Annotated in this window: 63 protein-coding genes (1 of these 63 running past the window's edge); 16 read left to right on the top strand and 47 right to left on the bottom strand. The window is 47.7% G+C overall.

Features of this window, described 5'->3' with window-relative positions; translation table 11 throughout:
• Positions 1-206: the final stretch of a sialidase family protein gene (locus tag BLW29_RS00315; protein WP_090975344.1), read on the top strand. Its footprint begins 1054 nt before the window's first position; 206 of the gene's 1260 nt are visible here — the last part of the coding sequence; its start codon lies off the left edge, out of view; it ends in the stop codon at positions 204-206.
• A gap of 72 nt (positions 207-278) precedes the next feature.
• Here the strand turns inward: BLW29_RS00315 and BLW29_RS00310 are convergent, their stop codons facing one another.
• The 3 genes from BLW29_RS00310 to BLW29_RS00300 all read right to left on the bottom strand — a co-directional run bounded on the left by BLW29_RS00310 (position 279) and on the right by BLW29_RS00300 (position 2286).
• Positions 279-677, bottom strand: a complete 399-nt coding sequence (locus BLW29_RS00310) for a (R)-mandelonitrile lyase (protein ID WP_090975343.1) — start codon at positions 675-677, stop codon at positions 279-281.
• Between the two features lie 418 nt (positions 678-1095).
• Positions 1096-1962, bottom strand: a complete 867-nt coding sequence (locus BLW29_RS00305) for a sugar phosphate isomerase/epimerase family protein (RefSeq protein WP_090975342.1) — start codon at positions 1960-1962, stop codon at positions 1096-1098.
• Between the two features lie 78 nt (positions 1963-2040).
• Positions 2041-2286, bottom strand: coding sequence for a hypothetical protein (locus BLW29_RS00300; RefSeq protein WP_090975341.1), 246 nt, complete (start codon positions 2284-2286; stop codon positions 2041-2043).
• A gap of 135 nt (positions 2287-2421) precedes the next feature.
• Here BLW29_RS00300 and BLW29_RS00295 point away from each other — a divergent pair, with 135 nt between their 5' ends.
• Positions 2422-3474: an AraC family transcriptional regulator gene (locus tag BLW29_RS00295; RefSeq protein WP_177186409.1), complete on the top strand. Its 1053-nt coding sequence runs from the start codon at positions 2422-2424 to the stop codon at positions 3472-3474.
• A 69-nt stretch (positions 3475-3543) separates the two neighbouring features.
• Here the strand turns inward: BLW29_RS00295 and BLW29_RS00290 are convergent, their stop codons facing one another.
• The 10 genes from BLW29_RS00290 to BLW29_RS00245 all read right to left on the bottom strand — a co-directional run bounded on the left by BLW29_RS00290 (position 3544) and on the right by BLW29_RS00245 (position 11129).
• Positions 3544-4758 carry a glycosyltransferase family 4 protein gene (locus tag BLW29_RS00290; RefSeq protein ID WP_090975339.1) on the bottom strand — a complete coding sequence of 405 codons (1215 nt, stop codon included), beginning with the start codon at positions 4756-4758 and terminating at the stop codon, positions 3544-3546.
• Positions 4745-5755, bottom strand: coding sequence for a lysylphosphatidylglycerol synthase transmembrane domain-containing protein (locus BLW29_RS00285; RefSeq protein ID WP_090975338.1), 1011 nt, complete (start codon positions 5753-5755; stop codon positions 4745-4747). Before BLW29_RS00285 ends, BLW29_RS00290 begins: the two co-directional genes overlap by 14 nt.
• A gap of 185 nt (positions 5756-5940) precedes the next feature.
• Positions 5941-6282, bottom strand: a complete 342-nt coding sequence (locus BLW29_RS00280) for a hypothetical protein (RefSeq protein WP_090975337.1) — start codon at positions 6280-6282, stop codon at positions 5941-5943.
• A gap of 93 nt (positions 6283-6375) precedes the next feature.
• Positions 6376-6723, bottom strand: coding sequence for a VOC family protein (locus BLW29_RS00275; RefSeq protein WP_090975336.1), 348 nt, complete (start codon positions 6721-6723; stop codon positions 6376-6378).
• A 20-nt stretch (positions 6724-6743) separates the two neighbouring features.
• Entirely contained in the window at positions 6744-7400 is a 657-nt protein-coding gene (locus BLW29_RS00270) for a copper resistance CopC family protein (protein ID WP_090975335.1), read from the bottom strand.
• 199 nt (positions 7401-7599) lie between these two features.
• On the bottom strand, positions 7600-7932 hold the full coding sequence (locus BLW29_RS00265; RefSeq protein ID WP_143044332.1) for a hypothetical protein: 333 nt from the start codon (positions 7930-7932) through the stop codon (positions 7600-7602).
• A gap of 6 nt (positions 7933-7938) precedes the next feature.
• A complete protein-coding gene (locus BLW29_RS00260) occupies positions 7939-8370 on the bottom strand; it encodes an SHOCT-like domain-containing protein (protein ID WP_090975333.1) in 432 nt (143 codons plus the stop codon).
• 12 nt (positions 8371-8382) lie between these two features.
• Positions 8383-8748 carry a DUF2089 domain-containing protein gene (locus BLW29_RS00255; RefSeq protein WP_090975332.1) on the bottom strand — a complete coding sequence of 122 codons (366 nt, stop codon included), beginning with the start codon at positions 8746-8748 and terminating at the stop codon, positions 8383-8385.
• 233 nt (positions 8749-8981) lie between these two features.
• Positions 8982-10106: a copper amine oxidase N-terminal domain-containing protein gene (locus tag BLW29_RS00250; RefSeq protein ID WP_090975331.1), complete on the bottom strand. Its 1125-nt coding sequence runs from the start codon at positions 10104-10106 to the stop codon at positions 8982-8984.
• Positions 10107-10241: 135 nt separating this feature from the next.
• The gene (locus BLW29_RS00245; protein ID WP_090975330.1) at positions 10242-11129 is read right to left on the bottom strand and encodes a M15 family metallopeptidase; all 888 of its coding nucleotides are present in this window, start codon (positions 11127-11129) and stop codon (positions 10242-10244) included.
• Positions 11130-11357: 228 nt separating this feature from the next.
• Between BLW29_RS00245 and BLW29_RS00240 the strand changes: the two genes are divergently transcribed.
• From BLW29_RS00240 to BLW29_RS00210, 7 genes are all read left to right on the top strand, one after another.
• On the top strand, positions 11358-12071 hold the full coding sequence (locus tag BLW29_RS00240; RefSeq protein ID WP_090975329.1) for a cytochrome c biogenesis CcdA family protein: 714 nt from the start codon (positions 11358-11360) through the stop codon (positions 12069-12071).
• A 38-nt stretch (positions 12072-12109) separates the two neighbouring features.
• On the top strand, positions 12110-12655 hold the full coding sequence (locus BLW29_RS00235; protein ID WP_090975328.1) for a TlpA family protein disulfide reductase: 546 nt from the start codon (positions 12110-12112) through the stop codon (positions 12653-12655).
• Between the two features lie 34 nt (positions 12656-12689).
• Complete coding sequence (gene msrB, locus BLW29_RS00230) at positions 12690-13817, top strand: peptide-methionine (R)-S-oxide reductase MsrB (RefSeq protein WP_090975327.1); 1128 nt, start codon at positions 12690-12692, stop codon at positions 13815-13817.
• A gap of 22 nt (positions 13818-13839) precedes the next feature.
• Positions 13840-14610, top strand: coding sequence for a response regulator transcription factor (locus BLW29_RS00225; RefSeq protein ID WP_177186408.1), 771 nt, complete (start codon positions 13840-13842; stop codon positions 14608-14610).
• Entirely contained in the window at positions 14607-16328 is a 1722-nt protein-coding gene (locus BLW29_RS00220) for a sensor histidine kinase (protein ID WP_090975325.1), read from the top strand. Before BLW29_RS00225 ends, BLW29_RS00220 begins: the two co-directional genes overlap by 4 nt.
• 32 nt (positions 16329-16360) lie before the next feature.
• The gene (locus BLW29_RS00215) at positions 16361-17035 is read left to right on the top strand and encodes a Crp/Fnr family transcriptional regulator (RefSeq protein WP_256208242.1); all 675 of its coding nucleotides are present in this window, start codon (positions 16361-16363) and stop codon (positions 17033-17035) included.
• A 143-nt stretch (positions 17036-17178) separates the two neighbouring features.
• Complete coding sequence (locus tag BLW29_RS00210) at positions 17179-18024, top strand: alpha/beta hydrolase (RefSeq protein ID WP_177186407.1); 846 nt, start codon at positions 17179-17181, stop codon at positions 18022-18024.
• Positions 18025-18095: 71 nt separating this feature from the next.
• Here the strand turns inward: BLW29_RS00210 and BLW29_RS00205 are convergent, their stop codons facing one another.
• From BLW29_RS00205 to BLW29_RS00195, 3 genes are all read right to left on the bottom strand, one after another.
• Positions 18096-18917 (bottom strand): SDR family oxidoreductase, encoded by an 822-nt coding sequence (locus tag BLW29_RS00205; RefSeq protein WP_090975323.1) that lies wholly within the window; start codon positions 18915-18917, stop codon positions 18096-18098.
• 77 nt (positions 18918-18994) lie between these two features.
• Positions 18995-19591 (bottom strand): TetR/AcrR family transcriptional regulator, encoded by a 597-nt coding sequence (locus BLW29_RS00200; RefSeq protein WP_090975322.1) that lies wholly within the window; start codon positions 19589-19591, stop codon positions 18995-18997.
• 191 nt (positions 19592-19782) lie between these two features.
• Positions 19783-22032 (bottom strand): FAD-dependent oxidoreductase, encoded by a 2250-nt coding sequence (locus BLW29_RS00195; RefSeq protein ID WP_090975321.1) that lies wholly within the window; start codon positions 22030-22032, stop codon positions 19783-19785.
• Between the two features lie 133 nt (positions 22033-22165).
• Here BLW29_RS00195 and BLW29_RS00190 point away from each other — a divergent pair, with 133 nt between their 5' ends.
• On the top strand, positions 22166-23035 hold the full coding sequence (locus tag BLW29_RS00190) for a helix-turn-helix domain-containing protein (protein WP_177186406.1): 870 nt from the start codon (positions 22166-22168) through the stop codon (positions 23033-23035).
• Positions 23036-23164: 129 nt separating this feature from the next.
• Here BLW29_RS00190 and BLW29_RS00185 read toward each other — a convergent pair whose 3' ends face one another.
• The 3 genes from BLW29_RS00185 to ppsA all read right to left on the bottom strand — a co-directional run bounded on the left by BLW29_RS00185 (position 23165) and on the right by ppsA (position 26538).
• Entirely contained in the window at positions 23165-23548 is a 384-nt protein-coding gene (locus BLW29_RS00185; protein ID WP_090975319.1) for a VOC family protein, read from the bottom strand.
• A 44-nt stretch (positions 23549-23592) separates the two neighbouring features.
• Complete coding sequence (locus tag BLW29_RS00180) at positions 23593-23871, bottom strand: ArsR/SmtB family transcription factor (RefSeq protein ID WP_090975318.1); 279 nt, start codon at positions 23869-23871, stop codon at positions 23593-23595.
• Between the two features lie 69 nt (positions 23872-23940).
• A complete protein-coding gene (gene ppsA, locus BLW29_RS00175; protein WP_090975317.1) occupies positions 23941-26538 on the bottom strand; it encodes a phosphoenolpyruvate synthase in 2598 nt (865 codons plus the stop codon).
• 144 nt (positions 26539-26682) lie between these two features.
• Here ppsA and BLW29_RS00170 point away from each other — a divergent pair, with 144 nt between their 5' ends.
• On the top strand, positions 26683-27753 hold the full coding sequence (locus BLW29_RS00170; protein WP_090975316.1) for a lactonase family protein: 1071 nt from the start codon (positions 26683-26685) through the stop codon (positions 27751-27753).
• Positions 27754-27825: 72 nt separating this feature from the next.
• Here the strand turns inward: BLW29_RS00170 and rpiA are convergent, their stop codons facing one another.
• The 16 genes from rpiA to BLW29_RS00090 all read right to left on the bottom strand — a co-directional run bounded on the left by rpiA (position 27826) and on the right by BLW29_RS00090 (position 40647).
• Positions 27826-28503, bottom strand: a complete 678-nt coding sequence (gene rpiA, locus BLW29_RS00165) for a ribose-5-phosphate isomerase RpiA (protein ID WP_090975315.1) — start codon at positions 28501-28503, stop codon at positions 27826-27828.
• A gap of 131 nt (positions 28504-28634) precedes the next feature.
• Positions 28635-29063, bottom strand: a complete 429-nt coding sequence (locus tag BLW29_RS00160; RefSeq protein WP_090975314.1) for an organic hydroperoxide resistance protein — start codon at positions 29061-29063, stop codon at positions 28635-28637.
• 145 nt (positions 29064-29208) lie between these two features.
• The gene (locus BLW29_RS00155; RefSeq protein WP_090975313.1) at positions 29209-30282 is read right to left on the bottom strand and encodes a polysaccharide pyruvyl transferase family protein; all 1074 of its coding nucleotides are present in this window, start codon (positions 30280-30282) and stop codon (positions 29209-29211) included.
• Positions 30283-30309: 27 nt separating this feature from the next.
• A complete protein-coding gene (locus BLW29_RS00150) occupies positions 30310-31440 on the bottom strand; it encodes a glycosyltransferase (protein ID WP_090975312.1) in 1131 nt (376 codons plus the stop codon).
• Complete coding sequence (locus BLW29_RS00145; protein WP_090975311.1) at positions 31430-32161, bottom strand: glycosyltransferase family 2 protein; 732 nt, start codon at positions 32159-32161, stop codon at positions 31430-31432. The genes BLW29_RS00150 and BLW29_RS00145 overlap by 11 nt, the downstream gene beginning before the upstream one ends.
• A 30-nt stretch (positions 32162-32191) precedes the next feature.
• Positions 32192-32386, bottom strand: coding sequence for a hypothetical protein (locus tag BLW29_RS00140; RefSeq protein WP_256208241.1), 195 nt, complete (start codon positions 32384-32386; stop codon positions 32192-32194).
• Positions 32383-32790 carry a hypothetical protein gene (locus tag BLW29_RS00135; protein ID WP_090975309.1) on the bottom strand — a complete coding sequence of 136 codons (408 nt, stop codon included), beginning with the start codon at positions 32788-32790 and terminating at the stop codon, positions 32383-32385. The genes BLW29_RS00140 and BLW29_RS00135 overlap by 4 nt, the downstream gene beginning before the upstream one ends.
• 207 nt (positions 32791-32997) lie before the next feature.
• On the bottom strand, positions 32998-33654 hold the full coding sequence (locus tag BLW29_RS00130) for a GNAT family N-acetyltransferase (protein ID WP_090975308.1): 657 nt from the start codon (positions 33652-33654) through the stop codon (positions 32998-33000).
• Between the two features lie 82 nt (positions 33655-33736).
• Positions 33737-34435 (bottom strand): DUF7002 family protein, encoded by a 699-nt coding sequence (locus BLW29_RS00125; RefSeq protein ID WP_090975307.1) that lies wholly within the window; start codon positions 34433-34435, stop codon positions 33737-33739.
• Between the two features lie 12 nt (positions 34436-34447).
• Positions 34448-35347: a hypothetical protein gene (locus BLW29_RS00120; protein WP_090975306.1), complete on the bottom strand. Its 900-nt coding sequence runs from the start codon at positions 35345-35347 to the stop codon at positions 34448-34450.
• Between the two features lie 42 nt (positions 35348-35389).
• Positions 35390-35614 (bottom strand): hypothetical protein, encoded by a 225-nt coding sequence (locus BLW29_RS00115; RefSeq protein ID WP_090975305.1) that lies wholly within the window; start codon positions 35612-35614, stop codon positions 35390-35392.
• Between the two features lie 32 nt (positions 35615-35646).
• Positions 35647-36630, bottom strand: a complete 984-nt coding sequence (locus BLW29_RS00110; RefSeq protein ID WP_090975304.1) for an SLAC1 anion channel family protein — start codon at positions 36628-36630, stop codon at positions 35647-35649.
• Positions 36631-36742: 112 nt separating this feature from the next.
• The gene (locus BLW29_RS00105; protein ID WP_090975303.1) at positions 36743-37669 is read right to left on the bottom strand and encodes a LysR family transcriptional regulator; all 927 of its coding nucleotides are present in this window, start codon (positions 37667-37669) and stop codon (positions 36743-36745) included.
• Positions 37670-37922: 253 nt separating this feature from the next.
• Positions 37923-38837 (bottom strand): aminoglycoside phosphotransferase family protein, encoded by a 915-nt coding sequence (locus tag BLW29_RS00100; RefSeq protein ID WP_090975302.1) that lies wholly within the window; start codon positions 38835-38837, stop codon positions 37923-37925.
• Positions 38838-38983: 146 nt separating this feature from the next.
• Positions 38984-39724 carry an SDR family NAD(P)-dependent oxidoreductase gene (locus tag BLW29_RS00095; protein ID WP_256208240.1) on the bottom strand — a complete coding sequence of 247 codons (741 nt, stop codon included), beginning with the start codon at positions 39722-39724 and terminating at the stop codon, positions 38984-38986.
• 122 nt (positions 39725-39846) lie between these two features.
• Entirely contained in the window at positions 39847-40647 is an 801-nt protein-coding gene (locus BLW29_RS00090) for a class I SAM-dependent methyltransferase (RefSeq protein ID WP_090975300.1), read from the bottom strand.
• 146 nt (positions 40648-40793) lie between these two features.
• On the opposite strand from BLW29_RS00090, the gene BLW29_RS00085 reads away from it, so the two are divergent.
• Positions 40794-41942, top strand: a complete 1149-nt coding sequence (locus tag BLW29_RS00085) for a DUF418 domain-containing protein (protein ID WP_090975299.1) — start codon at positions 40794-40796, stop codon at positions 41940-41942.
• 85 nt (positions 41943-42027) lie between these two features.
• On the opposite strand, the gene BLW29_RS00080 is transcribed toward BLW29_RS00085, so the two are convergent.
• The 11 genes from BLW29_RS00080 to BLW29_RS00035 form a co-directional block, all read right to left on the bottom strand.
• Positions 42028-43020 carry a VanW family protein gene (locus BLW29_RS00080; protein ID WP_090975298.1) on the bottom strand — a complete coding sequence of 331 codons (993 nt, stop codon included), beginning with the start codon at positions 43018-43020 and terminating at the stop codon, positions 42028-42030.
• Positions 43017-44132, bottom strand: coding sequence for a hypothetical protein (locus BLW29_RS00075; RefSeq protein WP_090975297.1), 1116 nt, complete (start codon positions 44130-44132; stop codon positions 43017-43019). The genes BLW29_RS00080 and BLW29_RS00075 overlap by 4 nt, the downstream gene beginning before the upstream one ends.
• 22 nt (positions 44133-44154) lie before the next feature.
• Entirely contained in the window at positions 44155-44625 is a 471-nt protein-coding gene (locus BLW29_RS00070; RefSeq protein ID WP_090975296.1) for a DMT family transporter, read from the bottom strand.
• A gap of 2 nt (positions 44626-44627) precedes the next feature.
• On the bottom strand, positions 44628-45323 hold the full coding sequence (locus BLW29_RS00065; RefSeq protein WP_090975295.1) for a Crp/Fnr family transcriptional regulator: 696 nt from the start codon (positions 45321-45323) through the stop codon (positions 44628-44630).
• Between the two features lie 33 nt (positions 45324-45356).
• Positions 45357-45782, bottom strand: coding sequence for a DMT family transporter (locus BLW29_RS00060; protein WP_090975294.1), 426 nt, complete (start codon positions 45780-45782; stop codon positions 45357-45359).
• Positions 45783-45958: 176 nt separating this feature from the next.
• Positions 45959-46120 (bottom strand): hypothetical protein, encoded by a 162-nt coding sequence (locus BLW29_RS31280; protein WP_177186405.1) that lies wholly within the window; start codon positions 46118-46120, stop codon positions 45959-45961.
• A gap of 131 nt (positions 46121-46251) precedes the next feature.
• Positions 46252-47406 carry an enolase C-terminal domain-like protein gene (locus BLW29_RS00055; protein ID WP_090975293.1) on the bottom strand — a complete coding sequence of 385 codons (1155 nt, stop codon included), beginning with the start codon at positions 47404-47406 and terminating at the stop codon, positions 46252-46254.
• A gap of 208 nt (positions 47407-47614) precedes the next feature.
• The gene (locus BLW29_RS00050; RefSeq protein ID WP_090975292.1) at positions 47615-48955 is read right to left on the bottom strand and encodes a phospholipase D-like domain-containing protein; all 1341 of its coding nucleotides are present in this window, start codon (positions 48953-48955) and stop codon (positions 47615-47617) included.
• Positions 48945-50153: an MFS transporter gene (locus BLW29_RS00045; protein WP_090975291.1), complete on the bottom strand. Its 1209-nt coding sequence runs from the start codon at positions 50151-50153 to the stop codon at positions 48945-48947. The genes BLW29_RS00050 and BLW29_RS00045 overlap by 11 nt, the downstream gene beginning before the upstream one ends.
• A gap of 13 nt (positions 50154-50166) precedes the next feature.
• Positions 50167-51195 carry an ROK family transcriptional regulator gene (locus tag BLW29_RS00040; protein ID WP_090975290.1) on the bottom strand — a complete coding sequence of 343 codons (1029 nt, stop codon included), beginning with the start codon at positions 51193-51195 and terminating at the stop codon, positions 50167-50169.
• A gap of 183 nt (positions 51196-51378) precedes the next feature.
• Positions 51379-52116 carry an SDR family oxidoreductase gene (locus BLW29_RS00035; RefSeq protein ID WP_090975289.1) on the bottom strand — a complete coding sequence of 246 codons (738 nt, stop codon included), beginning with the start codon at positions 52114-52116 and terminating at the stop codon, positions 51379-51381.
• Between the two features lie 173 nt (positions 52117-52289).
• Here BLW29_RS00035 and BLW29_RS00030 point away from each other — a divergent pair, with 173 nt between their 5' ends.
• The 4 genes from BLW29_RS00030 (at position 52290) to BLW29_RS00015 (ending at position 56662) form a co-directional block, all read left to right on the top strand.
• Positions 52290-52865, top strand: a complete 576-nt coding sequence (locus tag BLW29_RS00030; protein ID WP_090975288.1) for a TetR/AcrR family transcriptional regulator — start codon at positions 52290-52292, stop codon at positions 52863-52865.
• Positions 52866-52989: 124 nt separating this feature from the next.
• On the top strand, positions 52990-54462 hold the full coding sequence (locus BLW29_RS00025) for a spore germination protein (RefSeq protein WP_090975287.1): 1473 nt from the start codon (positions 52990-52992) through the stop codon (positions 54460-54462).
• A gap of 26 nt (positions 54463-54488) precedes the next feature.
• The gene (locus BLW29_RS00020) at positions 54489-55550 is read left to right on the top strand and encodes a Ger(x)C family spore germination protein (protein WP_090975286.1); all 1062 of its coding nucleotides are present in this window, start codon (positions 54489-54491) and stop codon (positions 55548-55550) included.
• Complete coding sequence (locus tag BLW29_RS00015; RefSeq protein ID WP_090975285.1) at positions 55550-56662, top strand: GerAB/ArcD/ProY family transporter; 1113 nt, start codon at positions 55550-55552, stop codon at positions 56660-56662. The genes BLW29_RS00020 and BLW29_RS00015 overlap by 1 nt, the downstream gene beginning before the upstream one ends.
• A gap of 77 nt (positions 56663-56739) precedes the next feature.
• Here the strand turns inward: BLW29_RS00015 and BLW29_RS00010 are convergent, their stop codons facing one another.
• Positions 56740-57144 (bottom strand): ASCH domain-containing protein, encoded by a 405-nt coding sequence (locus BLW29_RS00010; RefSeq protein WP_090975284.1) that lies wholly within the window; start codon positions 57142-57144, stop codon positions 56740-56742.
• Positions 57145-57671 lie beyond the last annotated feature (527 nt).

Raw genomic sequence — 57671 nt, 5'->3', positions numbered from 1 at the left:
GGGCGCAAACGTTTACGAATACGAGAATCACGAACGTCTCCTTCAACCCGAATGCGGGGCAGATCGGTCCAACCCCGGTTCCCACAATCGGCGATTATATCACGATCACGAGCGTCCCTCCCGGCGGCTATATTGCAACTTGGATGAGCACGGCGCCTGGATCTCAAACGATATTTGCCGGATACTCCGACATCGTTATCCCTTAGTAGGAGCAACTTGTATCAAAAAAATGGCGTCACAGCTATTATAGCTGTGGCGCCATTTCTCGTCTTCCGTCATCAGTCTGTCGAATACTGATCATCACTTACTTCCTCTAACCAATCAACCGCTTTACCGTCCAAACGTTCTTGAATCGCGATATGAGTCATCGCCGTCATTGGTGAAGCGCCGTGCCAATGTTTCTCCCCAGGCGGAAACCATACAACGTCTCCGGGACAAATCTCCTCGATTTGACCTCCCCATCGTTGAACCCTTCCTTTACCTGCTGTTACAATCAATGTTTGTCCCAGCGGATGCGTATGCCATGCTGTCCGAGCGCCAGGCTCAAACGTAACGCTGGCTGCAACTACACGCGCCGGATCAGCAGTCTCAATCAACGGATCGATGCGAACCGTACCGGTAAAATATTCAGACGACCCTTTGCCTGAAGGCTGCGAGCCGATTCTTCTGATTTCCATAATGTCTTTCCTCCGATCGAGTGATGTACAGGGGATATATTAATCGAAATGTTGGGGTTAATCAACTTTTGTCTTGCCTAATCCAGTTGTTTGTCCAATCCTATGTAATCCAGGCTGCATATATATTAATAAATTAACCGTGTACTGGGACCGCAAGTCATATCCTTCTCAGGATCGGACTTCAATGCCCCGAATACAGCAAATGTCGCGTACACTGTATTTATCCAAGCATCACTTGTAGGTGTTACAAGAGTCGGTCCGGAAAGTGTTAATTTTACTGCAGTATCGGAATATTGATCGTCGACAATTGTCCACATAAAAGAAACGGAAGCACCTACATGGGCTGCCGTTTCTTTGTTGCTAACTTGATCATAAACGTCTACTTATAGCCGTCAGCTAACGGGTTTGGAACGAAAGCTCAGCCGCGGCATTGTTTTAAGTAATGCAAGGCATGGACTTGTCCGGTCATCTCCAGTTCATCCTTGTAAACGGGGTCATGCCAGCCTTCGATATCGATCGTTCCTTTGTAGTTGGCCTGCATAAGAATGGTCATAATATCCGACCAATTCGTATCGCCGAAACCCGGCGTGCGATCCCATACAAATCGCTTCGGCCCGCGAAGACCATACTCTCTAACGATATCCCAAGCTATTGTAGCGTCTTTGCCGTGAACATGAAACACCTTGTCCACCCACTTACGCAGCTGCGGAATCGGATCGACTAAGGAATCCATCTGATGTGCGGGCTCCCATTGCAGGCCGATGTTATCCGATGGAATCGCGTTAAACATCAACTCCCATGCACTCGGATTCAGGGCGATGTTCCAATCGCCAGAATGCCATGAGCCGCCCATTGCGCAATTCTCAAACGCAATTCGAACACCATTCCCATCTGCTCTGCGAGAAAGCTCACCGAACACCTCCGTATATTTAGGAATCGAAGCCTCGATGGATAATCCGGTCAGCCTCCCTGTAAAGCCGGCAACGATGTCCGTTCCGAAGAGATGTGCGTGATCAATCAAACGTTCCCAGCTGGCTAGCGTATCCGCATTGTCGCCTTCACCGGTCAGTGGATTTCCGTATACACCGACTGAAGAGATAACGAAGTTGTGCTGTGCCGCCAGATCTTCGATCATCTTTGCTGTTTCTTTAAGCTCTATGCCGCTTGTCGATTGCCCGAACGAGAGGCTGTAAGATTCGAAACCATGCTGCGCGATTTGGGGAATCACCTGAACAGCGTCTCTGCCGCCGACGATCGTACCGATTCGAATTTGCTCTGCTGCCACTAGTAACGCCTCTCTTTAGTTGAAGTATTTGCTAGGGTCAGTATAGCATTATTTCGTCCAATTAATCTGTTAGAACTTTCACTTTACCCAGTGAATTTGTTCACAGATCCGATTATAATCTTCCAAGCTGTCCAGAATCGTGAAATTGCTGGTCGGAAAGTTTATGGACGAATATTCGTACAGCAGAATTTCACCATGCTGCAGTTGCCAGGCTGTATGAATGCGGATCACCTTTCTCCCCTCCGACAGCACCTCATCGACAATGCTCCTGACGATCTGGTTAGAAAACATCAGCATTTCATCTTCCATAACGCTGCAGTTCATCCTAATTCCCCCCATGAAGATGTATTTCACTAACCTTTGCGGATATTCTAACGCATATAGACACCTATACCAATATCGATAGTCGACGTATAGACTAACCAAAACTGATATACTATGGATGTGGGAGGCGGTTTCATGACGTATGAAGAATTGGATCGCAAGTTAGTTGAATTAACGGATTTGGAGATGCATCTAAGAGACCAGGAACTCTCCGATGAAACGATTAGAGATCGTATTCTTTCTCGCAGTACGGCAACTCCATCTAAGTCCATTACCCACCCATCCGCGTACCACTACACTTTAGAGGGTGATGTGCTCCGATTGCATGTCACAGGGGAAATCTTCTCCATCTCCAGGCATACCAGGTTTGTCCAAATGGTCAAGCATACCCATAACCTGTTTGAAATGAATTACGTTTATAGCGGCACCTTCTACCAAGAGATTCAAGGAGAACGGTTTGAATTCAATGAAGGGGATTTGATTATCCTCAATAAGAATGTCGAGCACTCCATCGACAAAGTAGGCGAGAAGGATATCCTAATCAACTTCTTGGCGAAGAATGAGTTTTTTGACGATTCTTTCATTTACAACATTCTTGGCGACAACATCCTCGGGAAGACCATTGCTTCGATTATTACCGATACTTCCAGAGAGAAGAATTTTCTGTTATTCCATACCTCTGGCAACTGGCAGATCAAACAAACGATTCAGAACCTATTATGCGAATCCTTACAAAGTAAACAAGCAAACCCGGAGATTATCAAAGCCTATCTGACGATTCTGTTTACCAGGCTAATAGAGAGTGATCGTTACGAATTATTCTTGAACAAAGAAGTTAGAAGATCGAATATATCCATTACGGACTTACTGGCCTACCTCAATCAAAACTATCTAAACCTAACATTAGAACAAGCAGCCGAGCACTTTGGATATTCAGCAGAGCATTTAGGCCGGATCATCAAGAGCGTGACCGGGAAAACCTTCTCTTCCTTCGTACAAGAGCACAAATTCAAACACGCGGCATTGCAGTTAAAATTAACGGATTTAACCATTGAGGAGATTTCCAAAGCAATCGGATATAACAATTTAACCTTTTTCTATCGAAAGTTTCATGCCATCTATGGCGTTACGCCTATGGAATACCGCAAATTGGTGAAAGGTGAAGAAGGTACAACACGCATGTCATGATGAAACCATACAAAAGGAGTTGTTTGCCTGTAAGCAAACAACTCCTTTACTTGTAACTCCGCAGAAACTCTATTGCCTTACATTCTCCCGAGCAGACTCTCTCATCAACCTTATACGCGCCATCGATGGTGCGGGGAGCGCGCAAATCCTTACGATGTAGCGATCAAACTTCTCGCCCAGCACCTCGTGTTGGAACTCCGACTTGGCTCTGTTGTAGCCGTCACGCACCAAACGTTCACGAAGCTTGGTATCCTTCGCCAGACGAACGACGCGCTCGGCGATTTGATCCGTTGACTGTGGATCAACCAGCAGCCCCGTCACACCGTCCAGCACCGCCTCCGACGCGCCGCCGGATCGACCGGCGATAACCGGCAATCCCGCGGAAGCCGCCTCCAAATATACGATTCCGAACCCTTCCGCATCGCCTTTCTCCAGCTCCCGGCTCACCATGATGAATTGATGCGACAGATTATAATACGCATTTAGACGCTCGCTTCCACTCACGCTGCCCGCGAACAGCACTTCGTCCGCGACACCAATCGACTGTGCAAGCTGTTCCAGCCGCTGCCGATCCGGCCCATCGCCGACAATCAGGTACACCGCGTTCGGGATGCGTTCCAGAATCGACGGCAGCGCTTGAATCACTCGATCATGGCCTTTGCGAGTAACCAATCGTCCGACCGATAACAGCACGTATTTCCCTTCAAGTCCATTCTCGCTCACCAGATCTTGATCGATGGGTTGTTTCTCGAACACGCGCTCGACTCCGGGATTAACAATGCCAATTCGCCGCGGGTCCACGCCATAGTCTTCCACCAGCTTCTTCGTAAACTGGCTGTTCGTCAGCACGCCGTCGGCATTGCGCAAGATCAACTTCACGATCGCGTTCAATCCCACAAATCGCCGAAACATGAGCATATCCATCCCATGTGTGGAAATAACGTAACGACGTCCGCCGAATACCCGGAACAGCAGACCGATAAATCCGATTAACACATACCCGTACAACGTCACGTCCGGTTCTTCGCTGCGGAGTGTCCTTCGAACCTGGCGGAACAAACGTCCCCAGCTAGTTAGGTTGACTCGCTCTTCTTGCAAGAACGAACCGCGATGAATTCGGAAAGGGAGCTTTTGATCAAACCTGTCGCTCCCCGGATATTCTGGTGCGACAACGGTCATTGTGTGCTTGCTATGCATGGACAAGTTATAGTAATAGTTCTGCATGCCGCCAATGCCCGGCGGAAACACGCCCGTTACGAGAACGACTTTTCTACGCTTCGTCATAGGTCCTCACCCTTCTCGTCAATTGACCGAACGTTCTCACTACCAACCAGAACAGCACTTCCGCCATGATGTTCCATAAGCGGGCGATTACGGATATATATAACGCCGTTTCGGCGCCAAGCTTGAGCGATAAGAAATACACCAGGAAACCTTCGCGCACTCCAAGTCCGCCCGGCAGCGGACTAAACAAGCCGAGCAGCCAAGATGTCGCAAAGGTGCCAGCGGCGTACCACAAGCCGATATGCCCTCGCTCGAAGCTGTTTGTCAGCATCCAAAATGCTATGCCCATGATGAAATGACTACCGAGGAAACACGCCAAGTAGCCAAAAAAACGGTTCCTCGATAAACCCGCTTCTGCAGGTCCCACGTTTGATTCCGTTCCACGCAGTGGAGACAGTCGAGCAATGAATCGCTGCAGAAGCTTCCACCGCGATGCTCGAACAAACAGCGAGCGAATCGCTGCCGATCCTTTGTCGTAATAGACGTATGCCAGCGCAAACAGCACGAACACGCCGAATATACATACTGCCGGAGCAATGTCTAAGCTCACCAGCAGAATCAGTGCGTAGCATAGCGCCGCGGATACGAGAAGCACGTTCTCATAGATGATGGCTGCGAGCTGCGCGTTCATCGATACACCTGCACGTGAAGCTAGAACGACGCGGCCCGCATAATTCCAGAAGCCGCCGGGGAGGTATTTACCGAACTGCGAGTCGATGAAGATCCGCAATCCGTCCAGCATCGGCAATTTGACACCGTTCCTTAGCTTGCCGGATTCCTCGCCTGCCGCGTTCACGATCAACACCCAGATACCTGCTTGAAGCATGAGGAAGAACGAGAATACGGCCATGGACGAATAAAATCGCAAGCTCGCATGCGCCAAGAACGACTCAATGTCCGCCATCTTCAGCGGCACGTTCCGCAAGACGAAGAAGACGATGATTCCCGCAAGCGCGAGCTTGAGTACCGTCGGAGCAAGCCTTCGAAGCACCGCCATCTCATTACCACCTCCCGGCCAGGGTAGAAACCATCCTTCAATGGTAGAACAGAACTGTTTGCGCAGTGTCAACCGCATTTGAGATTAACATGAATTTATTGGAAGAAGAACCAATGCAAAAATGGCTGAGCCAACGGGGGCTCAACCATTTTCTAATAAAGCTTATTTCACAGCTGCCTGCTATTCTATACTAATGGAGAATGTGAGGTATGAAGCACATGCGTATAATCCATTAACGCTTCCTTGGCCCGCTGAACATCGTCCTTATGGACCTGCAATTTCAAGGCTGGAGTAGAACCTCTTGCGTGCATTGTGCCGGCAACTATGCCGGTAGAAGCCGACGAACCTTCCAGCTCGCGGATGCGGGAGCGGATACCGCGTCCGTGTAAATAAGCATGCTTATCTTGTATTTCCTCCGCTTGATTGCCGGGCGCGGTCAGAACGGTTTTCCATCGGTTTGTGCGAATAATTAAGACGGCTACAAGCAAGAATACAGTGACGCCAACGATAATCATGATCACATCCATCGTCATTCACCTCTTCATTCTGGGGGTTGAATCCCCCCGTTTCCTTTACCTTAACCATCACCTTTCGGACTTGAACCAAGTGGTCAAGCCTAATTATTTCTCCCAAAGCTCAATCAATCTGCCCTCAGGATCTGCAATCCATACGAACTTTCCATAATCGCTGCTCTCTGGTTTCTTGGCAAGAGGTACACCAAGATCTGCAAGATGCGCAAGAGTCTCGTCAAGACTATGTACTTGGAAATTCAACATCACTTGCTGTTCGGTCGGAAAATAATTGTCTTCTGCAGTAAAGAGAGAAAAGATCGTTTCATTGGCGGATTCCGGCTTTATCATCGTCCCATTCCATTCCGATATGTCAAGCTTCAGCACATCGCTGTACCATTTTTTCACAGCCTCAAGATTGTTGGTTCTCCAGAAAATACCTCCGACACCTTTAATCATGTTATCTGACTCCTATCTGTCTATTTTTTCATAACGGCTCTAAACAAGAACAATAACAAAACTAGGCATCCTACCGCAACCACGACCGTTACGGTTTTGTTCTTGTTGCTCTGGTGATTGGCAGCTGCTGGTATAACTTCTTCAGGAAATACATTCTCTGCGGACAGCGTGGCAGCATTCGACGAATTGACACTCTCTGACGTGTTTGTAGTTTCAGATGATTCATTGGGTTCCGTTTGCGTATTCACTTGTGAGTTCGCGGTTCCTGAATCAGGAGCAATCTCAGGTGTCGCCGTATTGTCAGGAACCGGAGTCGATTCTGCAGGCAATGCGACCGTGAACGAATATTCGCCTGTAATATTGTGTCCGTCTTCCCCAATAATTCGCCAATTGACCGTATAGGTTCCATTCGCAAGAGGAGTTTCAAATACACCAGTCAAATCATTCTTGTCGGCTTCCGCCTTGACCGGAATTTCCTTATGTGAAGCATCCGTAACCTTTAATACAACGACCGGTTCGATCTGTGTGGCAAACGTTAATTGGATCTCACTCAGTGCCGTTGTAACCGTCTCGTCTTTGGCCGGCGTCGAATCTTTCAAATCCGTATGGGCAGATGCCGTCTGCGGTAGCATTGCAACAACGAATAAGACGAGGCATATGGCGAAAAATTTGTTCATATCTGTATCCCCTTTTCATGAAAACTGGCTCCCAGAAAGTGTACCATGTCACTCCTCGCTTGAAATGACTCTTTCGAGCTATAGATCTAAACATTATGTGACTTGTGTCCGAACCTCGGAATGATGGAATTGATATAGAGAATGGCAGCCAATCGTCGGCTGCCATCGTTTTTTTTATGAAAATATCATAAAACTGCGTCTACAATCTAATCAGCACTTCCGTGCCATCCTTTGATCGAATATCAACCAGAACCGTCCCTTTACATCGTTGAAGCGCCTTAATAAGCTGCGTGATCGCTTGTTTCGTGCTTTGATTCTCGACAATCGACAGCACCAGATCAATCCCGATATTTACGCTGTCCGGCTCGGCATCATCCATCCGATCCGCGTGTGCTTCGTTCTTGATCAGCCAGCCTCTCATTCTCCGCTGGAAGACGTCCATAGTCAGGATACCGCTCCCCAAACGTAACATCGCGTATGGAACCGGAATTGTAAAAGCATGCTCCTTGTTCTTCACCTTAATGATCATCATGCCTCATCACTCAATTACTACGCTGATCGTATCCTTATCACCGGAACGAATGTCAATGATTTGACCGTCCAATTCGTTCTCAATGGCATCAATCAGCATCGTAATATCGATATCCTTGACGTATTTCGCAGCCTGCGGAATATTGGAGGCGACGGTGTGACCTGCTCCGAGAACGGCCTTCACCAGTTTAATCGGTATATTGACACTGATATTATCATTGTCTTGCGAAGTTATTCGTAATTTTAACGTTTTGTTCAAATAATCACCGGGTGCCGATGACAGTTTCTTCGGATAGTCGGATTTCCCCCATACTTGAACGGCATCTGATGCCGGAGCTGCTTGCTTCTCCGTTAGCGCGTCAATTAATTGCGAGGCCTTGTCAGAATCAATTTTGCCTTCCTGCATCATGGTGAGGACTTTGCTAATTTCTTCTTTCATGGTTTCTCCTCCTTAATCTTGCTTTAACATCTTGACTGCTTCATCCGCGGTAATTTCGCCTCTTTCCAGCATGGAGATAACCTTCTTCTCATCGATTTCCGGCTTCTTCCGCGTATCGTATCCGAGAGCTGTAATAATATCATTGAGCTTGCCGCGAACCGTCGGGTACGAAATGCCCAGTTCCTTCTCGACTTCCTTAATATTGCCTCTGTTCAACAGAAAGGTGATTACAAAATGGAGCTGTTCGGGCGAAAGCAGAGCCAGCTTGGATAATTCAAAATGATTCTCAATCGTCGTCCGGCAATGTCCGCATGCAAGCTTGATGGCGTGCAAGGGATGGTTACATACCGGACACTGTGTGAGGATGGGATACTTCATACTCCACTCCTTTCCTATTTCAAAGTGTAAATCAACATATTCAATTTGTAAATAATAAAAATCAATAAAATCAATTTATAAGTTAATTTTATTGATTCAAACTTTCGAAATCTCAATAAAAAGCTTCATCAAATCATTCTTAGCATGGACAATGCCGACAAATTTAAAGTGTGGGAGTCTATCACGGATGGAATAAAAAAAAGAGCCGCCAATGGCGACTCATTCCGTTCAGACTAATTGGCTTGAGCGGTTACTTTGACATCATCAAAGTAAAGGGTAGTCAATCCTTCGAATCCGGAATCCGCTCCGATCAGAATATAAATTTCGCCTTTGGCATTGGCCGTCACCTTGGCACTGTAGTCAAACTCAACACGCTGATAGCCATCCTTGCCCGCATCGGGCTTGGCAGCATTGCCAATGACTTTAACATCCTTGCCGCCGGCTCCTTGGCTGCCGATGTCCACGTTCATTCGGTAATAGTCCGATCCCGGAGTAGAGGTTAGAACCGATAAAGGTTCGTTCGCCAGAATACCGGCTTTCAGAAATACAGATTCAGCAGGAGATCCGCCAATACCGCTCATGCCTCCGCCGGCTTCCGTGTACATTGCAAACTTCAAATTAACATCATACGAAGTATTGGCTTTGAAGCCGCCGATCCCTTTGGATAGAAACATAAACAAATCATCGCTGCGATTATGTCCCGTGAGCTTCAAGCCATAATTAGCCGTATTCTTGTCGATGGGAAGCAAGTTACGGGCATAATCCAGCTCGTAAATCGCTTTATCATAATCTACCGGCATATCGGCAAAGCCCCCCTTCCAGCCTTCCATATCCTTATTAAATTGATAATTGAAGTCCATGCGGCCAGGGGTTTGCGCTTGATTGGTCAACGTAATCTTGTGGGCTGCGGGTTCCCATTGTAGACGGACGCCCATAAGTGCAGCGAGCGAACGCGCTGGAACGAACACAGTGCCTTTTGTCTGGCGAACTTGCTCAGGCAGCTTGATTTTCTCTCCCTTCGCATTCACCGCATATGCAGTATTCATTGTGAAAGAAACCGTGCTGAAGCTTTTCCCAGACAAGGTGATTCTCTGATCTTTGGCATTCCAGCTTATGGATGCGCCTAGAGATTCAGCTGCCGCTCTAACCGGCAGCATTGTATTTCCGTTTGTCATATAAGGAGCAGTCGTCAGACTATGAGTACCTGTTTGGTTGCTATAATTCACATCGTTAATTTTAAAAGAAACAGCGGCAGAAGCCTGTTGATCGGCTGCTCCGTGTGCGATCGGCGCGCTGACTGCAGAGATTACAGTTGCAAATACAAGACTAGACAACATGAGATTTCTTCTTTTCATCATTCTAAATCTTCCTTTCTACATAGATGTACTCTCTAGACGCACTGTTTATTCAAAAGGTTTCAGCATTATAACCTCGAGAATTTTACAATAATTACTAAAATATAATAAAAAATCTTGATTTCTCAAGCTTTCACTCTAATTCACGATATCAAATACGGTCACGATAACACCATCCGTATTGTTCCCCGATATCTCATAATTGCCGATGGTTGGCACATGCAGCGTCGTATTCGAAGCTACGGGAAAATAATAGACGATATACGTTTTGCCCTCGAGGATTGTCGTGATTGATTTGCGTTCTTTCAAGTGATCCAAGTATTCCTCAAATGCCCAATGATTTGCTTGCATGATCGCGCTGTGCGGAAGCCCGACGTACCGAATATGCCAAGGCTCATGAATGACGCCGGTAATATCCGTCTTATCCTCCGGATACCGGACGATGAACCCGTACTTCCAAGCATTCTGCTTGAGCCATTTCCCCTCCGGTGCATCTTTCATCTGTGCCGTAGTCGAACCGACGTCCAGCGCAAGTCCCAAGCTATGCTCGCTATGCCCGGGAACAGCCGCGATTTCTGGACCCAACTGATCATACAGCGCTTGTTGTTCCTTGTCGCTTCGATAACCGCTGCTGATTAGAAAGTTTTTGACGCCATCAAGGGCAGCATGCTTGATCATCGTTGTGAATTGTTTCGTCAGCTCAGGCGACAGCCTTATCTTGTTGTCCAGTAAACCGAATCCGTCCACCAATTCTTGATGCTTAAACAAGTTCACCGCTTTGGCGTCCGCATGGTTCGGCGGTACAGCAATTTCCTCATTCACGAGAAGCAAGTTCCCCTGGTGCACCTGGTCGGCATCGATTCGGAATGTCAGCTCGTTTGCCGGCGGGCTATTCTCCTCAGTTGGCATTTCGTTCGCGTTCTTGGTTTGTCCTATTGGCAGGTCAGTATCTGAATTGGAATTGAATCGGTTGTAGACTACCCCCATCAGTACGATCACTGCAAGCAAAAAAAGCCAATTTCTCATTTCTTGTTTCCTCCTCCTAATCTCTCTTTCATTAGGTTAAAGAAAACAAATAAAGATAAAGCAGTTGAAATTCTTAAAGATTTATTAAAAATACCCATTTCGATGAGGATTCATACCTTTAACGAAATAATGATGAACACATGATGATTTCACAGAATCTCATCGTTAGAGTGTATACCTTTCAAGCAGTGAAACTCGTACAATAATAGCAACAAGGAGGCGGTCCCGGTGTTGAATTTGCAAGTGTTCATTGGCAGCGTGTTTGTCGCCGGAATATTATCCTTCTTCTCTCCCTGCATCCTGCCTATGCTGCCCGTGTATTTAGCCAATCTCGGCGGCACTGCACAGGGAAGTGCAGCGAAAGTGGTCCGGATCGGAAGGCTGCGTTTCCATCCATCCCTAATCGGGAATACCTTATTCTTCACGCTTGGCATTTCCTTCGTATTCGTGCTGCTTGGTTTCGGAGCGGGAAGTCTTGGACATGTCATTAATACCACTTGGTTCACTCAAGTATGCGGGATCGTCGTGATTGTTTTCGGCGTATTCCAGACGGGGATCATTACGCTGCTCTTCTTACAGCGGGAGAAGAAACTCCCAGTAGCGTGGAGAGGACAAATGGGCTTTGCCTCTGCTTTCCTGCTTGGCTTCACCTTCAGCTTTGGCTGGACACCATGTATTGGCCCTATTCTCGCGGCAGTGCTCAGTTTATCGGCCAGCGAAGGGTCCGCTCTTCAAGGCGGAGGTTACATGCTCGTGTACGCACTTGGTTTATCGATTCCGTTTATTGTCCTTTCCCTGTTCTCGGACCTGTTAATCGGACGACTACGTGCCTTCAATAAGCACCTGCCGAAGCTGAAAGTCGTATCCGGCCTGCTGCTTATCGTCATGGGAATACTGCTTATGACGAATAAGCTAAATATGATTACCGCGTGGTTTAGTTGATTGTCGCTCAGAATCGCTATTTAAGGAGGTTTACCCGAATGAAACCAACAATCAGGTCGCTGCATGTCATTCCCCTATTCATCCTTCTGATACTGCTGTCAGCTTGCGGTAATACGAATGCAGACCCATCCGGGGCGGCAGCGTTAAACAAAGGCACAGCCGCACCGAAATTTGACCTAAAGGATCTGGATGGGAATCAAGTTACGCTAGCCGGTCTCGCCGGCCAGAAGGTCTATGTGAAGTATTGGGCTTCTTGGTGCCCGATCTGTCTCGCAGGCATGGACGATTTGGACACGTTAGCAGGTCAAACGAATGACTTCAAGGTGATTACGATCGTTAGTCCAGATTACAATGGCGAGCAATCTGCGAGTGATTTTACAGCGTGGTTCAAGGGCTTGCAAACGGAAAACACGGCTACCCATGTAACCGTTCTGCTCGATGAAGGCGGCAAATGGGCCAAGGCTTTCGGCGTACGCGGCTACCCGACCTCTCTTTACATTGGATCAGACGGAATTCTGGTCAAGAAGGCACCGGGACAAAACGCTAATGATGTGATCACCAGCACGTTCAAACAAATTTCTTAGTCGCAAACTGTATTCTTAGCCGGGAGGGATTCTCATGAAGAAATTATTAATGACCGCATTATCCTTGCTCTTAGTGTTAGTTGTAATAGCTTGCGGAAACCTCATTCCTGACGACTCACCAGGGGATTCATTAGGTGCAATCACGGGCGCATCTGCAGAACCAACTACGACGCGTTCGCCGAACCCGAACGATAAGGTTGACTACTCGCAAAGCAAGCTGCAAACGATTTATTTGGCCGGCGGCTGTTTCTGGGGAATTGAAGCCTACGTATCCCGTATTTACGGTGTTCAGGACGTAACCGTCGGATACGCCGATGGGACGGGAAGCGATCCGACTTATGAAGATGTCGTTCAAGGTGATCGTGGTTTCGCGGAAACAACCGAGGTGAAGTATGACCCGGATCGCATTCCGCTTGCCGATCTGCTGACCGATTTCTTTAAGGTCATTAATCCGACGAGCTTGAATAAACAAGGGAACGATGTGGGCATCAATTACAGGACGGGGATCTATTATACCCAAGAGAGCGATCTGTCCGTCATTAACGCGGTTGTAGCGAAGGAACAGAAGAAATACAAGAAGAAGATCGTAACCGAAGTAAAGCCTTTTACGAATTACTATTTGGCGGAAGACTATCATCAAGATTATTTGGAGAAAAATCCGGACGGTTACTGCCATGTCGATCTTACGATTCTAGACGAGCCGGTCAAAGTCGACCCATCCTTATACTCCCGGCCCAGCAATGAACAACTGAAGCAGACATTAACTGATATTCAGTACAAAGTTGCCGTTCTTGAAGAAACGGAGGCCGCTTTTTCCAATGAATATTGGAATACCTTTGACGCCGGTATCTATGTCGATGTGGCAACAGGAGAACCCTTATTCTCGAGCCGCGACAAATATGATTCAGGCTGCGGTTGGCCGAGTTTCACGAAGCCGATCGATCCGGACGTAGTGACCTACCACGAAGACAAGAGCTATAATATGGTACGTACGGAAGTTCGGAGCCGGGTCGGCAATATCCATCTGGGGCATGTATTCGACGACGGTCCTAAAGCATCTACCGGGAAGCGATATTGCATCGACAGTGCCTCCATCCGATTCGTTCCGCAAGACGATATGGAGAAGGATGGGTACGGCTACCTCCGTTCTACAGTCGAATAACCAGTTCAAGGGGATTGAATCGATGTATAAGCTGCTAATCGTCGAAGACGAAGAATTAGTAAGGAACGGAATCAAACGACTGCTGCCTTTCGAGGAGTTCAATATAACGGAAATTATAGAAGCGGATAATGGCGAAGAAGGGCTTAAGCTCTTCCTCGCCCATCGTCCAGATCTTGTTCTGCTGGATATTAATATTCCGAAGATGAATGGCTTAGAGTTCGCGCGCAAAGCGAAGGAAATCAAGCCTGCAACGAAGATCGCCGTCATTACCGGCTATGATTATTACGAATATGCGGTTACCGCGCTCAAAATCGGCGTAGACGATTACGTGCTCAAACCGGTCTCCAGAGCCGACGTGTATGAAGTGCTGCGCAAATTAGTCGAGAAGCTGCAGCAAGAACAGCAGTTGTCCGAACTTCAGCAGGTGGTCAGCGAGTACAAATCGACACTTCCATTGCCGGATGATTCGGGACACAAGGCTTCCATCACTCAAATCATTGAAGACAATGTGGCAAACCCGGACTTCTCGCTCGCTGCTTTGGCGAATAAGGTCGGGTTTAGCGCTGGTTATATGAGTGTTTTATTTAAGCGACTATTCAATGTGTCCTTCCAGGATTACTTACTAGGTATTCGCTTAGAGCGTTCCAAACTTCAGCTTCTTACTTCGGACATGAAGATGTATGAGATCTCCACTTCATTAGGCTTCGATAACCCGAACTATTATAGCGCCGCGTTCAAGAAGAAATACGGGCTCTCCCCTATTCAATATCGGGAAAGGACCAAACATTCGTGAAAAGACTGATTCCCCGTTCTCTGCAATTTCGAATTTCGTGGATCTATATGCTGATCAGTGTGTTTACAATCGGAACAATCGGCACCGTACTCTATGTCGGTATTTCCCGTGCGGTCATGAACGAGTCGATCCAATCCGCCGATTCGGCGATTTCCAAGAGCGGAAATTTAGTGGAGATGTATATCGACCGGTTGAAAGTGCTGACAACGATGTTGGCTCAGAATCCGCAAACGATACAAACGCTATCAAGCCCAACCAAAGAAGGCGAACAGGTCGAGCTGCAGCTCATCCATCTTGCCCTCTTATCCGATCCTAACATCAAATCCGTCGTCGTCATCGGCAAGGATGGTTATGTGCTGTCCAATGAGACCAAATTAAACATGATTCGTTCTTCCAACATGATGAACGAACCCTGGTATGTGGCCGCGATCAACAGCACGAACCCGGTACTTACTTCCGCACGCATGCAGAAGTTTTCGATGGACAAGAATAATTGGGTCATCTCCATGAGTCAAGAAATCAGAGATGCTAACGGTCGTAATCTCGGTGTCGTGCTGCTTGATATTGAGTACAAAGGCATCGAAAATTATATGAACGACTTAGATCTGGGCCGTACAGGGTTTGCTTTTATCATTAACAGCAGTGGCGGCATTGTGTATCACAATGATCCTTCTTACTTCACGGACGCTGACAAACAGGATCAATTACGGATGATCAGCATGTCCAAGCAGGGCTATCAAGCTTCGGACAACCGCTGGGTCAATCAGACGAAGCTGCGAAACTCCGATTGGACGCTCGTTGGCGTCAGCTCTCTGGACGGACTTCAGCAAGTGCGGAATCAACTGCTCCGCTCCTTCTTCTTAGTGGGACTAGGCTTGCTGCTGCTCATTATACTGGTATCCCCTTTCTTGGCCAAAAGCATCACCAGACCGATTCGCCGTCTCGAGCAAGCGATGCAGAAGGTAAAGTCGGGAACGCTGGAAGTCAGTGTGTCAGAAACAGGTGCTACGGAGGTGCAAGGGCTCGCACAGCATTTCAATTCGATGGTGACGGAGATGCGCCGGCTGATGCAAGACATCGAAACGAAGGAAAAGACGCTGCACAAGTACGAATTGAGCGTGCTGCATAGTCAGATTAATCCTCATTTTCTATACAATACATTGGATACGATCGTCTGGATGGCAGAGTTTAATGAGAGTGAGCGTGTGATCTCAACGACGAAGGCGCTCGCGAAGTTCTTTCAGCTTTCCTTAAGCGGCGGCAGCGAATTCACGACGGTGGAGAATGAAATGAACCACGTTGCCCAATACTTATTTATTCAGAAAGAACGCTATGGAGATAAATTGAATTATCACCTTCATTTCGATCCGGATTTGTCTGCCAAAGTCATTCCGAAGATCATATTGCAGCCGCTTGTGGAGAATGCCATCTATCATGGCATCCGGGAAAAAGAAGGTCCGGGACTTTTGCTTGTGACATGTCTGCCGAGCGACGATGGGAACGTGCAATTCGTCGTACAAGATGATGGCGTTGGTTTCGACCCGGGCGTCCGCGCTAAGGCCATCAAGGAGGAGTCCACGCTCTCCTTGCCCAAATTAGGCGGTGTCGGCATCAATAACGTGGACGAGCGTCTGAAGCTTTATTACGGCGAGCAATACGGGATCACGCTGCAATCCCGCCCTGGCGAAGGTACAACAGTTAGAATCGTTATTCCTTAGTACATCTGAAGTTTCTTGCGGAGGTGAAACCCTTGATTGTATCCGAACATTTATCGCTAATTATTTCATTATTCCCAAGCTTAGCAGAGATCACCGAAGAGGATTGGAATCAAGATGGCATCACGGTGCTGCAAATGGAACCCAATTATATTATTGAAGAAGGACAAATCTTAGAGTATGCCATGATGATTCTAGAGGGTACAGTCAGAATGTACAAAATTAGCGCCGGTGGCCGGGAAATCACCTTATATCGCATTCATGGCGGAGATTGCTGTCCTCTAATGACCACAAGCATTCTAGGCGAAGGCGAATATGAAGCTTCCGCTTGCGTAGAAACAACCGGTTTAGTGCTGGCGATTCCTGTTGCGATCTTTCGAGACTGGACAGACCGATATAAATCATTCCGTCGATTCATCTTTAAGTCCTTCGCCAATCGGATTGTCATCATGTCCAATCTTCTGGACAGCATCCATTTCAAATCCATCCGTGGACGTATTGCCGAATTTCTGATTCAAATGTCGGAGAAAGCTGGTAAATCCGATACGCTGCATATTACGCATGACATCATATCCGTTGAGCTGGGATCGGCCCGCGAAGTAATCAGCAGGTCGTTAAAGTTACTGGAGAAGGAAGAGATCATTCAACTCGCAAGAGGGAGAATCATCATTACTAATCGAAGCGCGCTCGAAAGCTATATCGAATTGTAAGTAGGCGTTAACCAAACCACCTCTGAGAGGTGGTTTTTTGAGTTGATTATCGTTATGTGACAAAGTTACGGTTCATCCCAATCCGTCCTGTTATGATCATACCTATCAACCAATACTTCTACAGACGAGAGGGGAACTCATTCATGAACAACGCTGTTATGAATCCAACGAATACTACTGCAGGTCAATCGAAGAAACCGGTTATTCTCTTCATTCACGGTGCTTTTATGACACCGGATAGCTGGGCGCCAATGCGGAATTATTTTATCGAGCGGGGTTACGAGACAATGGCGCCTGCCTGGCCTTACCATGATCGGACTACAGAGTCCCTTCGGAACAAACCTTCCCAAGATCTTGGTAAGCTTGGCCTGAAAGAAGTCGTTGACCATTATGTGCGAATTATTCAGGCATTGCCGGAGAAACCCATCCTTATTGGACATTCCTTCGGCGGTTTAATCACTCAGATTCTTATGGACCGCAACTTGGGTGCTGCTGGTATCGCAATCGACCCTGCTGCTACTAAAGGTATCAACCCTGGCGCTTATAAGACAGCATCCAAGTCAGCAGCTCCCATCCTGCTTAAACCTTGGCGAAAAACCGCAAGATTAACGTTCGAGCAATTCCAATTTGCATTCGTTAATACGCTGTCGCTCAAAGAACAAAAAGAAGCGTTCAGCTACGCTGTCCCTGAAACAAGCAGGATCTTCTTCCAAAGCGCGTTTGCTTCCTTCAACTCCGCGAGCCCGCTTACGGTAAACTTCAAGAATGGCAATCGAGGACCGCTCCTCATTATTGCCGGTGAAGAAGATCATATCGTGCCTGCTGCGATGGTCAAGAAGAACTTTGAGCTATATAATCAGCAATCCGGAGCCACTACTCAGTATAAAGAGTTCCCCAAACGGTCCCATTGGATCATTGCCGAGAAGGGTTTCCAAGAAGTTGCCGATTATATCATGAACTGGATTCCGGTTTCCGTTCAGACGCGTTAAACAATAAGGGAGCACTGCCGAATAGTCGGCAATGCTCCCTTTGCATGTATAACATAAGCGCTCTCCGCGATTTATTGATAACCTTTCAAGATCGTCTCCAAGTACTCCTCGATAGGAAGTGAATTTCGCAGCTTCAGCAGATTATTACCTGCCTCGCCAACGACTGTTCGGAATTGTACGCTCTCTCCGGTGGCTTGTGCCGCAATGGCATCTACGATCGTTTGTGGATCATCTAAATTACTGGTATCCCTATTATTCATCAAAACCATGATTTTATCCATGAGCTCGTCATAATCAGTAATCTTCTCGTCTTTATTCCATCGGATGTTATTCTTGAAGTTGTTACCGGTTGAACCTCCCTGTTCAATCAGTCGAAGTTCGATATTCAGCGGTTTAAGCTCGTAATAGAGTCCTTCCGTCAAGCCTTCCAGCGCAAATTTGGACATGTTATACAGGGAGCCAAGCGGAACAGCGGTTGTGAATCCCATGAAGGAGCTGATGTTGATGAACATTCCTCCCCCTACGGAACGGAAATGCGGCAAAAATGTACGAATGACGTTGATCGGCCCCCTAACGTTAACGGCGAACTGCCAATCAATCGTCTCTTCCATCGCCAATTCCAGCGCGCCATAGACCCCCATCCCTGCATTGTTGACGACGACGTCGATTTTCCCAAAAGCTGCTATAGCATCTTCGACGGCAGCTTTCACTTCATCCAGATTCGTCACATCCAATTTGAAAAGCTTGATGTTGTCGTATGCGGTCAATTCGGTTTCGTTCTCCGGTGTACGCATTGTAGCAGCGACGTTCCAGCCGAGCTTTGCAAAATGAATAGCCGTTAACTTGCCAAGACCAGTGCTCGTTCCGGTAATAAAGATTGTTTTAGGTTGCATAAGATGATACCTCCAACTATGAATTTTTATATAAATCGAACGTTCGATCTATTGTGATGAAAAGAAGAAGGCTGAACTCAATCGTTCAAACCTTTACCTCTGCTGACTGCCTGCCAAGAAGCTTGAATAACATGATCAACGACTTCCGTAGTAAGCTCCTGACCGTTCTGTTGATATAACTTAAGAATGTAGACTATCGAACCGTAATGCATCTGAACCATCATGCGCGGCTCTAACGCTACAAACATCCCTGCCGCAATCGCATCCTGATACAGCTTCTCCATCGGACCGCACCAGCCGCCATTAATGGCATCCTGCTTGGTCTGTTCATAAATATAAGGAGAGAACGAATATTGTTCAATGAACCGAAAACCTTTCGGATAGTTCAACCCCAGCTCGAATACATTTCGCCAAGCAAGTTGGAACCGCTCTTTAATGGAATCGGATTGGTTCAAGTTTCTCGTTACAAACTCACCATTGAACAGGACGATGGCTTTGTAAAGCTCATTGATGATATCTTCCTTGCTGCTGAAGTAATGATAAATATTGCCGGTTGAAACGCCCGATTCCTTGGCGATTAATGACATCGAAGTCGCTTGCAGCTCCTTGTCAATGATCAGATGAAGCGTAGTTTCCAAGACGGCTTTCTGCACTTTGTTGTACCGTTCGAACATGTTAAGCCTCCCCTCTTCTTCACTAGATCGAATGATCGTTCTAATCATATGACGTAAATGAGTAGATGTCAACTCTCTTACATACTTAGGGATTATTCCTATCCATGGAATTGAAAAATCCACAACCTGATCGGTTGTGGATCCTATTCGGACAACTCCTCCATCTGCGGAAATCGGCATTTCTTCCGCTTCTATTCGTACACTCTGACTTCGATAATTTCGGCACGCCGGCTTCCGTTAGTTGAATAAGCCACTATTCGGATTCTATCAGCGCTAACCGCCTCATCCAGTGTATGAATACGCTTGCGGTTATGATTGTTTTGGCCTTCAGCGACAGCCGTCCATTTGCCGTTCGCGTACGCCTCAACGGCATAATTTTGAACCAGCTCCGGCATGATTGCAAACGGAGTACGGTGATGGTGGAGGTTGATCAAGTCCTCGTTAACGTCGTCGTTGAACGTGATGTGGACCGAACGAACATTCACGTGCTTCTCCCAACTCAGCTCCAACCACTCTGACGCGTTTTCCGTCATGGCGACGGACGACCACAGATGCGGACCTGCAAACGGACGAGCGAAACCATCGACAGCTCTCTCTGGCGAGAATGCATTTGTCCTCGATAATAGACGGAAGCAAACCGGTTTACGAACAAACGGATTCATGCTCCATTGCATGACTGGCTGCGATCGCTGATGGTTCTCAAGGTCTGTTGAGACAGTTGGCTTCGCTCCATTGATAAATGTAAGCACGCCTGTTTGCAGCTCATTAGACAAGTGCACCGAAATAGGCTGGGCGGCTTTTATGATGAGAAAGGCATTTTGCGGTGCAGAAGGTTTCCACTGCAAATTCAGTTTTACCCATTGCCGATCCCCTTTGCCAACTTGCGCAGATGCAGAAGTTTGCAGCGTATGCGGAACGTAATTCTCGCCACGACCCGTATTCCAAAGCTCGACTGTAAGCGTCGCAGCCTCTTCAGCATCTACCAGCAGCTCAATGCCGTCAATGTCCGGGTCTGCCGGCAGCAGTAAGCCGATATCTGACTTGAGGGGATACGCCTCAACCGGCGTTTCCACCGCAAGACGCGTCATCGTACTCGATGCTTTGACGGTCGCTCGAAGCGCCAGATCGTTCGAATCCTCGTTGCGCAAGCCGATGATCGAGGCATCCTGCTTGAGCATCGTTTGCTGCAATTCGCGCAGATGGCTGTTATGCAGTTCACGCGGTGAAATTCCCTTCTCTACGCATAATGCGGCCCCGGTACCTGCGGCTTCCCCGATGACAGCACAAGTTGCCATTACGCGCGTCGTCCCGAACGCGACATGCGAGGCACTGATATCACGGCCAGCCATGAGGAGGTTATTGACGTTCACGGAATACAACGAACGAAACGGAATATGATAGATGCCGTCCGTATGAAGATGCTTAGATCCGCTTTCCGTCGAATACATCCCTTGCGGCGGATGCAGATCGATGGACCAGCCTCCGAAAGCAACGCGGTCTTCGAATTCTCGCTGCGCCACGATATCGTTCTGATTGAGTACATGATCGCCGACAAACCGGCGATATTCCCGTTTACCGGGGATAGAGCCGACCCATTCCAGCGTCATGTTGTCGGCATCAAACTTGCCAGAGTTCTTGATATAGTCCCATATGCCATAAATGGCAGCCCACAGCTCGTCACGAATCAGTTCGTTATCGTGAACGGTGTCGGATTCTCCGCCCCATTCAATCCACCAATACGCACAACCGTTATCGCCGCTGCGAATGACGCGCTTCATCGGAATCGTCGTTTGCGTGATGTCTTTGGCAAATGTAGGTGGGATGTACTTCACAGGATGGCCCGCATCCTTGGTATAGAACAGAAGCGTGCTGCCGAGCGTAATGTCGTCTGCCACGTCCGGCGCCCAATCCTCGTTATATTCATCCTTCGACTCACGGCCGACGCGATACTTGGCTCCAGCGAGAAAGCCAACCAGCCCGTCACCCGAGCAATCCAGAAACACTTCGCTTTCAAAGCGAATCTTTCGTTCCGATCCCATCATCCAGCCCGTCACGGAATGTATCTTCCTGTCATCCTCGTCACCGCTCGCCTCTACTTCATGCACGTCCGTATTGAGAAATAAGCGGATATTGGGCTCAGCTCGTACCTTCTCCATGACGACCAAATCCCAAAAATAAGGATTACCATCCATGTTGCGGTACTGGTTCTCAATGAACAGCTCGCCCATAATACCGGTCTCCCTGGCATAGCGATGGTTTCCGTGCGCAGTCGCGCCACAAACCCATACCCTCACCTCGCTGCTGGAATTGCCGCCAAGCACGGGACGGTTCTGAACCAGCGAAACCGTTCTTCCCTGCCGAGCTGCGGCGATAGCCGCACAGACCCCCGCCAGTCCGCCGCCGATAACCGTTATCTCCGTCGCCACGACCTCATTTCTCATCTTCCATGCACTCCTTATTCGATAATGAATATCTTTAATTTCATCATATAAGATCCTCATTTTAAATAACATGCATTGTATTACGAGAATTGATATACTTTATTTCACTAGATCATCAAAGGTGGACGCGCGGATGAAATTCGATTATTATGCAAATTTAGTTTCACATGTGTATTGGGAACGCAAAGAACGGTTTGCACTCGACCGTGATATTTATCCATACTGGACGATGTTCGCCGCTCAAGAAGGCAAATTTGCATTCTCCATCAATGATCATGAGGGGGAAGCTGGTTTTGGCGACTTGGTGATCTGTCCGCCGAATACTTGGTTTCACAGACGGACGATCAGCACACTTAACTTTCACTTTCTCCATTTCAGTTGGGAAGAGGAACCTGCGGCCAATACGGATACGGATATGGATATGGATATGGATATGGAACCCGCTGCTAAGACGGATACAGTAAGGAGTACAGAGTCCGAGATCGGGGAGGAACTTCAGCTTAGAGGGAAAATCAGCATAGCAGATGAGGTACGTCTGCTGTCCGATTTACTTTATTTAACAAAACTAGCTCCGGAACGGAACCGGATCGCACAAGCGAATAAGCAGCATTTATTGAACGATCTGCTGCGCCTGGTGTCGTTGGAGCGTGGAAATGATCTGAATCCTGACGATACGGATATCCCACCGGAGCTTCAGCAGGCACATCAGCTCATGACTGCCCATGCTTACGCACCTCTAAACATGCGGAACCTGGCGCATTCATTGAAGCTTTCACCGGTTCAGCTGACCCGTCGTTTCCGCACCGCATACGGAGTTACGCCCTCTGAGTTCGTAACGGAACTAAGGCTCTCCCGAGCATGTCGGCTGCTTGAGGAAACCGAACTCAGCATCGACAAAATCGCGACCCGGTGCGGGTACGAGAACGGCTTTTATTTAAGTCGCGTATTCCGGCAAAAGCGCGGCATGACCCCATCCTTCTACCGGAAAACACATCGGGTGTAGGATGGATTCCTATATCAGGAACCAGGGGATGTTAATCGTACTCTGGGTAATGAATGCGAGCGCCAAAACATAAAAAACTCTCTGTCCATGAAGAACAGAGAGTAAACGAAACCGATAGGTTGACTAAAGCTAATTCTGGATCATTTGAATCAGGTTGCCGCATGTATCGTCGAAGACGGCAATGGTGACGTCTCCCATTCTGGTAGGTTCCATCGTGAATCTTAAACCGCTGTCCACCAACCGTTGATACTCTTGATTTATATCCGCAACACCAAACATCGTGGCCGGGATGCCATCGGCAAAAATCTTCTGTTGGTAATCTCTTGCGGCCGGGTGGTTATTCGGTTCGAGCAGGAGCTCGGTTCCTCCTTGTTCTTCAGGCGAAACAAGCGTTATCCATCTGTATTCTCCGACAGGAACGTCATGCTTTTTGATAAAACCCAACTTTTCCGTATAAAACGCCAACGCCTTATCTTGATCTTGAACAAACAAACTGGTAACAACGATTTTCATCGACTCGTAGTCTCCTTTGCATCCGAAAAGTAATGATTATTAAGTTACTCAATCCATCCGTTCAGTAAGTTTTTTAAAGGTTCATTGTTGAATAGAATGACGCGATATTTTCCTCTTTTTTCAGTTTTCACAAGCCCTGCTTCTTCCAATGTAGACAGATGTTTAGCAATCGCCTGCCTGGAAATGGCAAGGTTGTGCTTCATGATGAGTCGAACCGTCAGTTCATACAATGTCATCTCATTACGTTCAGATAATTCGTCCAATATAAGCCGTCGATTGGAATCGACCAGTGCTTTGAATATCGCATCTCTGTCCCATGTCATACTTCGAGTATACGCAACCCGAGGGTTGCTTGTCAAGAATAAGCAACCGCGGGGTTGCGTGAGTTCTATTTAGAGAATCTCGATATACCCCTCTGTTCCATGCACGCGAATTCGCTGACCATCCTTAATAAGCTTGGTAGCATTCTCTACCCCGACTACGGCCGGTATGCCATATTCGCGAGCGATTACAGCTCCGTGAGTCATCAGTCCCCCAACCTCGGTGACCAGTCCGCTAATGGAAACAAACAATGGGGTCCACCCAGGGTCGGTAAAGGCGGTGACTAAGATGTCCCCTTCCTCCAGTACCGCATCTTCCATTCGTACGATAACACGCGCTCTTCCTTCGATCACTCCCGCTGAAACAGGCAAACCCAGCATAGCATCCTCCGGGAGATTTCCGCGTTCGTATTTCCCCACGATGATTTCACCATCAGAAGTAATAACACGTGGCGGCGTTAATTTGTTATACAATTTGTATTCATCTTTTCGTTTGCTGATAATCCGCTCATCCAGTGTATTAGTAAGTACTACATCTCGAAGCTCTTCAAAAGCAAGATAGAATATATCTTCCTTATCTTGAATGATGCCGGCTTCCACGAGTCGCTCAGCTTCTCTCAATAATGCCTGCTTATATACGAAGTAACGGCTAACCATGCCGTATTTGGGATACTCCCGATAACCGATGTAATTTCGAATGATGCTGATCTTGTGTTTCGTCTCTTCCGATTTCTGTACACCATCCGGTAATTGCCTTAAACGATCGACTAGCTCTTGTTCTTTCTCAACCGCTTCCTGTCGACCTTGCTCAAATTTACGAATGCCTTCGTTAGGTTCGAACTGTTTGATGTTCCCCAGAATCATCGGGACAAGCGTAAGCGGCTTTTCGCTCCAACGCGCTTTCGTCACATCGATTTCCCCGGCGCATCGCATCCCGTATTTAGCGAGATAGGCATGGATTGCATCCAGCGTCTCACGACCACCATCAAGCTCAACCAGTTCATCTAATTGACGATCCTCTCTTATTTGCTGTAGGAAGTCAATGACTTGCGGATAAGGACGAATCACATCTGCTACATCCAGCAGCGCCAGCCCCATTTCCGATGTAATATTGTGGCGTACGGATTGAGAAAGCGTGTCTGCCGCGTTTTTTTCACCTAACCATTCGTTCATTTTGTCATTGATCCAGGATGAAGCATTCATGGCAGCCATAAACACTTGCGTACTTTGAGGGTCAAACAGGATCCGCTTTAATTCTTGGAGATCTTCCATAATAAAATCCATGACATCCGATCCGGATTTCGTTTGGATATTTCGTTTTAACTCTTCGATCGATGCTTGATTGCGCATGATCAAATCGGTAACAATCGTCGAATCCACTTCAATCTGTGGTGTTGAATCCGGATGGATAGCGCTTGGACGAGGTGCTTTGTCATCACTGGGCAGCAACTTAATAAAATCGCGATCGATAACGGTCTTAAGCGCGTCTGTGATGAGCGGATCGGCTTTGCTCCAAGTGTTCAATATCATTTCTCTGCTGATTGGTGAGGCCAACATCGGAGTTACATCCACAAACAACCTTCCGCCGGCCGCACGCATTGGCGCACGTGTCGTTAACAAGTAGAACGACAATCCCAGCGGCTTCATAGCATCTGTCATCATTTGCTGATGACCAACGGATAAATAGACATGATTCTCTTGATCCTTCGCTTCCGGAATCGGATATAACGTCGTGATTGGACGACTTTGGACGATATGGAAGGTATCCTTGGCCAAACACCATTCAATATCTTGCGGGCTGCCAAAATAAGCTTCGATCTGTCTTCCAATACTCGCAAGTTGTAGAATCTGTTGTTCCGTAAGGGTTTGCGCTGATTGCTGCTCCGGATTGAGCTGCTTTGTCTCTGTTCCACCCTCTTGACGTCCATAGATCGCGAGCTTCTTGGTTGCAATTCGCTTATCGACGATCTCCCCTTCCTTCACCTGATAGCTATCAGCAGATACTAGGCCGGAGACCAGCGCTTCCCCTAGTCCAAATCCGGCATCGATGGATAGCAGCTTGCGGTTGGATGTAATCGGATCAGCGGTAAACAGAATTCCCGAGGCATCAGGGAAAACCATCTTCTGAATAATAACGGCTACATGCACCTTGCTGTGATCAAACCCATTTTGTATGCGATAAATGACTGCGCGATCTGTAAATAAGGAAGCCCAACACTTGCTGATATGCTTCAAAATCGCTTCTTTCCCGATAATATTCAAATAGGTGTCTTGTTGCCCGGCAAAAGAAGCATGAGGTAAATCTTCTGCAGTCGCACTGGATCGAACCGCATAAGCGTGTTCAACACCAAACTCGGCGAGATGGTAATTAACAGCATTAACTAAGTCGGATTGCAGTTCAATAGCCATTATGGTATCTCTAATCTTGCTGGCAATTTCAGCGACTTGATTCCGATCTTCTGCTTTCAGCATAGACAGTTGATCCACCAGTGCTTGATACGATTCATTGTGCTTGGTGGCTTGTCTGTATCCTACTGTCGTGATGCAAAATCCGTCCGGCACTTGTATGCCCGAAATTGTGGAGAGCTGCCCCAAATTTAATCCCTTGCCGCCAACTAATGAAAGCTGTGTTTTGTCCATTTCCTGAAAACGCAGAACCAAATCCTTCATTCCAAATCTCTCCTTCGTCAACAATTTGAGAACAACATTTGCTCTTAAACGGTTTAAACGTTCCGCGAGTGCCTTTTCCCGCGAATAATGGTAAAATGTCAGCTTAGAACGATTATTTTCCAAGACATGGAGGTTTGCTTGACTATGGCATCGACATTTGCTTTTATCGGCTCTTATGCAAACGCGGACGAACCCGGCATCTACGCTTGCACATATGACAAAGAAACTGGCGTTTTAACGTTGATTGGTCAAGCGGATGGCCTGCCAAATCCGACATTCCTCGTACCTAACGGGACGAATCGTATGCTCTATACGATCATGGAAGGCAAGGATTCCGAAGGCCGTAAATGCGGCGCAGCTGCCGCATACCGGTTCGACCCTACCGATGGGGACCTGGTTCGCGTAAACGAAGAAGTTACGCTTCCGGCTACGACATGCCATATTTCACTCGATGCTACGCGTCGATTTGCTATGACAGCGAGCTATCATGGCGGAATGATCAGCCTGTCGCCCATTCTCGAGGATGGCCGAATCGGTCAGACCGTCGACATGCACCAGCATGAAGGTTCCAGCGTTCATCCGGCACAATCACAAGCCAGAGCCCATTCGGTTATCGCCGATAACGCTGGCCGATATGCCGTCGTATCCGATCTCGGACTTGATACATTGTTTGTCTATGAATTGGATTTGCCAAACGGCCGCATGCTGCTTCGCAGTCAGCAATCCATCACGCCTGGATCGGGGCCGCGTCATTTCGTCTTTCATCCGGAGCTGCCATTTGGCTACGGAATCAATGAATTGAACAGCACGATTACGGTCTATTCGTACGATGCCGCTATCGGACGACTCGGTGTCGTTCAGACGATCTCCACGCTGCCGGAATCGTTCACAGGCGACAACGCTTGTGCGGACATTCACTTGTCGCCGGATGGAAAGTTCTTATACGGCTCCAATCGCGGACATGACAGCCTGGCCGTCTACCGCGTCAACCCGGCCGACGGCAGGATTGAACCGATTGAATATGCCCCTACGCTTGGCGGACACCCGCGAAACTTCGCGCTGTCGCCGGACGGACGGTTCGCACTTGTGGCGAATCGCGATGGCAATCACATCGTGACGTTCAGCCGCGATGCCGAATCGGGCAAGCTGCTGCCAACCGGCAGCGAGCTTCATGTGTCCAAGCCTGTATGCATTCGTTTTGCTGAAATGGAATAGCGTTTGAATCACAATAAAAGTTCTTGTCATTGGTTTCTGACAAGAACTTTTTTATTGGACCCATCATGCTTACTATCCTAGTTCATTCACGGATCCATCGTTGTATCCAACAATGACTTTCGTTGCAAGCTTAATGAACAGTCCATTATCTACAACGCCGGGTATCATATTAATTGCGGTATGCAGTTCGCCTGGGTGAACGATCGTCTCAAAATGACAATCCACGATATAATTCCCGTTATCGGTAATGAAAGGTTTATCCTTGCTCATTCGCAGCTGTGGAACGCAGCCAAGCTTACCCAATCTTCTCTGGGATAGTTCGTATCCGAATTGAACGACCTCTACAGGCAAAGGAAATTTCCCCAACTGGCTTACTTGTTTACTTTCATCCACAATTATGATTAGTTCCTTACTGGCTGAAGCAATAATCTTCTCGCGGAGCAGCGCACCGCCACCGCCTTTGATCAGGTTCCAGCTATTGTCGACCTCATCAGCTCCATCGATTGTCAGGTCAATGGAATCGACTTCGGCAATAGAAAGAATCGGAATTCCTAATTCCTTTGCCAGATTCTCCGATTCTATGGAAGTTGCAACAGCTTGAATGCTTAGTCCTTCTTTAACTTGCTTGCCGATCTTCTGAATCGCCCAATAGGCAGTGGACCCCGTGCCTAATCCAACAATCATGCCATCCCGTATGTACGCCGCTGCTTGTTCTGCAGCTGCTCTCTTTGTCTCTTGTATCGTATCCATGTTATTCCACCTCGAATAATTGTTATCAGAGATCATACCACTTATTAACGTAAAAGTGAAAAAACATAACAAAAAGCCGCCCCAATTATCATACGTTCGGGACGGCTCATTCTTGTTCTTATCAGCTTAAGTTAGCCAATCACATGCGTGATGACTTCGATATTGCCTTGCGTAGCTCTGGCATAAGGGCAAACCTTATGAGCCTCATCGACGATTTCCTGAGCTACGCTAATTTCTACGCCTTTTACCGTAATGTCGAAATGAACGGCAAGTACATATCCATCATCAGAGTCTTTACCGAGCGTAACATTCGCAACGATGGAGATCCCTTCCGTTTTAACACCCTTTTTGCGAATGATCGTCCCCATCGCGCCTTCGAAGCAAGCGGCGAATCCTGCTGCGAACAGCTGCTCTGGATTGACTCCGTTTCCGGGGCCACCCAGTTCTTTTGGATATCTCAAATCCAAATTAAGATTGCCATCGGTGGAAACCGCTTTTCCTTCTCTTCCGCCTTCAACATTTACTGTAGCCGTGTACAATTTCTTTTCCAAAGTAACCATAATAACACCTCCTTTTGACTGGGTTATTTTATACATTTTGAACGCAGCTTATCCATTATCTAGGAATGATTATCCATTCAAGAAAATGAGCCCTTTCCCGCGAAAAAAAGAGACTGTCCCCTTTCATCCGGACAATCTCTTCCCGTTAGAATAATCCTTCTCTAAAAGGTGTTACGAGCGATTGATAAGCAGTCTTGCGTCCCCATTCAAGCTTGTTGATATAGCCGTCTCGCCAAGCTGCTGCAGCCTGGACTTTCTCTGTCAGCTTATCCGCTAGTTGCGCATCATCCGTAGGAACAATCCAATCGGCTAAGTCTAGGCCATGCATCAGATCGAAGCTCTTGAATCGGTAACCGATGCACACGAACGGGACGTTCGCTGCCGCCGATAACAGATTGGCATGCAGCTTGAGGTTAATGGTCGCTTCGAATTCGCTCAACAACCGCACGTAATCCGCTGCGGCATATACCTTGGGGTCATACGTAACGCTCTCGTCATGACCAAGCTTGCTGTACAGCCTTGCCAATCCTTCTTGGTCCGGCCCCCAAACCGAATACAGATGAAGGTTGTACCCAAGCGCAAGCAAGGAGCGGCATGTTCGCGCAAGCGCGTCCTCCACTTGTGCCTCGTCGCCGCCGTAAATCCGGTTATAGGAGGTACCCCAATTGATACCGATCGTACGATGCTTTCCTTGCACGGATCCGACATGCTCCGGCACCGTTACCGAATTCAACGCATTCATCAGCATGGCAGAATCCCCGCTGATTGTAATAGGATTCGACAGCGCTCCAAGCGAGTCGATATACTCCCTCGTCCAAGGCCCTCGAATTCCGCAATAGACACTTTGCTCCATCACGGCTTTCAGTCTCTGGCGATATTGTGCCGTTTCATCGATAGGCTCCGGCTTCAGCTCGCTTCCCTGCGAGGGCACCCATTTATGAAGCCGATCATGACCGCTGCCCCAGATCGCGGTAGTCTTCCCGAGCTCCAGCGCCTCATACACCAGATCGATGTATCCTGGGATGACCAGCGATCCGCCGCCGAGAACGATCGTATCGTACTGGCTTACTTTCTTCCATTCCACATGCGGGAGAGAGGGTATCACAACATGCTCTTCCGCCTTCAGATGAGACGCCGCCATATCTCGGAACATCTCCCACATCCACTCATCTCCAAGGTTGTTGAAGCCAATCCACCCTAAATACAACACTTTCCTCATTCGTCATTTTCACTCCATCCCATTAAGTCACCGAAGCAAGGAATTGTACAACTGCGTCATCTGATGCGCCTTGTCGCGGATTAGAAAGTTCGACTTCGCCCATGCCTGCCCTTGTCGGCCCATTGCCTCCATCTTGTCAGTGGAGGCGAATATCTCGCTGATCGCTTCTCCGATTCGCTGTTCGGAAGGGCGCTCCTTGGAGTCATGATCACCGAAGTAATAGTGCCACGCTTCGGCAAATACAGGCTCCTCCACGAAACCAAAATACCCATGATTGCCAATAGCCAGCACTGGCTTGCCACAAGCCATAGCCTCCAGAGCAACGCGTCCGGTTCCGACGACAAGATCGCCTAGATTGTAGTAATCTCGCATTTGCAATTGGCTCCCGACCAGCTGGATAAAAGGCGTGTTGCATTCGAGATTCACCATTTCGGCCAGTTCCGCAATGGCAGCCGCTTGATTGCCTGAACCCGCTATTACGACATGCAGGGGCATCTCTTCGGCTAAACGCAATGTACGCGCAGCACGAACGAGCATGCCGCATACCGTCGCCTTGTCCCACGCCAGACGAGAAGCGTAAACCACAACTTTCTCGCCATCCGGAATGCGAAGACTGTCGCGCAGCGCAGCAGAAGATTCAGAGCGATATTGATCGAAATCAATTCCGTTTGCGATCAGTTGCGACGAAATACCTTGACGCTCCAGATAAGCCTGCACCGGAAGGCTCACGCTAACGAAGGTGCATCCCGCAGCCTTCATCAGCTGAAGCTGATCCGGCGGATAATAGGCGCCATGCACCGTGAACACAACCGGGATACCCAGTTTTCTTGCCGCTTCCGCCGCAAATAAACCAGACGGCGTTTGATGAATATGCACCACGTCAATCTTTCGGCTCCGCATAATCTGGGTGAGTGCATGCTTTGCCTGCTCCTGCCGCTCCGGTTCCAGCAACTGCTCCGCCTTAAGCTCCACCCGGTGGATTGGGCATCCTGCACGTGCAAAGGTTTCATACATCACGCCGGTACCACCGGCATACACAGGTATGACGCCGAGGGATGGGAAAGCCTTCACCAGGCTCAGCACATAGGTTTCCGTGCCGCCAACAGCGAGACTGTCCATCACCATTAACAATCGTATCCGGCGACGATTATGCCTCATAATCGCTATGCTCCGACTGCGATTTGCCGAAATAATTGCGTGAACGCTGCAAGGAATGCTTGCGGTAGTAGTACAGCACCTCCCGCATATTGTCCACGTTCCTTGCTCCCGGCTTGATTACTTTCGCGATAAACTCATAATCCTCAGCGCCTTCAATGCGCCTTGTATGTCCGCCTATTTCATCAAACACCGATCCACGCAGCATCGCTGTTCCATGGCAGATGCAATGACCGCCTTTCGCATAGACCTTCCCGATTTGCTCGCCATATTTCAGCCAATACACCGGCATACGACGCTCAGGCTGGCCATCCTGGAATACCTCATAGTTCGTTCCGAGCAGTTCGATTTGAGGATTGTTTTTCATATAACGGACTTGCTTGGCCAGACGTTCCGGATGGGATAGATCATCTGCATCCTGAATGGCAATAAACTCCCCTTTGGCCAAATACATACCTACAGTCACGGCGCCTGCATAGCCGATATTGCGCGGAAGCCGCAGCGTACAAATCCCCTTGCCATCCCTTAATGACGGCTCATTGTTGTTCAGCCAATTCATCACAAATTCATAAGACCCATCCGTGGATGCATCATCAATAAGAATGAGCTCCCAATTCGAATAGGTCTGATTCAGCAGGCTCGTCAAGCAATCCGTCAAATACGGAACTTTGTTATAGACGGTAGTAACAATACTTACGAGTCCCGGCACACGTTGAAAAGACACTTGCCTCTCCTCCCTCATTCTCCACAATGGTTATAACAGCCGAATATAAGAGATGAAGCGCAGCTGTATGATCGCATAGCTGCCACTCTCATAACCAAAAAGCTCCGATGTGCGGAGCGTCACGGATACGGCATCAACAGACACAAGTGTCCCGCTGATCGTCTCCAAGGCGCTGGCGACCTGTACCTCCTGGTTCACGAGCGATTGCAGCTCTTCCATCATCATCGTTCCACCTGCTTTCCTGCTAGTTGAAAAGTGACCAGCTGTTCCAGCGGAATCACTACGCTTGTCCCTCCATGCTCTCGTACGACTAGATAATCGTCGCCTACTTTCGCGATTGTCCCTTCGACTGTACCGGCCGGCGTTAACAGTTCAGCCGATTTGCCAGCGTAAGGCTCCAAAACGCGTCCAAGCTTGTTTAAACTAGTCGTGACGACATTACCTCGCTCTTCAAGCAAGGCAGAAGCCAATTCCTCGCGAATGGCCTGACGGATTTCTGCTATGAACGAATTTGAGACATCGACTACGCCAGATTCCACTGCGGGCGGCTGTGCTGCGTTTGGCAGCAGCAGACGAGCAAGTCCATCGAAAAATTCCTTTATCTCTCTAACGTTTACGATAATTTTCATCGCTCCTCCATCCTCCTATTCCATGGAAACTTCTAATTTCCATCCTTACTAGGGTATACAGGTAAGAGGAAGAAGGATTGAGACATTTCACTAGTAAAGCTTGAAATGTTCGATTGCCAATACAAGACAAATAGGACACCCTTCCAACTGGAGGGTGTCCTTCAAACATTCTATGGGCAATGACGCACTTACATTATAGTTGTACGGTTAGAAGTCGAGACGCATGACCACACGTCGCTTGCTGGGCCTGGTTACCTCACGGAAACCCGCTGCCTCGAAGACATTGCGACTGCCGACATGGAGCTCGCCCCATGTAATTTCTTTCTCAGGTGTGGTTATCATCGCGTAACCCTCTACAGCACGAGCCCCTCTCTGCTTAGCGAAGTCGACAGCAGCACGCGCCAGGTCGTAGGTGATTCCGCGTTTGCGATAGCCTGTACGAACAATGAAGCAAGTAATCGCCCACACGCCATCGTCGGCCTTATCTTCATCCCGCCCCGTCCATGGCATTCGGTTGGTTAACAGGTTCGGGTAAGCCGTGCGCGGTTCGATCGCGCACCATCCTACTGGCTGCCCATCGAGGTAGGCGACGAGCCCGCTGGTTGTACCGGATTCCGGCTTCTCGCAGTCGGTCTGGATCCGGAGCAAGTAAGCCCGTTCGTCATCATCTACAAGGTTCCACTGGGACCCGGGAATCTTGAACCGTTGACAATAGCAGCGGACGGAATGACATTTGACAGGCCTAAGTACAAGCTCCAGGTCTTCCCACGAGGCTTCGTTTGCCGGCAAGATCGTTAATCCTTTAACCGTTCTGGACCGCGTATGAACAGCCCCTGCCGGAAACTGACCTTCAGCATCTTTCATCGTCAACAGCCACCACCTTCATGCTATTATTTTCTACTAAGAAGACAATAGCATTTCTGGTTTCGCTAATCTATACACTTCATTAACTATCCGGGCTTTCGTTCGTAAATTCCGTGAACGATCGTGCATATTGCCCCCAGCTTACCTTAACGTCCGAAGCATTAATGCCATATATAGCCTGTAAATAACGAGACAGGTTCCTTACCTGATCTTCCACAAGAACCTCGCGAATTTCAGAAGGTTTCGTCGGTACATCATGTGCGCTTACCTTCTCAAATTGGTCAACTGGAAGAAACATCCGCAAACTTTTTCTATAGGAGCAACGGTGCGGGAATCGAGGCGAGCTCCCTGAATCGTACTTCGACAGCTTTACGGCATCGTAGTAGTCATAAATGAGCGAATAGGCGTCCAATTGAAGGACGGCAAAAGCTTCATCCGGCTCTCTTCGCGAATACATCTCCAGCATTTTCAGGCAATCTCTTTGCGTCGGCCATAGGAACACATGCTGATCCAGATGATGATAAAATTGATGCAGCGTTGTTCCGGGATCCATCATTTGCTCCGAAATTCGAAGATGAGCATTGGCTACCAAAGGATGCCCCTGATATTGAATTTCTCTTCTCGCGATCCGACGTCCGTCTGAAAGCGTTGGATCAACTTCGTTCGGCGCATACAATGCATTCAGATGAGCGATCGATGGCAAATTTCGGACTCTCGTGAAATGATACAACGATTTTCTTTTGGAACTATTCGTTATTTTACGCACAATGGAGTCCTTCATCGCTTGGATCCCCTAGTTCGCTCTTCTTCTGAATTGACGATACGCTGCCGAAATACACATCAATGTACCTGTTGTGACTAAGACACCAACCGGGAACCCCCATGACCCCCAAGCAGGCACAATAAGCGGCATCAACGATACCCCGAACGCAACCGGTACAGGCACTTTGAACAGTTTACAAAGAATGAACGTGAGAAGTACATTGATGACCCCAACCCAGATGATGGAGCCATCCAGCAAGTGATATACGGTAACAGCCAGTGCCGCCGTTAACGTTAAGACCGCTAAACGCTGAGGAATCATTTTCCAAGTGAAATCCTTCACATGAAACTGCTCGAATATAAGAGCGAAAACAGGCGGCACGACTAATATGTCAAGCTTTGCAGCAAATGCCACCCCAATCCATAACGCTAAAATCAGGGTTATGAGTACCGTATCCGTCTTTTTACGAAACGCGTTATGTCCATTAGCCTTCAGTTCCGGTTTTCTCACTATATAAGCAGCAGCCATCACGACAAACGTGAAGACAGCCGTTGAAATCGCAAACCTATAATCAGTAAGGCCCAGAAAAATCGGCAGCAATGCAGCAGGAATCGTAGGTCCAAAATTCACGCGAAATACGTGCATCAATATAACGATGATAATAAGTCCTAACCAAATTTTCACCAGAGGCGATAGCGGCAAATCGTTCATCAACGTACCCATGAAGGCACCTAACGTCGGGGAGAGCCACAAGTGCAACGGCTTCTTAATCCAGTGCGGTACCGGGAACACCATGACGCCCATGGCCATCCCCGCTATTTCCGGAAAGAGTATATCCCGTTCTCCCAGACACACGGACAAAGCCAACATGAGAATGACTAATGCATATGCAGCTACAAATCCTCTGGATCTCAGTAAATTCCAGGACATTTCTGTTCTTCTCCTCTCCAAAGCCGGCTTATCGCCAATCCATCAAGACTCTGCAGCAAAATCCATTTGCATCTCAGGAGGCGGCATCTGAATGAACGTAGCTTGCGTGCGAGAATACGACTTGCCATTTATCCGGACATGATGCTCATCATACCCTTCTAATAATCCCCCACCTGAGGCTTTCTTATCGGTTACGACCATTACATATTGACCGAAGAGCATTGCATTATCAAAATCGACGTCATATTGAAGTGTAGTCCACAGCATCGATATCTCGTCCTTTCTATCTTGAAATGAAATTAACCCTTAAGCAGATTCCCACTAAATAACAAAATCAACGTTCGAACCAAGAGAACGGCCAACACGATGCTTAGAAATGCCAAAACAACCGCGGAAATGCCAACTAACAGCCAGGAATCCACAAAATTCGCGTATTCCAGCGCCGCATTGCTCAGAGCGGCTATCGGAAAGCTTATTGCCCACCAAGAAGCGCTGAACGGGTTCGACTTTCGAAACACTTTGAAGAATAAGACAATGAATAAGAACAGACCAAAGTAAAACAATATAGAGGCAAACGAGTCAACCTTCTGCTGCATGTTTGTATAACCCAGAAATCCGACTTCAAACGGTGCAATCATAATCATCATGGAAGGTACTAACCCTGCCGGCAGCGGAGCATGATGAATCAATCTGGATAAAATCATGGTCAAGAAGATTAGTGCAACTATAGCGCCGACCGCAAGGGACAACAGATTGATTTCATTCGCCCAAGGGAATGGCATCGTACCGCCGGCTACTGCAATATCAAGGGTACCTACTCCCGGAATCAACCAAGGAGGAACTACATGACCCGGATCGAGATTCCCGTTCAACAAGCGAGTAACGATGATAAAGCAAAACGCCAACGTCAGGATGGTTCCGATGATCCAGACAACTTGCCCGGCTGGTTCACTATAGGCACCAATAATGGACGACAGCAATAACATCGAAATCGTGATCGTTCCGAAGAAATTTCCGGTGATCGGATGTAAGAATTCAGCTTTGACCTTATGCGGATATAAGATCCATTTCGAGAGAAAACCCGCGCTTATCGCGATAAATATGAGAACAGCGAGAATGCCAATGCTATCCGCAATTACCGGAGAACTTCCGAATAGTTTACTTGCTTGTCTCCAAGCCAATGACAGACCTGAAATGCCCATAACTGACGCGAATAAACTAACTGGTAAAAATTGAATGGAACCGATGCCTTTATGCAGCGGTACGTCAGTCATGGTTTGCATGAGTGATCATCACTTCCTTCATATAATGTGACTAGCTATCCTGTCGCCTCATTGTATGAAAATCGAAATGATAGATCAATATCGATGTTTCTATGATAATGATAGATCTAAACTATGATGTTTCTTCAACGTCACAGCCTTCCATTACCTTGTCTTGCTTAAGACTCTTGATATGCGAAGTCAACAGATCAATAAATCCACGTGCAGCTTTCCCCATGTATTTATCGCGGAGATACACCACTCCTACTTCTCTGCACAACGTAGGTTTCTGAACCGGAATAGGGAGTAAATCATCGTAGTTGTACATTTCAAGCAGCGTTTTCGATAAAACCGTGCCCCCCGCACCTGATCGAACAAGTCCGAATAACGATTCAATGGTTGTCGTTTCAATTAAAGGATTCAGTTTCAGACCAGCAATGGAGCAAGTCATATCAACGAGCTGGCGGCATCGATGGGTTTCCGGAAACATCACGATCGGCACATTCAGGATTTCGTCAAAATCAATTGCCGTACGGCCCGCATAAGGATGCTGCGCTGTTGCAACAAAATAAAATTTCTCGCTGTACAGGGGAATCGCTTGCACGCGTTCGTCCTCGACCGGCAGAATCGTAATAGCCAAATCCAGTTCGTTCTGCAAGATGCGGTTTACCACATCTTCCACGCCGAAGATTTTGAGTCGGACCTTGGGATATTCGCGATGGAAATCAAGCAATAAGTTCGAGACTAATTGGTTTAGCTCGCCCGGCAGTGCGCCGATGGATAACGTGCCTCGTTCGATTTGCTGCAGTTCTTGAATTTGATCTTTGGCGTTGGCTAGATTGCCGAATGCCAGCTTGCTTTGCTTATACAGAATCATCCCGGCATCGGTGATCGCAATTTTCTTGCCGATTCGGTCGAATAACGGGACGCCAATCTCGTCCTCGAGTGCTTTGATTTGATGACTTAGGGAAGGCTGGGTGATCCCCAGCTTGACGGATGCTTTGGTAAAGTGCAATTCCTCGCATGTAGCCATAAAGTATTCCAACTGTCTTAACTCCATTAGAATCGGCCTTCTTTCTGCATATTCGTATTTACTATTCCGCATCGTACCGACGGTTATGAATCACTGTGAACTCACTATAGCGTGATGCTGTTCCATAGATCAATGGGGTCATATCTATCGTTTTGATAGTCTGAGTCTATGATGTAAGATCAGAGGACGCGAAAAAGCTCCTCAAGGAGCAGCAGGTTGTTCGGCCTGATTGCTTTGTGAGGAGCTTTGTCAGTTCAATCGGATTGCGGTGCTCTATCTGTTATACACCTGGGGCATTCGACATAATCTCGTCACATCTTTTCATCGCCCACGCGAGAACCTCTTCATCTCGATCCATCGCACCGGAATAAATAACTTCAAGCCCTATTCGCAATTGATAACAGCGCAGAAGCTCGGCTTGCTGCATCATGTCTTGATGATTCTTCTCGATGTGCTGTGCTTGCACCTCCATACAATCGAGCCAAGTACGCCAGAAGAAGATGTTAGCGATATCATAGAGCGGATCGCCAAACATCGCTTCGCTCCAATCGATGACACCGGTGATTAGACCGTTATTCGTAAGCAAGTTGTTTGATCCAAAGTCACCGTGGACCAGCTGTCGAACCTCTGGACAATGCGGCGCATTAGCTGTTATCACTTGCAAATAGGAATCGATTCTGAAATCACAAAGAAATAGCCTAATTGCATCCCAATCATAACGGCTCTCATCCGTAATGCTCATAATGAAATCATGCCAATTTCCGAAATAACCGATGCCTTGTGCATTAAACGGACCATAACCTTCGGTATCGGTAATATCCGTTCTCGCCATTGCTTCGATGACGTGCATGACAGACTCCGTCGCAGCCGCACGATCAGAAACATTCATGTCCTGCAAAGTAACGCCGGGAGCGCGCCGGGAGATGCAGTATGCATAGTCGTCAGCGAGTGTACCGATTGAGACGATTTCCGGAATTGTCAGGTCTGCTGAAGCGAAGTGGCGGTAACAGAATGCATCTTTATGAAAGCCATCCGCTGATCGATTGATGCGAAGAATGTATTCACCGCCTCCGAAGCGAATTGCGAATGCCTGCGACTCCTCTCCTTCCGATACACGCTCCCACCCTGAAAGGCTGCCTATCTCTTGTGTGACAGCCGCCATTATAGTCTCAATCGTCAATTGAGGTTTCACCATAACACTCACTCCACTCCTACCCGATGTTCACTTACTCTATCTTACTCCAAATGAGATATTCAGCATGAACAATCTCGCAGAAAACATGGCAGAGGGCTGCCCGCCGGCAGCCCTCTAGATTTGAAATATAGGCACGGTCAGCTAAATCACCAAGCGGACGCGCCGCCGTCGACCGCGTAATTGGCACCGGTTATGTAAGCCGCTCGGTCAGACGCGAGAAAAGCCGCGAGCTCGACGATCTCCTCAGGTTGACCGAAGCGCTTCAGGAGCGTCTTGCTCGTAATGGCGTCGCGAGCTGCTTGGTTGTCACCAAGGTCCCGATCACTTGCTGGGGTCAAGACAGGCCCGGAGCTAATGGTTACTGCGCGGATTCCATGCTTTGCGCCTTCAAGCGCGAGCTGCCGTGTCAAACCGATGACGCCTGCTTTCGCTGCACAATGCGCAACCATCGGAGGAGTCTCACCGGCGATCATTCCGGCAACGGAACCTACATTAATGATGACGCCGCCGCCACGCTGGACCAAATGCGGCCATGCGTACTTGGATACGAAGAACGGGATGTCAAGCTCGCCGGTTATGGTCGTTCGCCAATCTTCGATTGAGAACTCAGGCATCGGCCCGAAACGCTGCATGGCCGCGTTGTTGTAGACGACGTCGAGCCCGCCATATGCGGCCACGGCCTCCTCGACGAGGCGCTGCACTTGTTCAGGATCAGTGAGATTGATCGGTGCGATCCCCGTCATCTCACCGCCGGCTTGACGTACCATCTCGACCGTCTCGTTATTGGCTTCCGCCTGGATATCGCATCCGACCACTTTTGCCCCTTCTCGCGCAAAAACCATCGCAGCTACGCGCCCCATGCCGCCACCTGTACCAGTGATAAGCACAACCTTATTCTCAAGTATACCCCTTGATGCTTGGTTATTTATTTCATTCCCCTCCTGTAGTCGTTCTTGCCTGCAACCTATAATATTGTTAAGAACTTCCTTGATTATTCATTGAATCTCCATTATCCCTTGGTAGCTTGCAGAGAGAATGTGAGAGGAATATGGTTGTCGGAGTCGTTCCATCGCCACCACCCGTCCCCGCCTTGCGACATGAAGGGGAATCGTTTATTCGAACTGTGAGAGAACTCATGCAGATAATCCAAACGCAGTCCAGCTGCGATTAATGCGTTCAGTATATCGCTGAAACTGAAGCTCCAGACAAATTCAACGCTCCTTTGGTTGGCCACCGGATCAGAATATGGCATGAGACCCTCGATTTGAATGGGTTGCTCCGTATGAAAGTAAGGATACTTAGTACGTAAATCCATCACATGGGGGGAGTCATCATAAACATTGACAAAGGGATGTTCCTCCTGCAGGTAGAAGACGCCGCCCGGTTTAAGAAACCGAGCTACGATCTTCGCCCACTTATCCAGATCGGCAAGCCAAAACAATACGCCACCAGATGTATATACAATATCGAATTGTTCGTCTAGTACTAGAGGAAGCTCGTAGATGTCCGTGCAGAGAAAACGTGCATCAAGCCCAGTCTCCACAGTTAATCGCTCTGCGAGTGAGATCGCATCCTCGGAGAAATCCACCCCGGTAACCTGCGCGCCAAGACGTGCCCAAGATAGCGTATCCAAACCAAAATGACATTGTAGATGCAGCAACGACTTCCCTGACACGTCGCCTAGCTCCTCGAGTTCAATTGGACCTAAGGAGGTTTTACCTGCTTTGAATCCCTCGATATCGTATCTCACCGCATTGACAGCAGTGCGTGCGTTCCAATGTGAGCGGTTACTTTCTGTATAATCAGTCATGGTTCGAATTCCACTCTCCAATCCTTGTATTTTGACGGAGTAAGACCTCTTGGACCGGTTCGAAGCCTTTTCATTGAATCGATACTGCATATCTATACGTATACATGTTGACGTTTCATTATCCTTAACAAGAGGAAGATCGCCTAATGATTAATCATAGTAAAGATTACCAGCCACCTTCTTTCAGCAAGCGCAAGCTTGCACCTGATCTAGTCAGAGGTGTGATGCTGCTGCTCATTGCCTTGGCTCATGCGAATCAGAATCTATTGAACAACGAAGCTACGCTCTTAAATCAATTGATCGTATTTCTGCGGCAGATCTTCGTGGATGGAAGGGCATTTCCTGTGTTTTTTCTTCTGTTTGGCTACGGAATGGTTCAATTATTACGCGCCCAAGAAACGAAAGAACATGAATGGCCTTTTATTCGTAAGCTGTTTCGCAGGCGCGGCTGGTGGCTGCTGCTATTTGGTTTTGTTCACGCTTTATCGCTAGTAGACTTCACAATCGGGCTATATGGCATGGCCATGATCCTCTTCTGCTGGTTCCTCCGTCTATCCAACAAGAAGTTGGTATGGATTGCCGCGACCACTCTTTTATTGGCAACTATTCTTGGCTCTGAGATCACTCGCGGCGAATATGACTGGAATCAAGCCCAACCCACTTCACAAGTCGTTGCTTCAGCGGGCATCCTCGAAGCCATGCTGACCAGAGCTTTTACCTGGGCATTCTACAGCGTGATTCTATTGCATCAAGTAATCCCAGCAATGGCTTTTGGCATCTGGGCAGGTAGAAAGATGCTGCTCGATCATCCGGAGCAGCACCGTAAACTACTGATGTGGTCTGCAGCAGTTGGTCTTGCGTTGTCGACACTTGGCGGCATTCCGCTGGCTCTTATGTCTTCCTTAGTGTGGGAGTCTCCCTCGTACTTAGCAAGAGCAGTTGCAGGCTCCCTCCATAACATAACCGGCTATGCCGGAGGAGTGGGCTGGGCAGCTCTCATCGGATTGATTTGTGTGTACCCCAGCGTAATACGCAGCAAGCTGACAATGGCAATCGCAGCACTTGGGCAGCGATCGTTAACCTTTTACATATTCCAATCTATCGTATTCTTTATCGTATTTACCGAAGGAGTAGGTGGTCTGGGAGCTGTCGCGAATCAACTAAGCAGCGACCTCGTCGCTTGGCTGACTTGGATCATTTCGATTCTACTTGCCATGTTCATGCAGCGCGCAAACTATGCCGGCCCCGCAGAGAAACTGTTACGACGATTGAGTTACGTGAAATCAAGAACATAAATTGCTGCTAGATGCACGACACAAAAAACCGGAGGACTCTCAAACCTTGAGAGTCCTCCGGTTGTCTTGATGTTCAACATCAGCATCATCGAATCCAATCCATGAACGGATCGAGCCAATCCTTCTCTTCGGCGGATGCTGAGATTTCCTCGGGAAGATGTCCGAATGACATGCCGGGCACGCTGCGCGGCTTGAACTCGATGACATCGGAGGAATAGACGGCCACGAATAATTTGCCCGGAACCGCCTGTGCACGGATAAGGATCGGCTGGTTATAACGATTCTGGAAAGCAAAGTCGGGGCCGTCCCAGCTGACCGTCGCATCGCGTCCCGGCCTAACGTAAGGCACGTTTCGACTGTGAGAGTAGCGCTGGACGATATGCAGCCCGGCGCGGTCAGTTGCATTAAACAGTGTGGATGACACCTGGCAAATCCCGCCGCCGATGCCTTCCGATAATTCGCCTCTGACGATAATTGGTGCTTCCAGATAACCCTTCTCTCTTGTGCGCCGTCCTACGACTTTGTTGAACGAAAACGTCTCCCCGGGGAAAATGACGGTATTGTTTATCGCTCTTGCCGCCAGTACGATGTTATGCGATCGGTTCTTGTTGCGGCTGTTGTAATAAGTAGCATACTGACCGATCGGCTTTTCCTTAATATCCGCAAGCAGCTCGCGGTCAACTCGCGGATAGACGGGGGCCAGCGGCGCATCGAAAGCGAATGTACCGGTACCATAGAAGAACGCATAAAATTTCTCGGTAAACAGTTTCTGATCGAGCCGATGTCCATACTGCTCGGGCGTAATTCCCCCACGATCATTAATCACTGCGTTTCGAGGCGGCGCATAGCTATGCCGATCCAACTTCTTGATCAGTTGATCCAATTTGTCCAGATCCACCATCGTGAAACCCGGTGATGAATAATCACCTCGGTAGATGACGACGGGTGTCTGCCCCCGAAGTGAAACGGATAAATGCTCCGTGTTGGTATTTGCGTCTGTATTTGTATTTGTATTTGTGCTAGTGCTTCCGCTCTGCTGGAGCATGCACAATATACTTGTCATTATGAGCCACTTCATAAAGCGTTCTCCACATAATCGATTTTCCAAGCTTGCCAGACCGCTGTTCTGCGCAATTGAAATACGAACGATTTCTCCGCTTTACGAAATCCATCCCGATAAATCAACGCTATGACTGGCAAATCGATTGCGAGCAGATCAGAAGTATCGATATTCGGGTAATCGGACTCTCTACGGATCGCAATAATCCCGGCTGCCACCTGCTTCAAGCGCTCCAACTGTTCATGGTTGCGGTACGGGAAAAGCATCGTCATGATTTCGGGATCCCGTTGATTGATCGCGATAAAGTACAGCTCCACAACGTCCATTGGCGAGGTTTGCTGCACATATTGCTGGAGCTTGCCGGCTGCTTTATGAACCATCGTCTGGTGATCGGGATCGACGCTCCCTGTTTTGTGCGTGCTGCTCCCCAAGAAATGAATGCAGAAATGCCCGCTAAAGTCATTATCCGGGATGCCATCTCCCCCATGAGGCATGCCATGCATGGATGCGGCGATCGCTTGATCGTCTTTCAACACAAGAATGGCTCTTCTTCTCCAGCTCCATTTTCCTTGATAAATCTGCTTCATCACGGCAGTGTCATGCTTCGTTAACGGCTGAACGTCAGCATGCGTGCTTCCTGCTCTTCGCTGAACCTCAAACCGCAGACCGGTTTCGAGATCGACAACGGTGAATATCGCTTTCATCGTGATGATTTGCTTGGCTTCGGGCCACGATAACAATTGACCGTAATGCTTCGATTTCAGCTTCGTAATATGGGCTTGAAGCGTTTGTTGCATCTCTCCTCGAAGTTGAATGGTCCTCGAGTTCTCTACATCGTACAAGTGGTAGGACTGGTCAATACTGTAGCTCTTATCATCTACCATTAAATATGTATCCGTAATGGGGGCATATCCTGCTTGTTGGGTTATGCCTGCTGCAATCGCGTCGACCCATAGCTCAGAATCAATCAACAACGTGGATACCAAGGCTGCATCCGGCGATGATTTGACTTCTAGTCGAACTGAAGATGGTTCCCCTGTTCGAGCATAAGCCTGCTTGGTATCGCTAAACAACATCAATAAGGCGATACCAATCAGGAACAATCGATGAATTCCCTTACCTTTCCGCATGTCGTCTTCCTCCTAATTAACACTATCTCTTAAAGGAAGAGAAACGATGCATGGAAAAATTAGGATTGAATTTGAATAAAATAAGGCCGGCAATCAGTGCCGTAATGCCAATTGCTTTTTGCCAAGTGAAAGGGACTTCCTCTAGACCGAACCATCCCCCTGAGTCCCACCATACCGCGCAGACCATTTGTGAAGCCATAACGATCGCAGTTGCAGCGCTTGGGCCAATAAGGTTAACGCCCTTAACTACACAGGTAACAACGCCGATTCCGATTAACCCGCTGAGCCAGAACCAGCTCGGCATCGCGTGCCAGTGCAGAAATTCCGCGCCTTCAACCGCCAAACCCATGCCAACCGATGCCATAAATCCCATCCCGAGCACAAGCGCAGTAGTCGTATGAGAATAAACAGCAGCACTCACTTTGTTATTGAACAAGGTTTGCACGCTGACAAGCATCCCCGCTATTAGAGCCAATAAAACGCCGACAAACACAATTATCCCCTCCGATCATCATTCTCGTATATATTTCGTCCGGCCGCGGCTTCGAGTCCTAATCGATCTGTTATCACGAGCTTCCCGCGACTTCGCTCCAGCAGCTGCAGACGACAGAAATTCAAAATGACCCGATTCAGATGACGATAGCTGGTTCCGATCAGGTTCGCCATATCTTTTAAATTCGCCGTACTGACCTTAGGATTTAAAGGTGTCGACAACGAGAGTAAGTAACTGGCAAGCCGAATTTCGACCGGATAAAGCAGATTAAAGCTCAGCGCTTCCGACTTGGTATAAAACTTCTCCGAGATCATTTTCAACATAAACTGCAGGAACGGTACTTCTTCCCGGTAAAGTGGAAGCCAGCGTTTATGAAAGCCGATCGCCTCCACGGTCGTTACGGCCGTTACCGTATTGAGAATGTTCTTCCCGCTCAGACACTCAATTTCGCCAAGGACATCAAGGGGCGTCGTAAAGCCAAGCAGCAATGTATTCCCTTCCGTTGACGTCGTATACACCTTTACTTTTCCGTGAACGAGCATGAATACATGTTCCGGTACCTCGCCTTGTTTGCAAAGGGCTTCCTCAGGATCAAACCGGTACAACACCAAATGCTGTCTCAGCGCATCCGGGAAAACCCTGTCGAGTGCAAAATGAGTCAGGTAGTTATCAATATGAACGGCATCCAATTCCTTCATTCCGCACCTCTTCCTATTCGCTAGTCTAGCCGCTTAGAAGGATAAACATAAGATGCCTGTAATCATGAGCATAATGCCGATCCATTGCGGTGTTCGCAGACGAAGCTCAAGATTTCCGAACCATCCGGCCTTTTCCATCCCGAGCGTCGCGAGGATCTGAGCGATTAACATCGCCGACACGGTGACCGCAGCTCCATTGTGGTGGAATGCTGTTATATTGCTGAAAATAATAAAGGCTGCAAGCGCTCCTCCGAAACGATACTGCAGCTTCACTTGTTTCAGGTTCTTCCACGATAGATCACCTGTTAGCCATACAATGAGCATAGCCGCCGCAAACCCTGTTCCTTGCGTAAGTGCTGCAGCCTGCCATGTTCCAATCTGATCCCCGATCACAGCATTTGCCGTACTTTGCAGCGTTATAAACACGCCGCCTAATACAGCTAATAGTATGCCTTTCATCCCTTACCTTCCTCCTCAACCATCATGCTCTCCTTATTTAACGCCGAGCGGATGATTCTGAAAAGGACATATGTCCTAAATATGTAGATCGCGCTTGGGAATCCACTAAACGCCAAAAAGGCGTCCAGCAGTCATTAGAAATGACTGGGACACCTTCTCTTAACTGCGAATATTTATTAATACCCTTTGTTTACTCCGCCAACAACTGGGTACGAAGGGCCGCCGCCATATCCACCTAAGCCGCTCCCCATGCAACCACAGATGACAATGACAAGAAGAATAAATAGCACCAGAATAACTCCCGCGCTAGTAAAAGCTCCACCTACATGACCGGACAATGAAATGCACCTCCTGGGTTTAACGTACTTTGTATGTTATGTCCCGGATCATGCATTGGATTGGGTGTTTGGCGGGGATCATCTGCTTCGGGTACAAACGCCTAATCTTCGGCTTGTAGCTCCTTCTGTAGTTAGCTCTTGGACCAGCCGGAACGTTTAACAAGGCCGGACACAAGTTCATCGTCGAAGACGATTCCAAAACCCGGTGAAGCCGGAATATGCATCTCTCCATTGTCAACGCGATACCCGGATACATCCATGCCTTCAATTGTAATGTCGTCGTATTCGACAAATTCGAAATTGCGCACACCGGCTGATAAATGTCCCGACACGTAAATGCCATAGGCATTGCCGTAACAATGCGGCGCAGAACGCAAACCGTGTGCATCTAACTTCTGACCTAATTCCAGCCAATGCGTGAAGCCTGGCCAGATAATATCGTATTGCAGCACATCGAGGCGGCCACGAATCGCCCAATCAACTAGATGAGGTGAAGCGAGTCCTTCTCCGTCTGCGATAAGTACTTGCTGTCCGCGGTTTCGCAGCCAGTCCTTCAGATCTTCATACAACGCGTCATCTTCATGAAACGCTTCTTCGAGCCAATAGAGATTTACATCTGAGAGCGCTGCCAATACCTCTTTGGTTAAATTCAAGTTATAGGCATTATTCGCATCGATCATGATCTTGCCTGTAGGACCCGCCACTTCCGAGATTCCTTGCACGATTGCGATATCTCGTTTCGTCCCTTCCCAGAGCGGCATATGACGACCGCCTCGGCCGACTTTTATTTTGAAGTGACGGTGACCTTTGTCATATCCTTGTTTCGCTTGTTCTTGCATCAACGCAACGGCAGAGCTCTCATCGGGCAAATGCAAGTCATCGAAGTATAGTGAAGTATCGTAGCAAGGAACAATCAGGGGAACGCCCCTCTCGAAGTGTGTACCTGCTTCCAACTCATAAACCGGCTTTCCGAATCTCTGCCCTAACCAATCCAGAATAGGATATTCCAATTGCAGCCGATATTCTTCCTTCAGTCGTCCAAGGTCGTCGAATAAGTCAACCAATCGTTGTCCTATTAGGGTTTCTGCCCATTCCGGTGAGATACGAATCGAACTACCATAGCCTCTTTGTCCATCAATGGTAATTCTGGCGATATCCACTGAGCACGTTTTGCCATGAATGCCGATTCTGCCATTGGCCCCCGCACTTCTCGCTCGTTCTCCCGTTAACTTGGCAAATTCGATTCGCTCCACTTTCCAATCCGATTGAATACCCGCAATATTCATAGAATCCTCCAGTGCCGACTCGTCGGCTTCTCGTTACGATTTGATAAGCAAGTTGAGTTTCAATCATTCCCAGCTTGGCTACCATCCTTTAGGTATTCATCTTTTGATCCCACAATCCTGCCCATTTCCTTTTATTAGGGAAAACAAAAAAACTGATCCGAAGGGGATCAGTTCGATATAAAGCAGCAACAAGGCTGCCGTAGCCCTATTACAAGGGAAATAGATGAAATGCGAGACCTTGCCAGCTGCTGTCGCCACGATCGAAGAGTCTACGATTTCGTCTGGCAATTTCACCGAAGAGCTGCAATGCAGAGCGATCATCTAGTCCGGACACATCCTGATCAAGATGTTCATAAAGTAATTGATCCAGCAGATTGCGTGTCGCTTTGCTGTCCCAGAACGCGGCGTTCATTTCACAATTGCCAAACAGTGAATATTGATGCAGATTACAGGAGCCAACAGTGCCCCACTCTCCGTCTACAACCATTAGCTTCGAATGCACCCAAACTGGATTGCGCTTACCATCGTCACCTAATCCGGCGATGCCTGCCAATGTGAAATGATCGAATGCAGCTAGATGGGCCAAATATTCCGGAATCTTCTCATCTTCCGCCGGCACGACGACAACAATCTCCACGCCGCGCAGCAAAGCCTGATGCAGGCAATCGATAATCTCCTGTACGGACACAGACTGATTCTCGATATAGATCGAGCTGCGTGCCGCACGGATTGCCGCACAATACTGCTCGAAATTCGATCGTTCGCCTGCTTCTATCGGATAATCGGAACCAAGAGGAGTCGCATGCCAATTCCTATATTGGCCGTTATGTATGGTTCGCTGGATTTGAACAACAGTTTCTCCTCTATGTTGAGGTACTTTATTGGGAAACGGGAGATCATATTCGCTGCCTGCACCCCATCGTCCATCCGGCAAGTTCCGCTCACTCGCTTCGTTCCAGCGCTGTACGAAATTATGATGGACATCAACCACCGAAGGACCCGTAAGCTCGATATACACATCATGGTTCTGACCTGTACCACCACGATGACCCGGTGCAACCACTGAGTTTGGATTCAGATTGATCCCTCCGAGGAACGCAGTCTCCGTTTCCGTTCCGGCATCGATAAGCCAACTCTTCTGATGCTGACAGAATCCCGGCTCTGCTTGATCCCAGCGGATGCTAACAGACGAATTCCGCTCTCTTAATCTGTCAAAGTGTTCGGACGCTCCCCAGAAAGCATTCGTCTTCAAATGTTCCGTGCGGGAATCGGGACGCCAGAAGATAATGCGAACGTCGATCCCTCGCTCAGCCGCACGATTAAGGACGTCTAGAGGCGTACCTCTTCCATCCGGCATGTTACATGACGCCCACATGAACGTTACCGTTACCCAAACGCTGTGTTTAGCCTGCTCAATTGCTTCGCAAACCCGCCGGAATGCAGGTTCCCCGTCGATAAGCGGGCGAAGTACATTTCCGGGACGGACGGGATAGGATGCTCTGACCGTATAAGGAATGGATAATGTGCCAATATTCGGTTCATCGATCAAGTGAAGTGGCTCCCCTCAACAGCTTGTTTACTCTCTCCGCGCTTATCATCATGATAACAAGAAATGCCAGCACAATTACAGGAAATAATACGATGCTCGTCTGCGTAGCAATGATGCCAAACAGCGGCGGGAGAAGTGTTGTTCCCGTATACGCGACTGCCATCTGATAGCCGATCAGCTTCGCGGAATGCACCCTCCCGAACCGCGTAGGCGTTTCATGAAGCAGGCCGGGATAAATAGGAGCGAGACCAAGCCCGATTAGAATAAGTCCAACCAAGAAGAATGGCGACGGAAGCAGCAGCATGAGCCCGCCTGCAACGGCCATGATCTGACCGCTCCGGATTAACACCTTGTTGTTCACCTTCATCGTAATAAACCCGGTTATCAGCCTTCCCAAGGTGATGCCGCCATAATATAGAGATACCCAACCGGCCGCGGTCTCCGCTGTCATATCCCTTGCCCCTACCAGATAGCTGGCTCCCCATAGGCCTATCGTAGCTTCAACCCCACAGTAGAACAAGAAAGCGATCAGCGTCTGTTTAACGCCTCTGATCTGGAGAATTCTCGTCTTGGAGTTGGCGGTATTGTCGACAGGCTCCGTTCCGACCCGCTCCTCTTGAGTCGTACCCGATTGAGGCTCTTTTTTTGCAGCGACACGCTTCCATAGCGGAAGCGTAACGAACAATATGATTACGAGCGTGAACTGGATAATCGATACCGCCGTGTAACCATCTCTCCAGGAATCGTGTTTGGCAATATAATAAGACATGATTATAGGTCCGATAGTTGCCCCTAACCCCCAGAAACAGTGAAGCCAGTTCATATGATGAGCCTTATAATTCTCTGCTACATAATGATTAAGGGCCGCATCAATGGCACCTCCGCCTAGGCCAAGCGGAATAGCTAACAAGACAAGCCAAATCAACGAAGGTGATGCAGCGAAACCAAGCAGCGCTCCTGCAGTGAGGCAGCAGCTGATTAAGGTGATTTTCCCCGTCCCTATTCGCTGAACCAAGCTCCCGCTTGCAAGACTGGATAGGATGGTTCCTCCAGCCACAACCATGGATAAGATCCCCGCGAAGCCGAATGATGCCCCCATATCCGGCCCGATAACAGGCCACGCAGATCCAAGCAGGGAATCCGGTATTCCCAAACTAATAAAAGCCAAGTAGATAATGATGATAAAAATAGAAGCCATATCGTCCTCCTCTCTAGCAGCAATCCGTAATCATCACATGTAAAGCCAATTGCTGCAATCCCGCTAAGTAATCCTGATTCCTATCGCTTAATACAAGCGTTGGCAGATGTTTCTGTGGAATATAGGTCGAGCTGAGCTTACCGAGCTTGGACAGAAATGCTTCGTCAACCTCATCATTGCAGAATACGACAGCCCGAGGGTTCAGAATAGCCGTGAATGTCGCGATTAAACGAGCTAAAGCATCGATCTGTTTGTCTGCAGCCAAAACAACCTCTTCATTGCTCTCTTCAAGCCTTAGCGCTTTACCAAATGATTGATGATCATAGAGCGGGACGAACGAAATTTCCCCCGAGAAGAACGTGCTGCCTCGTACGACATCCCCATTGATCATAATCCCCGAGCCCGGTCCGTACTGACCGAAATACAGATACACCAGCGATTCGTTCTCAAGCTCGAAGTTCGACGCATACCCCAGCACCGATGCATTCATATCGTTCTCCACTACGACCGGGATTTGGAAGCGGGATTCGAATTCCTCTTTCAGATCATAATCAAGGAAATGCTGATAAGGCGGGATAAAGATGATTTTCCCCAGGTTGTCAACGGCTCCGGGGACTCCGATTGCGATGGAACGCAGCTTCGGATATTTCTCGATCAGGCTCTCAATCAGATCACCGAGCTGCAGCGCATCTTGTTGTAATACGCTTGGCTTTATCCCTTGCTCCTTGATCTCCCCGACACAATTGAATATGGAATAATTCGTCTCGTTCTTCTCGATAAAGATAGCTAGCCCGAGCATGTATTCAGGATCGTAGGTGTAGCGCTTCGCCGGTCTGCCGCCGCTGGAATCATCATTGCCTGTACATAGGACTTCTCCATCGTTCTCCATCTGGACGAGAAACTTGCTGATTGTCGGAAAACTAATCCCTAGTCGCTGACTGAGCTCCGCTTTCGTTGCGCTTCCCATCATGATAAGTCCCGCTCGGATGCGAGAAATTAATGGTTCTTTGATTTCGCTCGGCGTCTTAAACATATGAGTCATACATGATCAAACCTCTCATCTCTATAGTTGGACCTACTTATTAAATCATTTTAATATGTTTAGTCATCTTAGCAGAAGTTCAGGTGTCCTTGCAATATGATCAGGCAAAAAAGACCAAGCACTTGTCACCTCTAAGTGACAGAGCTTGATCCCAAAGTTTCGTCGTCCTAACACGCTGCCCCTTTACATTGCAGTCGGCCTCACCATAATTTCGCTGATTAATGTATCATCCGGTTCGTTAATGGCAAATGCGATCGCTCTGGCAATACGGTCAGGAGAAATCCCTTTGTCGCTGATTTGATTGGCAAGCATCTGCACTTCCGGACTCGTAATCGTGTCAAAAAGCTCGGTCTTGGTCAGACCTGGAACAATCACTGTTGATCGAATACGCGAAGTCGCTGACTCTTCAAGTCGCAGTCCTTCCGAAATGGCTCTGACTGCGAACTTTGTGGCTGCATAAACGGCTGATGTCGGGGATACCTGATACCCCGATGTAGAAGATAAATTGATGATATGACCTGCCTGCTGCTCCCTCATAGTAGGCAGAACCGCTGCGATTCCGTGCAGTACACCTTTAATATTCACATCGATCATGTGATCCCATTCGTCGACTCTCAGTTCATGGAGCCTGGAACTCGGCATGACACCTGCATTGTTCACAAGCACGTCAATACGACCATATTTACTTAAAGTAAATGCAGCCAGCTTCTGCATATCTTCAGAAGAAACGACATCTGCTCGGACGGAAACTGCTTCGCCGCCACTTTGTTTAATGTTATTAACAATAGCTTGAAGACGTTCCTCTCGTCTGGCGGCAAGAACGACCTTTGCACCATTTTGCGCCAACAATTGTGCTGTGGCTTCGCCTATTCCGCTCGAAGCTCCCGTTATGATGACCACTTTATTGTGTATGTTTTCCATTGGTTTATACTCCTTCATATGACGCGTTATTGAACGCGTGTTGAATATTTAACGGCCGTTGATTACTATTATAGACAGTAACCCTGCTTACTCAATGGTTGATTGATTCGCAATTGTTTCATATTCAACAGTGCGCTCAGCATTGTTGATTATCTAAGGAGGTAACGGAAGTAGTGGAGCATGAAGTAAAAACCGACCGCCGGATTCTCCGAACCAAGCATTCAGTAATGAAGTCGTTTCTGGAGCTTTATGCGGAGAAAGAATTTGAACAAATCACCATCAATGAGATCGCGGAGCGGGCTAATGTGAACCGCGGTACGGTATATCTGCATTACACGGACAAGTACGATCTTCTGGATCATTGCATGGAAGATCATATCAACGCATTGATCTCGCGCTGCAAGAATCGGGAAGTCAGTAAGTCTAGCCATGGAATGGTTCAAGAGCCCAAACCGGTTTTTGATTATTTACAAGACCATTTCTCGTTTTTCTTTACTACGTTTTCCAATCAACGCGTTTTCCTCTTCCGCGACCGGTTGCTTCATTTTATCGTTGTCAATCTGATGGATAAGATGGAGCAGCCGGACAATCCACCTGTGGTCGACAAGGAGTTGAAAGCGCAGTTCTTGGCCTCTGCTTTCATCGGCATCGTAGAGTGGTGGATCCGACAGCGAATGCCGCATTCCTCGCAATTTATGGCTGAACAGGTCAAACACTTATTTGAGAAGAATCAAGTATATTCCGAATAAAAGCCCAGGGCTCCTAAGCCTTAGGGCTTTATTTCTTACTCCTTGTCCTGTCATTCATTGGGAATAGCAATCCGAACCGAGGCTAATAATAAGGGAGAATTTCCACGGAAAGGCGTGATCCTATATTCAAGAGAGCATAAATGAGATTCTGAAGGCAACCATCAAATCGAATGATTTTGTGCAATCTATCCATAGGGTCCACGATAAACAGTTTCATTTTACCTACCTGCAAGCCATTGTAGACCAGAAACTTATTAACCATGAGATTCTACACCGAATTCAAATCGCGGAGAACGGCATTGCCGATCTAGATGCGCTGCAGCAACTGATTCCGCTGGAGAATATTAAAGTCTCGTCTAATCTAGAGGAGATCACTCAACATTTATTTAAAGGCTTCTTATTCGTTCAGCTCGAGCCTAACCTTGATCAAGGGCTCTTAGTGAATATCCTGGATCAGAAACGCGGGTACCGGGGCAATAACGAGGCGGATAATGAATACAGCGTAATTGGACCCAAAGTCGGCTTTGTTGAAGATATCGACACGAATCTCAATTTACTTCGCAAAGAGCTTGTTACCGATAAACTGCGTTTTGAGGAACAAATCTTAGGATCGATTTCACAATCAAGAGTAACGATTGTTTATTTAGAAGGCATTTGCAATCCTCAGCATGTGGATACGGTTAGACAACGAATTAAGGAACTCGATGTTGACGTGTTATTTGACAGCTCCATCCTTGACCAAATCATTGCAGATAACCCCAATTCGCCTTTCCCGTTATTTATGTCTTCGGAACGCGTTGATCGAGCCAAATTTAATGTCCTTAACGGCCAAGTGGCCATATTAAGCAGTGGTTCCCCCTATGTGATATCTGGCCCGAGCACGGTGTTTGATTTTTTCGCTTCACCAGAAGATTATTATCTGCCATGGATATTGGCTTCTTTCTTCCGGTGTTTACGTTATTTAGGCGTTGCCTTCTCTATCCTTGCCTCTCCCCTTTACGTTGCCTTGCTAACCTTTCATTATTCGGTTATCCCGCAATCTCTGCTTGGCCCGATTATTGAATCTAGAACGAACGTCCCGTTTGCACCGATTATTGAAGTGCTGCTATTGGAATTCACAGTCGATATGCTGCGTGAAGCCGGGGTTAGATTGCCTACCAAAGTCGGACAAACGCTTGGCATTGTCGGCGGCATTGTACTTGGCACGGCAGCCGTGCAAGCCGGTCTGACCAGCAATATCTTAATCATAATTGTCTCCCTCTCTGCTCTCCCATCGTTTGCAACGCCCATATTCAAAATGGCGAACACGATTCGTTTCTTGCGGTTTCCATTGATGTTTCTGGCAGCGGCCTGGGGTGGTTTCGGCATTGCAATTGGAATCGTATTGCTCTTAGGACACTTGCTGCGCTTAAAATCTTTGGGCATGCCTTACTTAGCTCCTGCATTCCCGTTTCGATACCGCGATTTTGCCGACAGTATCGTACGCTCTTCACTGAGCGTGGTTAAGTATCGGCCTAGTTACTTGCGTTCCCTGGAGAAACAAAGATTTACCGTCCATAATCCCAAACCTAAACGTAAGGACTACGATAACGAATAAATAACCTTGTAAGGGAAATTGCATCCATGAGAAAATACGTCCTACCTCTTGTCTTGTGTTTCGCACTTAACGGGTGCGCCAAAGCGCAGATTATCGATCGGATTAAGCTCATCGAAAGCATTGGTTACGACTCGCAAGGAGAAGCTTATAAAATTAGCGGTACTTATTGTGCCTATGATAAGAAAGTGAAATTGTTCCTGCTCGAAGGGCAGGTTCATTCTTTTAATGAAGTGCTCACATCGTTCACTTCACAGTCGGATCACCCTATTGCAATCGGTCAATTGCGTACGATCGTCATTAGTGAACAAATCGCAAGAAGAGGCGTTACAGAGATAGCCAACACCCTTGTGCGAGATCCACATATCAGTAATCGTGCTACGCTTGTAATCACAACTAATCAAGCAAGCGAGATTTTGGATGAAACGTTGCGTTTTCCACCTGTCTACCTATCCAATCTGCTCAAACAGAACATGGATACCGGGAGCTTGCCTTTCACAAATGGGCATATCTTTCTGGATCAATACTTTGGGGAGGGACAAGATGTTTTCTTGCCTATTGTGGCTATAGGGCCTCGAGGAATTCTCCAATTGAATGGTGTAGGAGTATTTAAGGGGGATCAATTAAAGCTTACCCTTCCAAACAAAGCAGGCTTGTTCATTAAACTGCTCATAGACGATGATGTCGGACTCCAATCCAGTACTTATGACTTCAAGAATGATCAAGACAAGCAAATTACCTTTAAAATCATTCGCTCCAAACACAACATTATCGTAACTAATGAAAAAGTTGTCATATCGCTTAAACTCGATCTAGACCTCGGAGACTATCCGGTTTCATTAAACGTTTTTGAAAACACCCATGACAGAAATGCTTTAACGCAACAAATCGAACATCACCTGTCTGTCGAAATCAAAGCTTTGCTGGAACAATTTCAGAAGAATCTTGTTGATCCAATCGGGATTGGCAATCTTCTAAGATCTCGCGAGCGGAATTGGAATGAGCCTGCATTCGCTGCCCGAGTCTACCCTAACCTCAAATTCGATGTACAGACTGAAGTCAAAATATTATCTTTGGGAGTTGGACATTAGTGCAGCACTTGGTCAAGGAAAACGATATGGTTTCCGGCTTTTTTTTGTTTTTCCTTTTCCATGCTTCCTTGCTCGGGGCCGGTGTCTTAGGATTTCAACATTTAATTGTGAATGTAACGGGTAACGATGCTTGGATCTCGGTGGTCATCATGGGATTAACTTTGCATGTCATCATTTGGATGATCTTTAAGATGCTTGGCAGTCCGGCCAAAGATCTCATCGATTTGCATCGTATCTTGTTTGGCAAGATCCTAGGGAATGCGATTTCCTTAGTCATGGTGGGCTACTATTTTCTGCTCGCTTTAATCGTCTTTCGCGGCTATATCGAAATCATTCACATTTGGATGTTCCCTGATGTTAAAACGTGGATTCTGGCGCTCATCCTCATCGTGGCTGTTTATTATGCCGTTTCCGGCGGGTTTCGCGTCATTGCCGGCTATTGCTTATTTGGGGTATTCTTCTCCACGCTGCTGCCTCTGTTACTGTACTTCAATATCAAATACGGTCATTTATATAATGTAATGCCGATCTTTAATCACTCCATTAAAGAACTGATCACCTCTTCTAAATTCTCAGGTATCCTATTTATGGGCTTTGAAACGATACTGTTGTACTTCCCCTTTATTAAAGCTCCCGAGAAAAATGTAAAATGGGCGCATCTCGGTTTGTTCTATTGCACCATCAAGTACGCCCTTCTTATGTTTGTAACGCTTATGTATTTCAGTCAAGGACTACTAAAGCATACGTACTGGCCCACCTTAGTGATGGTTAAAGTCATCGAGTTCTCCCTGATGGCAAGGGTTGAATTTATTTTTATCTGTATCTGGCTGATGTTGATTATCCCGATGCTCAGTCTGTCCGTTTGGAGCTGTACGCGCATTATCAAACGGGTAACCAATCTTAAACCGAGTTGGTCCATTTACGTGATCCTAATCGCGATTTTCTCGGCCTCTCTTCCATTCAACGATCGTGTTAGGATCGAATGGTTAGGCAGACATGTGGTCGAGCTCGGGTTTTATTTCATCTATGGATATATTCCGCTGCTGTTTATTCTGTATTTGATTCGCAGCCTCTTCTCGCAGAGAAAACCACTGCGTTCCGTGCAGCGCTAGTTTGGAGAAATCGAATTGTGGTGTGTTCATTGTCCGATATAAAATAGACGACCAGCGGGAGCGCATGTTCGTCTGTTTTATATCGCATTTTTAATTTGGTCAATAACCCATTGCGCAATATAACAGAACGATTGTGGAGCATGAAAAGATTCATACTCCTCCCTCGGATCAATAGGTTTTTCATACAACTGTGGGTTTGCAATCTTGATTGCGTATCCCTCTAGTCTATTTTCAAAATATTGATTAAAAAACTCATTACTAATGCCAGAAACACCAGCAGTTGCTTTCCAAATCGCTTTCGGATGATCGACAATTATTGTTTCTATTTCAAACTCCCCTACGATTTTCCCTTCTGGCATAGTAGAGTACACAACAACAGTGTCGATTTTCTTCTTGAAAATAGCTTTACGATACTCATATTGCTTTTCACCAGAAAATATTTTCTCAACAAACTCCGGTTTAATCGACAATAATACTTTCATAAACATCACCTTTAATTATAATTTTTTCAAATTCCTGCTCACTTAGAGGAAAGTAGCCCCAGAATGTATCTTTAACCAAACCCACTTCTTGCACTAGTCGTTGCTGATTTAACCTTCTCTTTAGAGCTACATTATATATCGTCTTAGACCAGACATGTCGAATACTATCAAACCGGGTCATATTTACTTACTTCCATTTTACACGAACATAAGTTCTAGTCAATGTGTATTCAAGACTCAGACCTATCTCTCAACCGCTAACGGTTGTGACAGTGGTTATATGACCTCAAAAGCCTGTTTTTATTTTCTAACGGTTGCCACAGCGCTTATTTGGACAAAATTCAGAATAAATTGACCAATATGTACCAAATAACAACGCTCGCAACCGTTAGAATTTTAAATGGTATTTATTTCGTAAAATAGCCACTCTGACAACCGTTGCTATGAACGTTTTTGTCAAACCCAACGTATTTGCACCATGGAAACACTAGGCGCGGGGGCAAATATGCGAGCGACGGTTGGCACGC

It is taken from the genome of Paenibacillus sp. CF384 (genome assembly GCF_900106745.1).
Lineage (GTDB): Bacteria > Bacillota > Bacilli > Paenibacillales > Paenibacillaceae > Paenibacillus_Z.
The sequence above is the reverse complement of the archived record's forward strand: the minus strand, read 5'-3'. Positions and strand labels throughout refer to the sequence as shown.

Excerpts from the sequence above, each read along its gene's own strand:
- BLW29_RS00310 (WP_090975343.1), bottom strand. The coding sequence starts at position 677 with ATGGAAATCAGAAGAATCGGCTCGCAGCCTTCAGGCAAAGGGTCGTCT.
- BLW29_RS00300 (WP_090975341.1), bottom strand. The coding sequence starts at position 2,286 with ATGAACTGCAGCGTTATGGAAGATGAAATGCTGATGTTTTCTAACCAG.
- BLW29_RS00295 (WP_177186409.1), top strand. The coding sequence starts at position 2,422 with ATGACGTATGAAGAATTGGATCGCAAGTTAGTTGAATTAACGGATTTG.
- BLW29_RS00290 (WP_090975339.1), bottom strand. The coding sequence starts at position 4,758 with ATGACGAAGCGTAGAAAAGTCGTTCTCGTAACGGGCGTGTTTCCGCCG.
- BLW29_RS00285 (WP_090975338.1), bottom strand. The coding sequence starts at position 5,755 with ATGGCGGTGCTTCGAAGGCTTGCTCCGACGGTACTCAAGCTCGCGCTT.
- BLW29_RS00280 (WP_090975337.1), bottom strand. The coding sequence starts at position 6,282 with ATGGATGTGATCATGATTATCGTTGGCGTCACTGTATTCTTGCTTGTA.
- BLW29_RS00275 (WP_090975336.1), bottom strand. The coding sequence starts at position 6,723 with ATGATTAAAGGTGTCGGAGGTATTTTCTGGAGAACCAACAATCTTGAG.
- BLW29_RS00270 (WP_090975335.1), bottom strand. The coding sequence starts at position 7,400 with ATGAACAAATTTTTCGCCATATGCCTCGTCTTATTCGTTGTTGCAATG.
- BLW29_RS00265 (WP_143044332.1), bottom strand. The coding sequence starts at position 7,932 with ATGATGATCATTAAGGTGAAGAACAAGGAGCATGCTTTTACAATTCCG.
- BLW29_RS00260 (WP_090975333.1), bottom strand. The coding sequence starts at position 8,370 with ATGAAAGAAGAAATTAGCAAAGTCCTCACCATGATGCAGGAAGGCAAA.
- BLW29_RS00255 (WP_090975332.1), bottom strand. The coding sequence starts at position 8,748 with ATGAAGTATCCCATCCTCACACAGTGTCCGGTATGTAACCATCCCTTG.
- BLW29_RS00250 (WP_090975331.1), bottom strand. The coding sequence starts at position 10,106 with ATGATGAAAAGAAGAAATCTCATGTTGTCTAGTCTTGTATTTGCAACT.
- BLW29_RS00245 (WP_090975330.1), bottom strand. The coding sequence starts at position 11,129 with ATGAGAAATTGGCTTTTTTTGCTTGCAGTGATCGTACTGATGGGGGTA.
- BLW29_RS00235 (WP_090975328.1), top strand. The coding sequence starts at position 12,110 with ATGAAACCAACAATCAGGTCGCTGCATGTCATTCCCCTATTCATCCTT.
- msrB (WP_090975327.1), top strand. The coding sequence starts at position 12,690 with ATGAAGAAATTATTAATGACCGCATTATCCTTGCTCTTAGTGTTAGTT.
- BLW29_RS00225 (WP_177186408.1), top strand. The coding sequence starts at position 13,840 with ATGTATAAGCTGCTAATCGTCGAAGACGAAGAATTAGTAAGGAACGGA.
- BLW29_RS00210 (WP_177186407.1), top strand. The coding sequence starts at position 17,179 with ATGAACAACGCTGTTATGAATCCAACGAATACTACTGCAGGTCAATCG.
- BLW29_RS00205 (WP_090975323.1), bottom strand. The coding sequence starts at position 18,917 with ATGCAACCTAAAACAATCTTTATTACCGGAACGAGCACTGGTCTTGGC.
- BLW29_RS00200 (WP_090975322.1), bottom strand. The coding sequence starts at position 19,591 with ATGTTCGAACGGTACAACAAAGTGCAGAAAGCCGTCTTGGAAACTACG.
- BLW29_RS00195 (WP_090975321.1), bottom strand. The coding sequence starts at position 22,032 with ATGAGAAATGAGGTCGTGGCGACGGAGATAACGGTTATCGGCGGCGGA.
- BLW29_RS00190 (WP_177186406.1), top strand. The coding sequence starts at position 22,166 with ATGAAATTCGATTATTATGCAAATTTAGTTTCACATGTGTATTGGGAA.
- BLW29_RS00185 (WP_090975319.1), bottom strand. The coding sequence starts at position 23,548 with ATGAAAATCGTTGTTACCAGTTTGTTTGTTCAAGATCAAGATAAGGCG.
- BLW29_RS00180 (WP_090975318.1), bottom strand. The coding sequence starts at position 23,871 with ATGACATGGGACAGAGATGCGATATTCAAAGCACTGGTCGATTCCAAT.
- ppsA (WP_090975317.1), bottom strand. The coding sequence starts at position 26,538 with ATGAAGGATTTGGTTCTGCGTTTTCAGGAAATGGACAAAACACAGCTT.
- BLW29_RS00170 (WP_090975316.1), top strand. The coding sequence starts at position 26,683 with ATGGCATCGACATTTGCTTTTATCGGCTCTTATGCAAACGCGGACGAA.
- rpiA (WP_090975315.1), bottom strand. The coding sequence starts at position 28,503 with ATGGATACGATACAAGAGACAAAGAGAGCAGCTGCAGAACAAGCAGCG.
- BLW29_RS00160 (WP_090975314.1), bottom strand. The coding sequence starts at position 29,063 with ATGGTTACTTTGGAAAAGAAATTGTACACGGCTACAGTAAATGTTGAA.
- BLW29_RS00155 (WP_090975313.1), bottom strand. The coding sequence starts at position 30,282 with ATGAGGAAAGTGTTGTATTTAGGGTGGATTGGCTTCAACAACCTTGGA.
- BLW29_RS00150 (WP_090975312.1), bottom strand. The coding sequence starts at position 31,440 with ATGAGGCATAATCGTCGCCGGATACGATTGTTAATGGTGATGGACAGT.
- BLW29_RS00140 (WP_256208241.1), bottom strand. The coding sequence starts at position 32,386 with ATGATGATGGAAGAGCTGCAATCGCTCGTGAACCAGGAGGTACAGGTC.
- BLW29_RS00135 (WP_090975309.1), bottom strand. The coding sequence starts at position 32,790 with ATGAAAATTATCGTAAACGTTAGAGAGATAAAGGAATTTTTCGATGGA.
- BLW29_RS00130 (WP_090975308.1), bottom strand. The coding sequence starts at position 33,654 with ATGAAAGATGCTGAAGGTCAGTTTCCGGCAGGGGCTGTTCATACGCGG.
- BLW29_RS00125 (WP_090975307.1), bottom strand. The coding sequence starts at position 34,435 with ATGAAGGACTCCATTGTGCGTAAAATAACGAATAGTTCCAAAAGAAAA.
- BLW29_RS00120 (WP_090975306.1), bottom strand. The coding sequence starts at position 35,347 with ATGTCCTGGAATTTACTGAGATCCAGAGGATTTGTAGCTGCATATGCA.
- BLW29_RS00115 (WP_090975305.1), bottom strand. The coding sequence starts at position 35,614 with ATGCTGTGGACTACACTTCAATATGACGTCGATTTTGATAATGCAATG.
- BLW29_RS00110 (WP_090975304.1), bottom strand. The coding sequence starts at position 36,630 with ATGCAAACCATGACTGACGTACCGCTGCATAAAGGCATCGGTTCCATT.
- BLW29_RS00105 (WP_090975303.1), bottom strand. The coding sequence starts at position 37,669 with ATGGAGTTAAGACAGTTGGAATACTTTATGGCTACATGCGAGGAATTG.
- BLW29_RS00100 (WP_090975302.1), bottom strand. The coding sequence starts at position 38,837 with ATGGTGAAACCTCAATTGACGATTGAGACTATAATGGCGGCTGTCACA.
- BLW29_RS00090 (WP_090975300.1), bottom strand. The coding sequence starts at position 40,647 with ATGACTGATTATACAGAAAGTAACCGCTCACATTGGAACGCACGCACT.
- BLW29_RS00085 (WP_090975299.1), top strand. The coding sequence starts at position 40,794 with ATGATTAATCATAGTAAAGATTACCAGCCACCTTCTTTCAGCAAGCGC.
- BLW29_RS00080 (WP_090975298.1), bottom strand. The coding sequence starts at position 43,020 with ATGAAGTGGCTCATAATGACAAGTATATTGTGCATGCTCCAGCAGAGC.
- BLW29_RS00075 (WP_090975297.1), bottom strand. The coding sequence starts at position 44,132 with ATGCGGAAAGGTAAGGGAATTCATCGATTGTTCCTGATTGGTATCGCC.
- BLW29_RS00065 (WP_090975295.1), bottom strand. The coding sequence starts at position 45,323 with ATGAAGGAATTGGATGCCGTTCATATTGATAACTACCTGACTCATTTT.
- BLW29_RS00060 (WP_090975294.1), bottom strand. The coding sequence starts at position 45,782 with ATGAAAGGCATACTATTAGCTGTATTAGGCGGCGTGTTTATAACGCTG.
- BLW29_RS00055 (WP_090975293.1), bottom strand. The coding sequence starts at position 47,406 with ATGAATATTGCGGGTATTCAATCGGATTGGAAAGTGGAGCGAATCGAA.
- BLW29_RS00045 (WP_090975291.1), bottom strand. The coding sequence starts at position 50,153 with ATGGCTTCTATTTTTATCATCATTATCTACTTGGCTTTTATTAGTTTG.
- BLW29_RS00040 (WP_090975290.1), bottom strand. The coding sequence starts at position 51,195 with ATGACTCATATGTTTAAGACGCCGAGCGAAATCAAAGAACCATTAATT.
- BLW29_RS00035 (WP_090975289.1), bottom strand. The coding sequence starts at position 52,116 with ATGGAAAACATACACAATAAAGTGGTCATCATAACGGGAGCTTCGAGC.
- BLW29_RS00020 (WP_090975286.1), top strand. The coding sequence starts at position 54,489 with ATGAGAAAATACGTCCTACCTCTTGTCTTGTGTTTCGCACTTAACGGG.
- BLW29_RS00010 (WP_090975284.1), bottom strand. The coding sequence starts at position 57,144 with ATGAAAGTATTATTGTCGATTAAACCGGAGTTTGTTGAGAAAATATTT.